The organism is Curtobacterium sp. MCSS17_006 (genome assembly GCF_003234215.1).
In the GTDB taxonomy this organism is placed as follows: Bacteria; Actinomycetota; Actinomycetes; order Actinomycetales; family Microbacteriaceae; genus Curtobacterium; species Curtobacterium flaccumfaciens.
The window spans coordinates 54613-110661 of sequence record NZ_QKSO01000001.1 but is presented as its reverse complement, the minus strand read 5'-3'; the positions used below and the strand labels follow the sequence as shown (position 1 = coordinate 110661).

The window sequence follows — 56049 nt, the reverse complement described above, 5'->3', positions numbered from 1 at the left end:
CATCGCGAAGACGCCGAGCAGCCCCATCGCCCCGAGGTACCAGCCGAGCGACGAGCCCAGCTGCCCACCGGGGAGCCGGGCGTCGGGCGGGTCGAGCACGACCGGACGCGACTGCACGATGATGCCGTGCGCGTTGAGCTGGCGGATCTCCGACCACGTCGGGGCGTCCGACGGCAGGTACACGGTGACGTCGGTGAGCCCGGCGTCGTCGGCGGTGTCGGTCGTCGCGAGCGTCGTGCCCCACGGCAGGAACACCCCCTGCGTCCCCGGGTCGGTCCCCAGGTCGGTCATGGTCCCGGTGATCGTGAAGCGCTTGGTGACCGGGTCGGTCAGGTCCACCGTGTCGCCGATCCGCGCCCCGAGGCGTTCGAGGGTCGCCGGCGTGACCATGAGCTCACTGCGCGTGGTCGGCGTGGAACCGTCGAGCACGTGCCAGTGGCCCTCGAGCGACGGATCCCAGACGCTGCCCTCGACGGCGGTCAATCCGACCGGGCCGTGCGCACCCTGCAGCACGACGGGCGTGCTGCCCACCGGGATCGACAGGGCGCCGTCGGGCACGTGGGCCAGGACGTTCGTGAACGGTGCGTCCTCGTCCGAATCCGTGACGGGGCTGTTCCGCTTCGAGTCGGTGAACTCCCACTGCACCGGGTCCTGCACCATGCCGGGCAGGTCCGGGCCGGACACCCGCATCTGCGCCGATGCACGGCCGAGGTCGTAGTCGAGCCGCTCGGTGACCGTGGCTTGCGTCGACTGCACGACGACGGCGACGGCGGCGAACCCGGCGGTGGGGATCCCGATGAGCGCGATGATCAGTGCCGCGCGGCCCGCCTTCGCGAACGCCAGTCGACGCCCCAGACGGAGCGCCGGTCTCAGGGCGAACGGCGTCCGGCCGGTCCCGGCACGCCGACCCCGGCTCACGAGGCGGTCCGGTCCGTGAGTACAGCCTCGACGCCCGAGTACACGGTCTCGTCGACCACCCGACCGTCGCGCAGGAACACGATCCGGTCCGCCCAAGCCGCGTGCCGGGCGTCGTGGGTCACCAGGAGCGCGCCGGCTCCGGCGTCGACGTGCCGACGGAGCATGCGGAGCACGACCTCGCCGGTCTGCGAGTCGAGGGCTCCGGTCGGTTCGTCGGCGAGCACGAGCCGGCGCTCGCCGACCACGCCGCGGGCGATCGCGACGCGCTGCTGCTGGCCGCCGGACAGGTCGTCCGGGTAGGCGTCGGCGCGGTGCGACAGCTCGACGTTGTCCAGCGCGAGCTCCGCGGCGCGGCGGGCCTGCGAGGCCTTCCACCCGTCCAGCTCGAGCGGCAGTGCCACGTTCTCGACCGCGGTCAGCGAGGGGATCAGGTTGAAGTCCTGGAACACGAACCCGATGAGCCGGCGCCGCAGCGCTGCGAGCTCCTTGGCGGGACGGTCGGACACGAAGGCGCCGTCGATCAGCACCTCGCCGCTCGTCGGTGGCAGCAGGGTGCCGGCGCAGGCGAGCAGCGTCGACTTGCCCGACCCCGAGGTGCCCATCACCGCCACCATCTCGCCACGCTCGACCCGCAGGTCGATGCCGGCCAGGGCCGTGACGGCCTTCGCGCCGGAGCCGTAGTGCACGCTCACGGCGTCGAGCTGCAGGAGCGGTGCGGCGGTCACCGTGCGCTCCGGGCAGCGGCAGCGGCAGCGTCGGCACTGGCCGGTGCCGCCGGGTGCTCGTCCGGCCGGTACCGCGCGACGCTCGACTCCACGTGGTCGAGCCAGCGCACCTCGGCCTCGGCCTGGAACACCATCGACTCGAGCACGAGCGACCACGCCAGGTCCGTCGACGGGTCGGTCGTGCGCTTCAGCCGCGTCAGGTCCTGCAGGTTCCGGATCGCGGCACCGCGCTGCACCTGCACCAGCCGGGCGACGTCGACCCCGGGCACGGTCACGGCGAGGGCGAACTTGATCGCCAGCTCGTCACGCCCGCGCTTCGCGGGCACGGGCTCGCTGAACCAGCGTGCCACCTCCGCGCGACCCGCGTCGGTCGCCGTGTAGACGACGTGTCCGTCGTCGTCGGCGTCGCCGCGGGCCACGAGGCCGTCGCGTTCCAGGCGGTCCAGGGTCGTGTAGACCTGGCCGATGTTCAGCGGCCAGCTCCCGCCGGTGCGGTGCTCGAACTCCCCCCGGAGCTGGTACCCGTAGCCGGGTCCCCCCACCAGCAGCGCGAGTACGCCCATCCGAACGCTCATGACAATTCCCCTGTCTCGGGCCACCGTGGCCATACTGAGTATGCACATACCCGGTATGCGTGCGCAAGCACGGATCTGGACAGGGCGGGAAAACGGACGGGAGGCGCGGTGCCAGCTGGCACCGCGCCTCCCGTCCGACCGGTCGTCGCGTTCGCGACCCGCGGTCGCGTCCTGAGGGTCAGTGACCCAGCTTCGCCAGCTCCTCGAACTCGTCGTCGGTCAGCTCGACGGTGGCACCCGCGAGGTTGTCCTCCAGGTGCGCGACGCTCGACGTACCGGGGATCGGCAGCATCACCGGGGAGCGCTTGAGCAGCCAGGCGAGCGCGAGCTGCGCCGGGGTGGCACCCTTGCGCTCGGCGATCTCGGTGAGCGGCGAGTCCTCGCCGGTCAGGCCACCCGTGGCCAGGGGGAACCACGGGATGAAGCCGATGCCCTGCTCCTCGGACCAGTCGAGCAGCTCCTCGGCGTCACGCTTCTGCAGGTTGTAGAGGTTCTGCACGGAGACGATCGTGGCGATCTCCTGCGCGGCCTTGACCTCGTCGACGGAGACCTCGGACAGGCCGATGTGGCGGATCTTGCCCTCGTCCTGCAGCTTCTTCAGCTCGCCGACCTGGTCCTCGAGCGGGACCTTCGGGTCGATGCGGTGCAGCTGGAACAGGTCGATGCGCTCGAGGCCCAGGCGGCGGAGGCTCATCTCCGCCTCTTGCCGCAGGTACTCCGGGCGGCCGACGGGCGGCCAGACGTTCGGGCCGGTGCGGGTGAGGCCGGCCTTCGTGGCGATGACGACGTCGTCGCCGTAGGGGTGCAGGGCCTCCTTGAGGAGCTCCTCGGCGACGTAGGGACCGTACGAGTCGGCGGTGTCGAAGAAGTTCACGCCGAGCTCGACGGCACGCTTGAGGACGCGGATCGCCTCGTCGTGGTCCTTCGGCGGTCCCCAGACGCCGGGGCCGGTGAGCTGCATGGTGCCGTAGCCGAGCCGGTTGACCTCGAGGTCGCCGCCGATGCGGAAGGTGCCGGAGGACGCGGCCGGACGGTTCGTGGTGTCAGTGCCTGTGGTCATGTCCCCGGTCTACGCCCGGTGCGTTGCCGGTCCCTGAGTCGGTGTCCCCCGACCGCTTTCCGGGTTCGCAGGGTCTACGGACGGGTGGGCCGACGGTACGGGGTCTCGCCGCGTTCGAGCCCGCCGACGAGCCTGGCGAGCCGGTTCGTCCGCACCGTGGCGTTCGGGGCGGTGGTGATGCGGTGCAGGACGGCGTACCGGTTGGTGGCGTCGAGCTCGGCGAACAGCGCGGCGGCTGCGGGGGCGGCGTCGAGCGCGGCCTGCAGTTCCTCGGGCACCGTGGCCGTTGCCGAGCCGGCGTAGGCGCGGTCCCACCGGCCGTCACCCTTGGCGCGCTCGATCTCGGCGTGCCCGCGCTCCCGCATCCGCCCCTCGGCGATGAGCGCGGCGACCAGGCCGAGGTTCCGCTGCGACCACAGCGAAGCCTTCCGGCGCGGGGTGAACCGCTGGCGGTAGGTGGAGTCGTCACGTCCGCGCCGCTGCCCGTCGATCCACCCGGAGCAGAGCGCCTCGTCGAGGGCCGTGTCGTAGGTCAGCGTCGTCGGCTCCGTGACGCCCTTCTTCGCGAGCACGAGCCACACCCCGTCCGGTTCGTGCTCGTGGTCGTCGAGCCAGGCGCGCCACGCGGCGACGTCCGGCAGCACCAGGTCGACGATGTCCATGCGGTCATCGTAGGACCGGCCGGCCGCTCGGGTCAGGCCGCGCCGCTGCTGATCCGGGTTGCACTCGCCCAGTCGTGCACCCAGTCGGGCACGGTCAGGTCGCGGTCCGCGCCACCCGCCGCCTCGAGCAGGTCCGCGGTCGGCACGGTCCCGCCGGAACGCCGCAGGAACCGGGCCTGCACCACGGCGCGGGCCATCACGGCACCCTGTCGCACGAACGTCTGCTCCAGGTACACGGCACGGTCGTCGACCCCGAGCACGTGGGTGCGGAGCTCGAACCGTTGCCCGAGCGTCAGCGACCGCTTGTACGTGATCGTCTGCGCCGAGACGACGGGGTACCAGCCGTGCTCGCTCAGTGCTGCCCAATACCCGGAGCGGAGCATCAGGTCGAGCCGACCGAGGTCGAGCATCGACAGGTACTTGCCGTTGTTGACGTGGCGCAGGGGGTCGAGGTCGGTCGGGACCACCCGGAACGGCGTCCGGACCTCGTCCCAGAGCGACGCCCGGCGGCGTCCACCGACCCGAGCGCGCAGACGGGTGCGCAGCTGCAGCAGGAGCAGTCGGAAGTACAGGTTCACGGGTCGATCACACCAGTGCGCGGAGCACTCGTGCGAGCACCTTGGAGGAACCTCACGAAGCGCGCGGCCGTCTGCCGACACACGACCAGCCGCTCCCGACAATCGGCAGGCGGCGGGGTCGGGCGGTTCAGCCGGGGAAGCCGCCGCCGGCGCCCGTGATGCCGGGGTGCGCGGACTTGGCGAGCCCCTCGGTCCTGGAGTGCGCCGCATCGGCTTCGGCCGCGGCGCGTGCGCTGTCACGCGGATCCGACAGGTCTTCGATCGATTCGAGCGCTCGCCGCCGACGGCGGTTCTGCACCTCGAGCACGACGAGCAGGGCGCCGAGCACGACGACCACGGCGATGACGATCCAGATGACGACCACGACATTCCCCCGAGCCCGGGGCGTCTGCCCCGTCCCTCGCAGCGTAGCGGTGCGGAGGCGGGTACAGCCAGTGCCTCCCGCCGTCAGGGGGACCGGGAGTAGACCTGCAGCATGCAGACACGCAAGCTCGCAGACCTCGAGGTCGGCCCGATCGGCCTCGGAACCATGGGCATGAGCGCCTTCTACACGGGCGCCGGCACCGACGACGACGAGTCGATCCGCACCATCCACCGCGCGATCGACCTCGGCGTCACCCTGTTCGACACCGCCGAGGCGTACGGCCCCTACACGAACGAGGAACTCCTGCGCCGCGCGCTCGAGGGCCGTCGCGACGACGTCGTCATCGCGACCAAGTTCGGCCTGTACCAGCACGAGGCCGGTGAGGAGACGCCGACGCAGCAGCGCGGGATCTCCAGCAAGCCCGAGTCCGTGCGCGAGGCGCTCGAGGGCTCCCTCCGTCGCCTGGGCACGGACCACATCGACCTCTACTACCAGCACCGCGTCGACCCGGCCGTCCCGATCGAGGACGTCATCGGCCAGCTCGCCGGCTTCGTTCAGGAGGGCAAGATCCGGCACATCGGACTGTCCGAGGCTGGTGCCGACACCATCCGCAAGGCCCACGCGGTCCACCCGATCACCGCGCTGCAGAGCGAGTACTCGCTGTGGACGCGTGACCCCGAGGGCGACGTGCTCGACACCCTGCGCGAGCTCGGCATCGGCCTGGTGCCGTACTCGCCGCTCGGCCGCGGGTTCCTGACGGGTGCCATCACGAAGCCGTCCGACCTGGACTCCGACGACTTCCGCCTGGCGAACCCGCGCTTCCAGCAGGAGGCGTTCGAGCAGAACATGCGCATCGTCGACGCGGTCAAGGAGATCGCGACCGAGGCCGGGGCCACCCCGGCGCAGGTGTCGCTCGCCTGGCTGCTCGCCCAGGGCGACGACATCGTCCCGATCCCTGGCACGAAGCGGGTCTCCCGCCTCGAGGAGAACGTCGGCGCAGCCGACCTGACCCTCACGGCGGACCAGCTGTCGCGCCTGTCGGCGCTGCCGGTCCCGACCGGTGACCGCTACCCCGACATGTCGACCATCGGTCGGTAGACGCGACCGGATGACGGACGGGAGGCCCGGTGCCAGCTGGCACCGGGCCTCCCGTCCGTCGTCAGTCGCGTCAGCGGACGCGAGACGCCGGCGTCTCAGACCTCGGCGGCGAAGGACGCGGCCCGGACCTGCAGGTCCTCGATGCGCCGGAGGCGCGCGGCCTCGACGTCGTAGCCCTCGTAGGCGGGCGGCGGCAGCTTCCGGACGTTCCGCGAGCACTGGAAGTCCTGGCACACCAGGGTGCCGACGGTGTTGCCGTTCCGTCCGGCCGGCCCGGACCGTTTCGCGCTGTAGAACGCGACGTCGTTCGGCAGCTTGACGTCCTGGCACCACGAGCACTGGGCGCGGGAGCGGGGCGAGGCCTCGGCCTGCCGGAACAGGATGCCGATCAGGTCGCCGTCCAGGGTCGGCACGACGGCGTACGCACGCCGCCCGATCTTCGGGTCGCGCCAGCCGAGGTAGTCGAGCGCGTCCCAGTCGAGCGTCTCGAAGTCGGCGGGCAGCGTGAGGTCGGACACCTCCTTGCGCGAGGCGTTGACGAAGGACGTGCGGAGGGTCTTCTCCACGATGGGGAGCATGGTTGATCGCTTTCGTGCGGGCCCGGGGTGTGCGGACGCACACCGCACCGGGCGGAGGAGGTCAGGGTTCGACGAGGGCGGCCGCACCCGAGGGCACGACCGAGGGCCTCACGCCCTGATGCCGGCGATACGGGCGCCGACCACCTCCTGGAAGCTCACCCGACCAGCCTACGACCGGGTGTCAACCCCGGCCCGGTCCGCCCGCGGTCGGTTCGGCGTCGCCGTGACCAGGACGACCGAGCCCTCGTACGTCGGGCGGATCCGCAACGACCCGTGCCGCCGGTCCCACTCCCCCGACTCCAGCGCGGTCCGGAGCGCAGCCACCGACCGCCGCACGGTGAACTCGTCGACCAGTCCCCACGCCGGGTCCGCCTGGCGCACGCCGGGGTCGAGCAGACGCTCGGGGCGCGCGTAGTACGCCTCGGCGAACCCGTCAACGCACGTGAACGGGATCGGCAACGGGGTGCTCGTCACGGTGTCGTCGCCCAGTGCGTCGGCGATCCGCGGCAGTGCGGGGTGGCGACGGGCCTCGGCCGCCAGCACCTCGGGCGCGTACTCGGCGAGCCAGGAGCGCTCGATGCGGTCGGGGTCGAACGTCAGCACCACGATGGGGCCCCGGGTCACCCGACGCACCTCGGCGAGCCCGCGTTCGAGGTCGTCCCACGCGTGCAGCGAGAAGGTCGTCATCGCGGCGTCGAAGGTGTCGTCGGCGAAGCGCAGGTCTCCGGCGGGTTCCACGGCGGTCACGTCGCGGTCGGTCGGTGCGTAGGAAACAGCGCCGGCCCCGACGTCGAGCACGGTCCGGGCGTCACCGAGGGCCTTCGCGACCGCACGGGCGAACGCGGGTTCGGGCCGGCGGTGCTGCCGACGGTCCGCGTCTCCTGCTGAGCCGTCCGTCGTCCTGGTCACGTCCCCACCCTCCGAACCCGCGGGGTCCGGGTCAGTCGACCGACTCGGACTCGGGCTCGGACTCGCGCAGGGCCGCGTACTGCTCGGCCCGCTCCGTCGCGGCCCAGCTGCCGAGCAGCGCGAGCGACCGCTCGGACTCGCTGCCCGGTTCGGCCGAGTACGAGAACAGCGTCAGGCCGGGGTCGGCGACCAGGTCGAGCGCCTCGTAGGACAGCCGCAGCTCCCCCACGATCGGGTGGTCGATGCGCTTCTTGCCGGTGCGCTGCATCCGGACGTCGTGGGCAGCCCACCAGCCGCGGAACTCCTCGCTCCGGGTGGAGAGCTCACCGACGAGCGTGATGAGCCCCGGCTCGCAGGGGTTCGACACCGCGGCGGTCCGGAGCACGGCCACGGCGTCCTTCGCGGTCTGTGCCCAGTCCGGGAAGAAGTCGCGGGCGGCCGGGTCGAGGAACGTGAAGCGTGCGGTGTTCACCGGGCGTCCGGGGCCGGCGAAGAGCGGTGCGTAGAGCGCACGGCCGAGCTCGTTCGTCGCGACGACGTCCCCGCGCTCGTTCCGCACCCAGGCCGGTGCGCCGGTGATGGCGTCGAGCAGCCGCTGCACGCCGGGGCGCACGCGGGTCGGCACGTTCCGGTGCATGACCTTCGCGCCGGAGTTCGCCAGGCGCGTGAGGTCCCACAGGTGCGCTCGCTCGTCCTCGTCGAGCTGCAGGGCGCTCGCCAGGCCCTCGAGCACGCTGTCCGAGACGCCCTTGAGCGAGCCGCGCTCGAGCCGCGTGTAGTAGTCGACGCTCACGCCGGCGAGCATGGCGACCTCGTGCCGACGCAGCCCGGGGACCCGTCGGACCCCGCCGCCGAACGACGGCATGCCGACCTGCTCGGGGGTGAGCCGTGCCCGCCTGGAGGACAGGAAGTCGCGGATCTCGTTGCGCACGTCGATACCCATGGGGAGAGCGTACGTGCCCGGGCCGTGCGTCCGGCAGGCGGGAGGTCCGAGGCGGGGCCGCCGGCCGTCGCTGACTGGTCACGACACGTCGCGTGCCGTGCGCCGTCCCGTCGCGACCTGTCGGCTGGTGGCGCCGCAGGCGACGGCCTGTGACCGCTCGCCGGCGCCCTGCGGGGTGTTGCGACCGCCCGGAGCGGCGGACGGGAGGCGCGGGGCGGCCCCGCCACGCGCCTCCTGTCCGCCGTTTGGTCGCGTTCCGTTGCGTGACCGGCCGTGCCCGACCGGTCGCGACGCGTCGCGTGCCGCCCGCCGGGTGGTCGCGACCTGTCGGCTGGTGGCGCCGCAGGCGACGGCCTGTGACCGCTCGCCGGCGCCCCGCGGGGTGTTGCGACCGCCTGCCGCCACGGGCTTCCCACGCTCCGCCAACCGGTCAGGGCGCGGCGTCGGCCCCGATGCGCACGCGCGCGACGCGGTGACCGTCCATGGCGGTCACCTCGAGGCGGTGTCCACCGGCCAGGACGACGTCGCCGACCTCGGGCACGCGGTCCAGCTGCACCTGCACGAGCCCACCCACGGTCTCGTAGTCACCGTCGGGCAGGACGGGGCCACCGTCCGCAGCCAGGTCCTCGAGCACCGTGGCTCCGTCGACGCCGTCGTGCGCGAGCATCGACTCGTCGTACTCGGTGGTGTCCCACTCGTCGCGGATGCGGCCGACGAGGTCCTCGAGCAGCGCCTCGAGCGTGACCATGCCGGCGCTGCCGCCGTACTCGTCGACGACCAGGGCGATCTGGTGGCCGTCGGTGCGCATGTCCGCGATCGCACTCGACAGTGACTTCGTCTCGGGCAGGGCGAGCACCGGCCGGACGAGCGTGGCGACCGGGGCCGCGGGGTCGACCGGACGCAGCAGGTCACGGAGGTGCACGAACCCCTGGACCTCGTCGCGCCCGCCGGAGGTCACGAGGTACCGGGTGTGCCCGGCCGCGATGGCCTGGTCGGTGGCCTCGGCGACGGAGAGGCCGGCGTCCAGCGTCGACACGTCGTACCAGGGCCGCATCGATTCCCGCAGGATGCGGTCACCGGCGTCCAGGGCGCTGCGGGCGATCCGGCGTCCCTGCTCGTCGACGCCGGTGTGCTCGTCGACCAGGCCGCGGAGCTCCTCCGTGCTCATCGACTCGCTGCGGGCGTCCGGGTCGCCACCGAGCAGTCGCACGACGGTGTCGGTGGACTTCGAGAGCAGCCAGATCACCGGCCGCATCAGCACCGCGAAGCGCTCCAGGGTCGGGGCGACGGCCATCGAGAAGCCCTCGGCACGCTGCAGGGCGAGGCGCTTCGGCACGAGCTCGCCGAACACGAGCGACAGGTACGCGATGACGAGGGTCATCAGCACCAGCGCGACGGCTTCGGCCGTGCCCTGCTCGAGGCCGAGCCCCTGGAACAGCGGCGCGACGTCGGGTGCGATCGAGGATGCACCGTACGCGGCGGAGAAGAACCCGGCGACGGTCACGCCGATCTGCACGGCGGACAGGAACCGGTTGGGGTCACGACCGAGCTCGGCGACCCGCATCCCGCGAGGGCCGCGGCGTTCGAGCTGCTGCAGCTGGGATTCGCGGAGGGAGACGAGTGCGATCTCGGCGGCTGCGAAGACCCCGCCGACGAGCACGAAGAGGATGACGAGCCCGAAGGCGATCCAGGTGTCAGCGCCCATCAGCGGGCAGCCGCCTCGGATCGACGACGGGCGGGCGGTCTGTGGGGATCGTCCATGCCTGTGAGTCTGCACAGGCCGACTGGGACATCACCGTGCTGCCGCTCGACAGCGGCTGTGGATCCGGCCTCGCGACGGGGCGCGGTCGTCACAGAGGCGGTCGCTACAGCGTGAGCGAGCGACCGATGCGGGCTTCGAGCCACGCCTTCGGGTCGATCGGCGTGACGCCGTCCATCAGGACCTCGAGGTGCAGGTGCGCACCGGTCGAGACGCCGGAGGACCCGACGAGCCCGATGAACTGTCCGGCCGCGACGGTGTCGCCGACCTTGAGCGGCGAGGAGCCGGGGATCATGTGGCCGTAGAGCGTGGAGACCTGACGGCCGTCGACCACGTGGTCGATGATGACCGCGTTGCCGTACGAGAAGTACGTGCCCGAGACCCGGACCTTGCCCGCGGCGACGGCGCCGATCGGCGTGCCCATGCCCGGGGTGAAGTCGAGGCCCTGGTGCAGCGACGAGCACGCGCCGCACGGTGCAGAGCGGTACCCGAAGCCGGAGCTCATCTGCACCGGGCCGGGGAACGGCGAGCGGACCGCGCCGCCGAACGAGACGGCGCCACCCGCGGTCGCCGCGGTGTCGGCGGAACCAGCGGTCTTCGTGGTGACGGTCGAGCCGCCGCCGACGGTGAACCCGTCACGGTCGAACCCGGCGGCCGTGACCGCCTGGGTCACGGCGTAGTCCTGGGTGCGCACGACGGGCGCGATGGTCGAGGTGGCCATCGAGGTGCCGGCGCTCGCGTGGGCGGGCATCGCCGAGGCGGCGAACATCGCGATGGCGGCGGCGGCGCTGGTGAGGGTGATGCGTCCGGCGCGGGCCGACCGGGAGGCGCGGGGTGCGCTGGCGACGCGCGTCACCTTGGGCGCAGGGCGACGGACGACGCGCTGGATGCGGTCGTCGACGTGCTCGGTTGTGGCGCGTGCGGTTGCGGAGCGGCGGCCGGCCGGCTCGGTGGCCGAGGACGCGGTCGCGAGGACGACGGCCTGCGCGGGCTTGGCGACCTTCGCGGCCTTCGGTGCCTTGGCCGGCTTCGCTGCCTTCGCCGGCTTGGCGACCTTCGCTGCCTTGGCCGGCTTCTCTGCCTTGGCGGCCTTCGCGACCGGCGCCGTCTTGCTGCGACGCTGCGGTCCGCGGGCTGCTGCACGCTCGGCCTCGAGGGCGGCGCGACGGGACAGGTGCACCACCGGGGTCTCCGGGTGCTGGTCGAGTTCGGGTGCAGTCGTCATGGCCGCCCACCATTCTGCACGACTCTGTCGCTTTGTACAGGCCCTTTCGTGATCTTTTCGTTACCGAGTGCGCTGGGAGGCCCCTGATCACCGCGGGCGGAAGCGTCCCCCGGACCCTCCGCATCGGTACGGTCAGGGGAAAGCGACGGAAGGACCCGCACCATGGCCCGATCGCCGCGTGAGCGGTACGGAACGGTCGACCTGGCGTCGGCCGACGTCGTGCTGGCCGGTACCCAGGAACTCCTCCCCGTGCTCCGGGCCGCCGCCGTGCGCGCCGGGATCGACGCCGGGCGGATGCGGGTCATCGGGGTCGACGACCTGCCGGACCCCGAGGAGACGTGGGACGCGGCGTTGGCCGTCATCGCGATCCGCCGCCCCGGTGACGACCCAGCGTTCCACCGGGCGCAGGCGGCTGCCGAGCTCATCGCACCGATGCTCGCGCCGCACGCGGTCCGCATCGTCGTCACGGTGTCCGGGGTGACCCGGCTCGCGCCGAAGCTCGAGCGCACCCTGACGTCCGAGGTCCTGCACCAGATCGATGCCGCGTCGGCGTCCTCCGGGTTCCGCCGGCCCTTCCGGCCCCTGCGCATGCGGCTCGGCCTCGCCGGGCTCCGTGCCGCCGGCGTCCGGGTGTTCCGCGTCTCGATCGGCGACTGAGGCTCAGGCTCCGTCGGGTCCGGAGCCCTGCGCGGCGCCCGCCTGCACTGACGGGTGTGGAGGAGCTGCGTGCGCGACGACGGAGACACTGCCGACGGCGAGCACGAGTGCCAGCGCTCCGGCGGTGCAGGCCGTCCCGATCCGCCGCAAGCGCGACCGGCTGCCACGCTGGCGCGGTGCGAACCGCTTCGTGCTCCGACGGGGCTCGGGTCCGACGAGCCACGGACCGGAGCCGTCGGGGTCGTACGAGAACGGGCCGGAGCCGTCCGGCGCGTACCGGTACGGGCCGCTGCCGTCCGAGGCGTAGGCGGACCGCAGGTCCTCCGCGGTCCAGCCGAAGTCGTCCGGGGTCTGCCGTGTGGTGGTCATGCGCGCGCTCCTCGCTCTGGTGCTGCGGAAGACCAGTCCACGCACCGTTCCTATGTGTCGACAGTGCGCCTCCAGGGTGTCGGCCGAGCATCTGCCGCGCGGAAGCGGGGGCCATGTATCTTGATGTCGAGACATCCTGCGCCACGAGTACCGTGGACGTACCGACGGTCGAACAAGGGAGTACCCGCCAGCATGGCCAAGATCATCTACACCCTCACGGACGAGGCGCCGTTCCTCGCCACCCACTCCTTCCTCCCGGTCATCCAGGCCTTCGCCGGCACCGCAGGTGTCGACGTCGAGACCCGCGACATCTCGCTCGCCGGCCGGATCATCGCCCAGTTCCCGGAGCGGCTCACCGACGAGCAGCGCCTGGACGACGCCCTCGCCGAGCTCGGTGACCTCGCGAAGACCCCCGAGGCGAACATCATCAAGCTGCCGAACATCTCGGCGTCGATCCCCCAGCTCAAGGTCGCGATCAAGGAACTGCAGGCGCAGGGCTACGACCTGCCCGACTACCCCGACGAGGCCACGACCGACGAGCAGCGCGACGTCCGCGCCCGCTACGGCCGTGTCCAGGGCAGCGCCGTCAACCCGGTGCTGCGCGAGGGCAACTCCGACCGCCGCGCACCCCTGTCCGTCAAGAACTACGCCCGCAAGCACCCGCACCGCATGGGTGCCTGGTCGCGTGACTCGAAGACGAACGTCACCACCATGGGCGTCGACGACTTCCGGTCGAACGAGAAGTCCTGGATCGCCCCCGCCGACGACGTCCTGACGATCACCTTCGTGGCCGAGGACGGCAGCGAGCAGGTCCTCAAGCAGTCGATCCCCGTGCTGCAGGGCGAGGTCGTCGACGGCACCGTGCTGCACGTGGCCGCACTCGAGTCGTTCCTGCGCAAGCAGATCGAGCGCGCCGCCGCCGAGGACATCCTGTTCTCCGTGCACCTCAAGGCCACGATGATGAAGATCTCCGACCCGATCATCTTCGGCCACGTCATCAAGGCGTTCTTCCCGTCGGTGTTCGAGCGCTACGGCGCCGACCTCGCCGCCGCGGGCCTGACCCCGAACGACGGCCTCGGCTCGATCCTCGCAGGCCTCGCTGCGCTGCCGAACGGCGCCGAGATCGAGCGTGCCTTCAAGCAAGGCATCGCCGACGGCCCCGAGCTCGCCATGGTCGACTCGGACAAGGGCATCACGAACCTGCACGTGCCGAGCGACGTCATCGTCGACGCATCGATGCCCGCGATGATCCGCACCTCGGGCCACATGTGGGGCCCGGACGGCGACGAGCACGACACCCTCGCCGTCATCCCCGACTCGAGCTACGCCGGCATCTACCAGGCCGTGCTCGACGACTGCCGCGCCCACGGCGCCTTCGACCCGTCGACGATGGGCTCCGTGCCCAACGTCGGCCTGATGGCGCAGAAGGCCGAGGAGTACGGCTCGCACGACAAGACCTTCGAGCTGCCCGGCGCCGGTGTGGTCCGCGTCACGACCGCCTCGGGCGACGTCGTCATCGAGCACGACGTCGAGCCCGGTGACATCTGGCGCGCCTGCCAGACCAAGGACGTCGCCATCCGCGACTGGGTGAAGCTCGCCGTCACCCGCGCCCGTGCCTCCGCGACGCCGGCCGTGTTCTGGCTCGACGAGACCCGTGCGCACGACGCGAACCTGATCGGGCTCGTCCGCGAGTACCTCGGCGAGCACGACACCGAGGGCCTGCAGATCGAGATCCTCGCGCCCGAGGACGCCATGCGCTTCTCGCTCGAGCGCATCCGCCGCGGCGAGGACACCATCTCGGTCACCGGCAACGTCCTGCGCGACTACCTGACCGACCTGTTCCCGATCATGGAGCTCGGCACCTCGGCGAAGATGCTCTCCGTCGTCCCGCTGCTGGGCGGTGGCGGCCTGTTCGAGACCGGTGCCGGTGGTTCCGCCCCGAAGCACGTGCAGCAGCTCGTGCAGCAGAACTACCTGCGCTGGGACAGCCTGGGCGAGTTCCTCGCACTGGCGGTCAGCCTCGAGCACCTCGCCGGTGTGACGGGCAACGAGCGGGCGAAGATCCTGGGCGAGACCCTCGACCGTGCCACCGGGACGTTCCTGGAGCAGGACAAGTCCCCGGGTCGGAAGCTCGGCTCGATCGACAACCGCGGCAGCCACTTCTACCTGGCGAAGTACTGGGCCGAGGAGCTCGCGGCGCAGACCCAGGACACCGAGCTCGCGGCGTCGTTCGCGGACCTCGCGGCGAAGCTCGGTGAGCAGGAGCACACCATCGTCGACGAGCTCGTCTCGGTGCAGGGGCACCCGGCCGACATCGGCGGCTACTACCGCCCCGACGACGCCAAGACGAGCGCGGTCATGCGTCCGTCCGCCACGTTGAACGCGGCGCTGGCAGCGCTCTAGCAGCGACCGGCCCACTGACGGGAGGCCCGGTGCCAGCTGGCACCGGGCCTCCTGTCCGTCCGTGGTCGCGACCACGGCTGCTCACGAAGTGACGCGTGGGCGCTCGTCGCGTCAGCCGCGGGACGGCACGGGCGGGCCGGCGGCGAGCAGCCCGGTGAAGACCAGGGCGACGGCCACGACCCCGATGCCCGCGGCCACGGCGGGCCGACGCACCACGAAGAACAGCAGGCGGTCCCAGAAGCCCGAGTGGGCGTCCGGCGAGCGTCGCCAGGAGCCCTCGAGCATGCCGCGGCGGGCGACCGCGACCTCGAACGGCACCGTGGCGTACGGCACGACGGCACTGGCCCAGCCGAGCACGAGCGCCCCGAACGACCACCGCTGGTTCACCGCCACGACCGTCGTGATCACCAGGTACGCCAGGAACACGAAGCCGTGCACCCCTCCGCCGATGCGGACGCCCCAGTCACCGGCGTCCAGGCCGTACTTGAGCACCATCCCGAGGATGAGCAGGGTCCAGGTCACGAGTTCGGCGACCGCGGCGGCGCGGAACAGGGAGCGCGGAGTCATGCCGTCAATCGTGGCGGACCCGGTTGACAGACAGCAGAACGCCCCGGATCGTACGACCCGGGGCGCGCTGCAGGTCCGCTCAGTGCCGCACGACCACCGTCTGGCCGAGGCGGTTCACACCCGTGCTCGCGTCCCACGTGCCGGTGTTCGCCGTCTGGATCGCGAAGGCAGGGTTCGCCGCCACCGAGGCCTCCGGCGCGGGCAGGGCGAGTGCGACGTTCCAGCGCCCGTTCGGCACGTCGGCCAGCGACGCCCGGACGGTCACGGTCCGTCCCGGCTGCCAGGACGACGCGTCGGCGGCCACGGGCACGGTCACCCGGCGATCGCCGTCGGTCAGGACGAGCTGCACCGGGCGGCTGTTGTACGGCGCCGCCCAGCCGTCGTTCCGGATCGACACCGCCACCGACGGCTTCGCGCCCGAGGTGGCGGTGCTCGACGTCATCGTGAAGCGGTAGCCGAGCTTCTTCGCGGCGTCGGTCATGCCGTCCGCGCCCCAGGTCGCCAGAACGTCTTTGTTGTAGTCGAGGTTGAGGTAGCTGTAGTGGTACTTCGCCATCTCAGCCGAGGCGGACGGGTAGTCGGTCCGCGGCGCGTTCACGGCGCAGGTCTCACCACCGACGGGGACGTACCGCGACTCCGCCGCCAGGTAGTCCTGGTCGAGCGACAGCGGGTTGCTCAGGAACGTGCCGAAGTCGTCCGGCGAGGCGAGGAAGCAGTCGTTGTGGTGCCCGATGCGCGACGCTGCCGATCCGTCGTGCGCCTGCTCCGGGGTGAGTGCCCCGGCCGTGCCGGACGGGGTGCGGAGTGCGTCCTGCTTCATCTGCATCGTGCGGACCTGGACCGAGCGGCTGGAGGGCAGGGCGGCGAGTTCGGCCTGCAGGACCTGTCGTCGGGCGTCCTTGTCGGCCTCGGTCAGCACGCCCGGGTTCGCCGGGTCGCTGGCGAAGTGGTCGGTGTAGTAGCCCTCGCCCCAGAGCCCGATGAACCCCTGCTGCAGGGTCGGGATCACGTCGGCGTTCCGGCGGAGCGTCGGGGTGAGCTGCTCGATGTGCGCGAGCACGGTCGGCAGGTCGGCGTCACCGTAGGGCGCCGAGTACGGGTACGAGCCACCCTGGACGTACGCGAACCGGGTGATCACACCCACGCCGGCTGCGCGCGCCGCGTCGTAGTCGTGCTGCACGAGCGCGAGCCAGGCCGGGCTGAGTTGCCGCTGCTGGACGAACGCCTCCATGTAGAACACCCGGACGACCTGCGTGACGCCCTCGGCCCGGTAGCCCCGGAGGGTCGCGGCGTCGAGCGGCGTGTACCCGGTGCCGTCGGCGCGGTAGTGCGTCTCGGTGGTGTGGTCGAACCCGCGCGAGGGGTTCGGGATGACCGCGTCGCTCGCCGTGTAGGTCACGGTCGAGGTGGTCGCGGTCCGTTTCGAGTGGTGACCGGTGGGTGATGCCCACGCGGTGGTCGGTACGGCGAGTGCGAGCACCGCCGCGAGTGCGACGGTGGTGATGGTGCGGTGCTGCATCGGACGAGCCCCTGTCCTCGGCGCGGACGGTGATCGGCGCCCCTGGCGCTGCCGTCCTGCGCGAATGTGATCTGAAGGTAGGCCAAACGATCAGAAAACGCCAGTGGATGCGCGAACCGAGCACGGGTAGCGTTGCCTGCATGTCGCCGTCGACCGAGAACCGTCCCCTGAACATCGTCGTCTGGAACGAGAACGTGCACGAGACCCGCGGTGACGCGACGGTCATCGGGCACTACCCCGACGGCATGCACGCCGTGATCGCCCAGGCGCTCCGGCAGCTGCAGCCCGGGGCCGACGTCTCCACCGCCACCCTGCAGGAACCCGACCACGGCATCACCGCCGAACGACTGGCCACCACGGACGTGCTGTTCTGGTGGGGCCACGCCGCCCACGACGAGGTCAGCGACGCCGTCGTCGACCTGGTCGTCGACGCCGTGCACGCCGGCATGGGCCTGGTCGTGCTGCACTCCGGCCACTACTCGAAGCCGTTCAAGCGCCTGATGGGCACGACCTGCTCGCTGAAGTGGCGGAACGACGGCGAGCGCGAACTCGTCTGGACCGTCGCGCCCGAGCACCCGATCGCCGCCGGGGTCCCGCACCCGATCGTCATCGACCGGCAGGAGATGTACGGCGAGTACTTCGACATCCCGCGCCCCGACGAAGAGGTGTTCCTGTCGACCTTCGCGGGCGGCGAGGTCTTCCGCTCCGGCGTCGCGTACCGCCGGGGGCTCGGCAAGGTCTTCTACTTCTCGCCCGGCGACCAGGAGTACCCCGTCTACCACCACCCGGACATCCAGCGCGTGCTGTCGAACGCCGCCGCCTGGGCCGCCCCGGTGTCCGAGCGCCGAGAGCTGACGGCTGACCCCCACCCTCGGGACTGGTTCCTGTCGGACGATGGGGGTAGACAGGCCGGGTGACCAACCATCTCGACGGTGCGCACAGGCGCACCGCGGTGATCGAGGCGCTCGCCATCTTGGGATCAGGACCCGAGGAGCGCTTCGACCGCATCACCCGCATGGCCCACGAGGCGTTCGACGTCCCGTTGACCTTCCTCAACCTCGTCCACCACGACCTCGTCACCACGCAGTCGACCTTCGGCTGGCACCAGGGATCGAGTGTCCCCGCCAGCGAGCAGTTCTGCGCGTCGACGGTGCTCACTCGCGAACCGATGGTGATCCCGGACGCGTCGCTCGACGCCCGGTTCGCCCACACCGCGGCGGTGGCCGAGCACGGCATCCGGTTCTACGCGGGCGCACCGTTGACCATGGTCGACGGCACCCGGGTGGGCACGCTGTGCCTGATGGACGCTGTTCCGCGCACGTTCTCGCCGGACGACGTCGCCCTGCTGGGTGACCTGGCCCGGTGGGCGGAGCGCGAGCTCGGCGTCGCCATCGACCGCGGGCGGGTCCGTCGGGTGCTCGACGGCCTGGTGCCGGACCCGGTCGCGGTGCCGGGCTACGACCTCGACGTCCTGGTGGCCCAGCACGACGACGGCGGGGGTGACGTCGTCGACTGGCGTGTCGCACCGGACGGTGCCCTGCACGTCACCGTCGGCCGGGTGAGCGCCGGCCCGGCGTCGGGCCTGCTCGCCGCGGCGGTCCGCGGTGCCGTGGCGGCACGGACCGGGTCGGCCATGTCGGACGCGATCGTCGGCCTGGAGGCGCAGGTCACCGCCGACCTGTCGGCTGCGGACGCCGTCGGCTCGCTCTTCCACCTGCGGCTCGACCCGACGTCGGGTCACGTCGACTTCGGCGACGCCGGCCACGGCCTCGCCGTGCTCGTCCCCGCCGACGGTCCGGCTCGCGTCCTGCACCCGCTCGACCTGCCGCTCGGGCTGCAACCGGGGTCGATCCCCCGGTCGCCCGGCGCGCTCGACCTGGAAGCCGGTGACCGGCTGGCGATCTGCACCCAGGGCGTCCTGTCGCTGGACGGGCTCCGGCACCTGGACGACCTCGCCGCGCTGGTGCGCTCGGCTCCGGACGGGGCCACCGTGGTCGAAGGGGTGCGCACGGCGGTCCCCACGGATGCCGTGGTCGACGTCACGCTGGTGGTGCTCACGCGGCACTGAGTGGGATCCGCCGCCCAGGCGCCGCCCGGGGTGCGGACCGCCGCCCGCAGCAGATCAGGAGCGGAAGCGGTCCTGCCGTGGGCGCGGGGTCCCGGTCAGCGAGACCACGAGCAGGGTCGCGAGCAGGGCGAAGCCAGCCAGCTCGATGCCCAGGCCGGCGAGCTGCCAGTACGCGCTGCCGACGTGCTGCGGCTGCGTGATCGACTCCGGCCACCACGACTGGATGAGCGGGAACGAGCCCGGGAACGGGTCGAGGCCGAACACGACGAGCCCGCCGAGCAGCATCACAACGCCGAGGCCGGCCATCGCCCCACGGGACCGACGGAGCATGTGCACCACGAGGGCCGCACCCATGCCGGCGAGCCCGACGACGGCGATCAGGAACGCGAGCACCACGATGGTCTGCGGCGCGAGCGCGACCCAGTCCAGCACCGCGATCGGCAGCAGCAGCCACCGACCCGTCCGTGCCCAGCGCGCAGGGTTCCGCCATCCGTCCATGGCGACCGACCGTAGGGCACCCGGCCGAACGCCTGCCGAATGCGGCCAGTGGACCCCGGCGGCAGCGTGCGCTGACTACGATCGGACCCCATGGCGCAGGACCGACCGACCCGGCAGCAGCGGTCGCTCGCGACCCGCACGGCGATCATCGAGGGCGCGGCCGCGGAGTTCGACGAACGCGGGTACGTCGGTGCCTCGATGGACGGCATCGCCGAACGCATCGGGATGACCAAGGGTGCGCTGTACTTCCACTTCACGTCGAAGGCCGACATGGCCGGGGCCGTCGTCGCCGAGCAGCACGCGATCTCGCGCCGCTACGGCGAGGCCGCGGTGGCGCGGGGCACCACCCCGCTCGAGTCGATCATGTGGCTGTGCCAGGGGCTCGCGGTCCAGATGACGTCCGAGGTCGTCGTGAGCGCCGGGGTGCGCCTGTCGACCGACGTGGCCGCGAGCGACGTCGCCCGGCAGGACCCGTACACCGACTGGACCACGGTGGTCGCCGGGTTCGCGCGGCAGGCCGTCGAGGTGGGCGAGCTCGACCCGCGGTGGGACCCGGACCTGGTCGGCCGGGTCGTCGTCCGCGCCTACACCGGCGTGCAGACCGTCTCGGACGTGATGACCCGTCGGGCCGACCTGTTCGCGGGCCTGCGGGAACTCTGGACGGTCCTGCTGGACGCGTTCGTCACCGAACGGCTGCGTCCGGAGATCCCGCGGCTCGTCGCGCTCATCGCTCCGGAGTGACGCGGGTCCCCCCAGGGAAACACCCACGTCACCTCACCTCTGAGACTAGCGAGAAGGGGGTCGCGCCACCGGCCCCAGTTCGCAGGCATGTGTCCGGCGGCCCACTAGCCTGACGCGGTGCCCACACCCGCTGCCGAGGTCGACGTCGACGTCCCGCTCGTCCGGTCCCTGCTGCGCGACCAGCACCCCGACCTGGCCGGGCTCCCGCTCGAGGTCGTCGCGAACGGCTGGGACAACGTCGTGCTGCGCCTGGGCGACGACCTGGCCGTCCGGGTCCCCCGTCGGGAGCTGGCCGCACGGCTCGTCGAACACGAACAGCGCTGGTTGCCGGACATCGCCGCCCGGGTCGGATCGGTCGTCCCGGTGCCTGCCCCGGTGCGCACCGGACGCCCCGCCCTCGGCTACCCGTGGTCGTGGAGCATCGTGCCGTGGCTGCCCGGCACGGCGATCGGTGAACGTGCGGTCGGGGTCCCCGTCGCCGAGGCGCTCGCCGCGTTCGTCGGGCTCCTGCACGTCCCGGCCCCGCACGATGCCCCGGCGAACCCGTTCCGTGCGGTGCCGCTCGCGTCGCGGAGCGACGCCGTGCTGGCGCGACTCGACGAGCACGGCGTGCACCGGGCCGGAGAGCTGGCAGCGCTGTGGCGGACCGCAGCGGCCGTGCCCGCGCACGCCGGGCCTCCCGTCTGGGTGCACGGCGACCTGCACCCCTTCAACCTGCTCGTCGACCCGTCGGACGGAGCCGACCGCCTGTCGGCCGTGATCGACTTCGGGGACGTCACCGCGGGCGACCCGGCCGTCGACCTCGCCACCGCCTGGCTGACGCTCGACGTGCCGGGGCGTTCCGCGTTCCGGGCGCGCGTCGCGGCCCCGGACGCCACCTGGCTGCGCGCACGGGGGTGGGCGGTCGCGCTCGCGTCCGCGCTGGCGACCGCCGACGAACGCGCCTTCCGGAGCGTCGCGCGACGGAGCATCGACGCGGTGCTGGACGACTGAGTCCCCGCGGGGCTATCGTGACCGCACCATCCGTGCACAGCCGATCGGAGGGGCCGCCATGACCCTCGAGCTCCGCGTCCAGCACGACGTCGCCACCGACGCCTCCCCCGCCCCCGTCCGACCCGAGCGACGCGGTCTCCGCGGCCTGCTCGACCGTCTCTCGGACCGCCGCGCCGCCGCCCGCGCGCGACGGGTCGACGACCGGGTCCGCGAACTCGGGGAACTCGTCCACCTGCTCTCCGATGCCCGCGCGGTGGTGGAACGCGGGTGGGTCCAGCACGCCTGGTTCGCCTACCTCGACGAGCACGGCCGCGAGCGCAAGGCCTCCAGTGCCGCCGCGATGGACGTGCAGGGCCGGCCGCTGGTCGGCGCCTGCCTGGTCGGCGCGGTCGTGTCCGCCGCCGGCGGGCCGCACGCGGTGCACGCGCCCCGGGTGCAGCACGCGCTCGACGTCGTGTGGCACGCCCTCGCCCGCGACGAGGGCGAGCCCGTGCTGTGGTGCCCCGCGCCGGACATCCGGATGGGGCGGGTGCGCGACCTGACGAGCTGGAACGACGCCTCGGCACGCACCGGCACCGAGGTCGCCGGCCTGCTGCTGACGGCTGAACGGGTCGCCGTGCAGGAGTCGACGCGCCTGCAGGAGCTCCGGGTGGCACGATCGGGGGCATGAGCGACGTCGAAGCGGTCCCCGAGGTGCACCCCGCGAGCACCAGCACCCTGGCCGCGAGCGGCAACGCCCTGCTGTCGGACGAAGGGGCCACGCGGGACTCCGCCGGTGCGGCGGCGGCGGACGGCGCGGACGCCGCTGCCGCCGACGCCGCGGTGAAGCGGACGCTGCACCGGTACCTGCAGAAGCACCGTGCGGCCCTGCTGGCGAAGCTCGACGGGCTGGCCGAGCGGCAGGCCCGCTGGCCCGTGACGCCCACGGGCACGAACGTCCTCGGGCTCGTGAAGCACGTCGCCGGGGTGCAGGCCGGCTACTTCGGCGAGGTGTTCGGGCGGCCGTTGCCGGACCAGCCCGCCTGGCTCGAGTCGGAGGACGGCGAGGACATGTACGCCTCGCTCGACGAGACCATGGCCGACATCGTGGCCTTCCACCACCGGAGTGCCGAACACGCCGACGCCACGATCGAGGCGCTCGACCTCACCGCCACCGGGACCGTGCCGTGGTGGCCGGAGGGGCACCGGGAGGTCACGCTGCACCGGATCCTGGTGCACATGGCGTACGAGACCGCCCGGCACGCGGGGCACGCCGACATCGTGCGCGAGATGCTCGACGGCCTGGCCGGGGACGGTGACGGCAACCTGGCCGACAAGTCCCCGGAGGAATGGGTCCGGTGGCGTGAGCAGCTCGTCGACATCGCGGAGCGAGCGGGGTTGCGCGACATCGACGCATAGCCGAGCAGGCAGACCGATCGTTACCGTTCTCCCAGGCTCGGCGTGGTGAACCACACCTGACCTGGGGTTATTCTCCTCGCAACCGCAAGGGAAACCGTCGTCTCGGTGGGGTTGCGTTGTACAACCGGTCCAGCTGCTGCGTAGCTTTGGCCGAGCTCGTGCCCCGATCTGTGGGCAGTTCAGCCGACCGGAAGGGGAGCGCCCACCCGTGTTCCAGTACGTCGTGGAGCGATGGAACCAGATCTGGTTCGCATCGTGGCAGCACTTCTCACTGGTCGTCCAGTGCGTCGTCCTCGCCACGGTCATCGCCGTGGTGCTCGCCACACTCGTCTACCGCAGCCCGCGCCTGACCGCGTTCGCGAACGGGGTGTCGGCCATCGGCCTCACCCTGCCGTCGTTCGCCGTCATCGGCCTGCTCATCGTCCCGCTCGGCTTCGGCGTCCTGCCGTCGGTCGTGACGGTCGTCTTCTTCGCCGCGCTGCCGATCCTGCGCAACGCGGTCGTCGGTCTCGCCGAGATCCCGCCTGCCGTCGTCGAGTCGGCGCGCGGCATCGGCATGAGCCGGTTCCGCACCCTGCTGCAGGTCGAGCTGCCGATGGCGTGGCCGATCATCCTGAGCGGTGTCCGCGTGGCCGCGCAGATGGTGATGGGCATCGCCGCCATCGCCGCGTACGCGCTCGGCCCCGGGCTCGGCGGCTTCATCTTCTCCGGGCTGTCCCGCCTCGGCGGCGCCAACGCCCTGTTCTCCGTCGTGGTCGGGGTGGTCGGCGTCGTCCTGCTCGCCCTGGTCCTCGACCTGCTCCTCATCGGCCTCGGCCGCCTGACTATCTCGAGAGGTATCCGTGTCCAGCACTGACTCCGCCACCACCACCGCGCCCGACGGGGACGTCACCGGGCGCAGCATCCTGCTCGACGAGGTCACCAAGCGGTACCCCGGGCAGTCGAAGCCCGCCGTCGACGGCATCACGCTCGAGATCCCGGCCGGCAAGATCGTCATGCTCGTCGGCCCGTCCGGCTGTGGCAAGACGACGACCCTCAAGATGATCAACCGTCTGATCGAGCCCACCCAGGGCCGGATCGTCGTCGGCGACGACGACGTCACGGGCATCGACGGCGACGAGCTCCGCCGCCGCATGGGCTACGTGATCCAGGCCGGCGGGCTCTTCCCGCACATGACGGTCGCGGCGAACATCGCGATCGTGCCGAAGATGCTCGGCTGGTCGAAGGAGAAGATCGCGGCGCGTGTCGACGAGCTGCTCGACCTGGTCTCGCTCGACCCCGACACCTACCGCGACCGGTTCCCCCGCGAACTCTCCGGTGGCCAGCAGCAGCGCGTCGGCGTGGCCCGTGCGCTCGCGGCGGACCCGCCCGTCCTGCTCATGGACGAGCCGTTCGGCGCCGTCGACCCGATCACCCGCCAGCGCCTGCAGGACGAGCTCCTGCGCATCCAGGAGGAACTGCACAAGACGATCGTCATCGTCACGCACGACTTCGACGAGGCCGTGAAGCTCGGTGACTGGATCGTCATCTTCACCGAGGGTGCGCACATCGTGCAGTACGACACCCCGGAGCGGATCCTGGCCGAGCCGGCGAACGAGTTCGTCGAGAACTTCATCGGTTCCGGTGCCGGCCTGAAGCAGCTCACGCTGAACCGCGTGCGCGACGTCGAGGTCGAGTCGGCCGTGACCTGCTCGCCCGGCGAAGAGGTCAAGGCCGTGCTGCAGCGGATGAACGAGGCCGGCGGGCACCAGCACGCCGTCGTCGTCGACCACCGCCAGCGCCCGATCGGGTGGCCGTCGCGCCGACAGCTCGAGCGCCTCGACCGCATCCCCGACGGCGTCGAGCCCGGCCTGCCCGTCGTGGGCGAGGCAGCGACGCTCAACGACGCGCTCGACACCATGCTCGTCTCGAGCGCCGGCGCCGCACTCGTCACCGGTCGTCGTGACGCGTTCCGCGGGGTCATCACCGTCGAGACCGTGATGGAGGCGATCACCCGCTCCCGCGCGACCGCCGCAGGCGACCAGGCCTACACGCCGGTCGGCACGAACACGAACCCGATCGAGACCATGCCGTCGTCACCGGTGTCGGCCATGCCCACCGGAGAAGACCTGTGAGCGCAGTCGCCGTCGCCGGCCCCGCCACCGGTGCACGCACCTCGTGGAAGGGCCTGCTGTTCCAGCCGATCGCGATCCTGGTCGTCCTGGCCGGCTTCGCGGTGTGGCTCGCGACGGCGGACCTGACCCCCACGGAGCGCACGACGCTCAACCCTGCGGACATCCTGGCGCTCACCGGCCAGCACCTCGTGCTGACCCTGCAGTCGACGGTCCTGGTGCTCGTGATCGGCATCCCGCTGGGCGTCGTGCTCACCCGCGGGCCGCTGCGCCGGGCGAGCCCGTACGTGCTCGCCGTCGCGAACTTCGGGCAGGCGGCCCCGGCCGTCGGCCTCATCGTGCTGCTCGCCGCCTGGCTCGGTCTGAACTCGCGGTCCGTCGTCGTCGCGCTCGTGCTCTACGCGATCCTGCCGGTGCTCCGGAACACCATGATCGGCGTGCAGAGCGTCGACGCCCGACTGGTCGAGGCCGGTCGCGGCATGGGCATGAGCGCCTTCAGCGTGCTGATGCGCGTCGAACTGCCGCTCGCGGTGCCCGTGATGCTCTCGGGCATCCGGACCGCGCTCGTGCTGCTCGTCGGCACGGCGAGCCTGGCCACCTTCGTCGGTGCGGGCGGACTCGGTCTGCTCATCACCACGGGCGTGACGCTGTTCCTGCCGAAGCTCCTGGTCGCCGGGGCCCTGCTCGTCGCCCTGCTCGCCCTCTCCATCGACTGGCTCGGCCGCGTGGTCGAGACGGTCGCACGACCGAAGGGACTCCGATGACCCGCCGCACACGCAGCACCCGCCGCACCCGCACCCGGGTCGGAGCCGCCGCGTTCGTCGCCGGTGCCACCGCCCTCGTCCTGACCGGGTGCGGCCTTCAGCCCGCGACGTCGTTCGTGCCCGAGGCCGGCGCCGGCTCCATCCAGCGCATCGACGACCTGCCGGCCGGCGCCCACATCACCGTGACGTCGAAGAACTTCACCGAGCAGCTCGTGCTCGGCAAGATCGCCGTGCTCGCCGCCAAGGCCGCCGGGTTCGACGTCACCGACGAGACGAACGTGCCCGGCAGCGTCGCGGTCCGTGAGCTGATGACCTCGCACGCGGCCGACTTCACGTACGAGTACACCGGTACCGCTTGGCTGACCTTCATGGGTCACACGAAGGGGATCCCGGACAAGACCGAGCAGTGGACGGCGGTGAAGAAGGAGGACGCCGGCAACGGGCTGACGTGGCTCGAACCCGCGCCGATGAACAACACCTACGCGTTCGCCGTCCGCAACGAGGCCGTCAAGGATCTCGGGGACGTCAAGACACTCTCCGACATCACCAAGCTGCCGGTCGACCAGCGCACGTTCTGCGTCGAGTCGGAGTTCAACTCCCGTGCCGACGGCTTCAAGCCGATGCTCAAGAAGTACGGCTTGGAGCTCGGTGGTTCGGGGTCGAACGGGGTGCCGAGCAGCAACGTCAGCATCCTCGACACCGGCACGGTCTACACGGCCACCGACCGGGGCAAGTGCAACTTCGGCGAGGTCTTCACCACCGACGGCCGCATCAAGTCGCTCGGGCTGACGGTGCTCGAGGACGACAAGGGGTTCTTCCCGGCGTACAACGTCGCGCCCGTCATCGACTCGAAGACACTCAAGGAGTACCCGCAGCTCGAGGGGATCTACGACCAGATCTCGCCGAAGCTCACGGACGCGGTGCTGCAGGAGCTGAACCGTCAGGTCGACGTCGAGGGACGTGAGCCGGCGGACGTCGCCTTCGACTGGATGGTCAAGGAGGGCTTCATCACGAAGCCCTGACCGTTCTCGACGCACCCACGAACGGACGGGAGGCGCGGTGCCAGCTGGCACCGTGCCTCCCCTGCGTTCGTGGGCGCGTCTCAGGCCGCGGCGATGCGCGCAGCCGTGTCGCGGATCGACGCGACCACCGCGGCCCGCACCTGCTCCGGGTCGGAGCCCTCGTGCCGAGCGGCACTGCGCAAGCCCGTCATGCACATGCCGAGCAGCATCTCGGCCGCCTGCGGGGTCGCGGCTTCCGGGCCCCAGGCCGGGTCGCGTTCGAGGATCGTGCGCACCGCGCCGGTCATCGCCTCGGCGACCGTGGTCATCCGCGCGACCTGCCGACGCATCAGCTGCGGGAACCGCACGATGACGGCCTTGCGCTCGAGCCGCTCGTGCTCGTCGCCGAACGACGACCCGAACACCAGGAACGCCAGGTCCACGACGGCCTGCGCCGCCGGCTCCCCCGCGACGGCCGCCAGGTGCGCCTCGAGGGTGGCGGGTTCGAGGTCGAGCTCGGTGTGCCCGAGGACCGCGTCCTCCTTGCTCTCGAAGTAGTTGAAGAACGTCCGCGGGGAGACGTCGGCCCGAGCGGCGATCTGCTCGATCGTGGTGCCGTCGACGCCCTGCTCGAGGGCCAGGGACCGAGCCGCCTCGGCGATGCGGTTGCGGGTCTCGATGCGCTTGCGGTCACGGAGACCGAGTTCTGACGGCGTCGCGGAGTCGGGCATGGCCCGACTGTAACCGGAACGTCACATGATCTACAGCAAACGCAAACTTGCAGTCGTGCATCGGACACTACGGTGAACCCATGACCACTCCCGTGCTCGAGGCCCGTGACCTCGCCAGGACCTACGGCCGCGGCGCGACGCGGTTCGACGCGCTCAAGGGGGTGTCGCTGGCGGTGCACCAGGGCGAGAGCCTGGCGATCGTCGGCAAGTCCGGCTCCGGCAAGTCAACGCTGATGCACCTGCTCGCACTGCTCGACAAGCCGTCGGCCGGACAGGTGCTGCTCGACGGCACCGACGCTGCGACGCTCGGTGCGCGGCAGGTCAACCGCACCCGGAACAGCACCTTCGGGTTCGTGTTCCAGCAGTTCTTCCTGACGCCGAAGACCTCGGTGCTCGACAACGTCGTGCTCCCGCTCAAGATCGCCGGTGTCTCCGGAGCCGAGCGGAAGCGCCGGGGCATGGCGGCGCTCGACGCCCTCGGGCTGGCCGACAAGGCCAAGAACGACGCCAACGACCTGTCCGGTGGCCAGAAGCAGCGCGTGGTCATCGCCCGGGCGCTGGTCGGTGAGCCGAGCGTGATCTTCGCCGACGAGCCCACCGGCAACCTCGACACGAACACCGGACAGGTGGTCGAGGACATGCTGTTCGGGCTGCAGCGCGAGCGGGGGATCACGCTCGTCGTGGTCACGCACGACGAAGAGCTCGCCGCACGCTGCGACCGCAGCGTGAACGTCCGCGACGGCCTGATCGTCGGCGGACCCGACGACGCGGTCGATGCGTCTGCCACGCACGGAAGGCACTCCGCATGAACTTCCTCGACCTCCTGCGCACCGCGGTCTCGAACACCTTCCGCTCGAAGCTGCGCACGACCCTGACCGTCATCGCGATCTTCATCGGCGCCTTCACGATCACGCTCACCTCGGCCATCGGCACGGGCGTCAGCAACTACATCGACAGCCAGGTCTCCTCGATCGGCGACGACGGCACCCTGGTCGTCACGAAGGCCGTGGACTCCACCTCGACCGACAGTGGCCCGGCGAAGTACGACCCCGAGGCGTCCGGTCAGAGCGTCGACCGCGGCCCGGCGTCGTTCTCGTACCTGTCGCAGTCCGACGTCGACGCGATCGAGAAGACGGACGGCATCAAGAGCCTCCGCCCCGCGGTCGCCCTCGCACCGAAGTACGCCGAGTACGGCGACCAGGGCAAGTACGTCGTGTCGCTCACCGCCAACGCCGGCGAGCTCGACGCCGACCTGGCGAGCGGCAAGCAGCTCGACGACGAGACCGACGCCAACCAGGTGATGCTGCCGACCGACTACCTGAAGAACATGGGCCTCGGCAGCGCGTCGGCCGCCGTCGGCAAGGAGCTCACGTTCGCCGTCGACGACTACCAGGGCAAGGCGCACACGCTCACCGCCACCGTCGTCGGGGTGCAGAACGAGTCGCTGTTCGGCAGCGGTGCGGGGGCGAACGCCGCGTTGACCGACGCCATGCAGGCCGCGCAGGAGATCGGCAAGCCCGACTCGATCGCGACGTCCTACGCCAGCGCCACCGCGACGCTCGACGCCGACGCCTCCGTCACCACGGTCAAGAAGTCCCTGGCCGACGACGGGTTCCTCGGTCAGACCATCCAGGACCAGCTCGGTCAGTTCCAGACCGTGATCAGCGGCATCGTCGGGGTCCTGAACGCCTTCGCCGTGATCGCGCTCGTCGCTGCCGGCTTCGGCATCATCAACACCCTGCTCATGAGCGTGCAGGAGCGCACGCGCGAGATCGGCCTGATGAAGGCGATGGGCATGGGTGGCGGCAAGGTCTACACGCTGTTCTCGCTCGAGGCGGTGTTCATCGGGTTCCTCGGCAGCGCCATCGGTGCCGGGGTCGCGATCCTGCTCGGCACCGGGATCTCGAACGTCCTGGCCGGCACGCTCCTCAAGGACCTGCCGGGGCTGCAGATCATGCAGTTCGCGCCGGGGTCCGTCGCCACGATCATCCTCGTCGTGATGTTCATCGCGTTCCTGGCGGGCACCCTGCCGGCACGACGAGCCGCTCGGCAGAACCCGATCGAGGCGCTCCGGTACGAGTGACAGGCAGGGCTGCCTAGTGTCGGAACGGTGACGACGTTCGGACGCGACCTCGGTGACGGCTACACGCTGACGCTGCGCGACCTGACGACGGTCGACCAGGTGCTCGCACTCGTGCACGCCAACACCGACCGTCTGCGCGCCGCCGAGCCCTGGGCATGGGACCCCCAGACCCGCGAGGCCATCGACCTGCACACCGAGCGGCTGCTCGGCCAGTTCGCGATGGACCGCGCGCTGCCCTGCGTCATCCGCGCGGACGATCGCATCGTCGGGGTGGCCTCGCTGACGTTCGACCCGTACCTGGGCCAGGCATCGCTCGGCTACTGGGTGGACGCCGGACAGGAGGGCCGTGGTGTCGTCCGGCGGGCGGCCACCGTGCTGATCGGGGTCGCCCGGGCGCGCGGGTCTGCACGGATGGAGATCCGGACGGCGGTCGACAACGCGCGGAGCAGAGGACTCGCCGAGCGGCTCGGCTTCGCGCACGAGGGCACCCTGCGCGGCGCGCTGCCCCTCGGCCCCGAGCGGGTCGACGTCGCGGTGTACGGCCTGCTGCTCTGACGCCCGTCGCCGTCGTGCAGGCCGACCGACACCGGTCGCCGGTATCGTCGGTATCGTCGGAGCATGGCCTTGTTCGGACGACGCAACCACGACGTGCGCGATCGACCCATCAGCCAGGTCGAACTGAAGCGGGCGGTCGACGAGGGCTTCCTCATCGCGAAGGCCGCCGTCACCATCGCGGTGGCCAACCGCATCATCACGAACGCCCTGCGTGACCAGGGGTACTTCGACCACGCGCTCATCGCCGAGGCCACGCGCGAGGAACTCCACCGCATGGCCGAGGAACAGCGGGGCGACGCCGCACGCATGCGGGAGATCCGCTCCACCTCGAGCAAGCAGAAGGGCCGTTCCCGCCACCAGCACGACTACCGGCGGGGCGACGACCTGAAGCTCCGGATGCGCGAGGCCACGTACGAGCAGCTCGCCACCATGCTCGACAAGCGGCGCGACGACCAGCACTTCGTCGACGGCATCGTGCTCGCCGCGCGGGCCCGCGCCTGGGACGACATCGGCACCACCGTCGTCGGGCGGCTCGGCTGGGCCCAGCGCCCGGCCGACGACTACGAGATCGGCCGTGACGACCGGCTGCAGCAGATGCTCGACGAGGACTTCGCCGCGTTGCTCGCCGAGCACCCGGTCGGATCGACCCCGGTCGACGCCGACGAGCCCGACGACGCCGACGGTGACCAGGACGAGTCGGACCCGGCTGATCCCGACACCTCGCGCACCTGACCGGTACTTGATATACCGGGGCATCTTCGATACGCTCATCGAGTAACGCCCCAGGACCATTCGGCTCGCCGGACTCCTGGGGCGATTGCTGTCTCAGAGGGGTGCGACGAGGGGCGCGATGATCGAACGATCGACCCCGACGCAGCAGCGTTCATCACCGGTGCGCACCGTATCGACGACGTCCTGGATCGGAAGCGAGTGGCGGTGTCGACAGGCGCCTCGGTGATCTGACCGACACCACACGCAGTCACGAGTCCCTAGGCTCGGTGCATGGTTGATGCGGTGGTCGTCGGAGCGGGACCGAACGGGCTCGCGGCAGCGGTGACGCTCGCACGCGCCGGACTGTCGGTCGAGGTCGTCGAACGGAACGACACCATCGGCGGCGGCGCCCGGACGGCCGAGCTCACCCTGCCCGGCTTCCTGCACGACGTCTGCTCCGCCGTGCACCCGATGGCCCTGCAGTCCGAGTTCTTCCGACTGTTCCGGATGGAGGAGCGCATCGAACTCCGCCTGCCCGAGGTGCAGTACGGCCACCCGCTCGACGGCGGCCGCGCCGGCATCGCCTACCAGGACCTCGACCGCACCGCCGCCGAGCTCGGGGTGGACGGGCCGGCCTTCAAGCAGCTGATGGCCCCGCTGGCGGAGAACGCCGACCAGGTCGCCGACTTCGCGACCGACGCGCTGCTGCACGTGCCGCGGCACCCCCTGACGGTTCTGCGCTTCGGTCTGCGGGCGCTCGAGCAGGGCACCGCCGCGTGGAACCTGCGCTTCCGCGGCGAGGCCGCCCCGGCGATGGTGTCCGGCGTCGCGGCGCACTCGATCCAGCACCTGCCGTCCCTTTCCACCGCGGCGGCGGCACTGTCACTCGGCTCGTACGCGCACGCCCGCGGCTGGCCGGTGCCGATCGGCGGCAGCCAGGCGATCGTCGACGCGCTCGCGGCCGACCTCGTCGCGCACGGCGGCCGCATCGTCACCGGGCAGGAGGTCCGATCGCTCGGTGACCTCACCCCGGCGAAGGCGGTGCTGTTCGACACGAGCGTGCCGGGCATGCTCCGGATCGCGGGCAAGCAGATCCCGACCCCGAAGCGCGGTGCACTGCGTCGCTTCCGGTTCGGCAACGCGGCGGCGAAGGTCGACTTCGCGCTGTCCGACCCGGTGCCGTGGACCAACGAGTCGCTGCGGAAGGCCGGGACCGTGCACATCGGCGGGACCCGCCAGGAGATCGCGGAGGCCGAACGGGCGGTGGCGCACGGGCAGCACGCCGAGCGCCCGTACGTGCTCGGGGCGGAGCCGACCGTGGTGGACCCGACCCGCGCCCCGAAGGGCAAGCACGTCTTCTGGGCCTACGCGCACGTCCCGGCGGGGTCGGACGTCGACCCGACCGCGGCCGTCACCCGCCAGATCGAGCGGTTCGCGCCGGGGTTCCGCGACACGATCCTGTCGTCGAGCTCCCGCACCGCCGTGCAGATGGGCGAGTACAACCCGAACTACGTCGGTGGCGACATCGCCGCCGGTGCCGCGAGCTTCTGGCAGCTCGTCAAGCGCCCCGTCCTGTCCAGCGACCCGTGGCGGATGGGCGGCGGCATGTACCTGTGCTCCGAGTCCTCCGCGCCCGGCCCCGGCGTGCACGGGATGGCCGGGTGGCACGCGGCGAAGAGCGCACTCCGGCACACCTTCGGCCTGCCGGAGGACGTCGACCTCACCCCGGAAGGCTGATCACCATGGCGAAGAACGTCCGCATCCTGCACTGCCGTCCCGAAGCCGTCTTCGACGTGCTCGGCGACGGGTGGCTCTACACGACCTGGGTGGTCGGGGCCTCGCGCATGCGCAAGGAGGAGTCCGGCTGGCCGCAGGTCGGCACCCACCTGCACCACTCGTTCGGCGCGTGGCCGATCGTCATCAACGACGTCACGACGTCGCTGGTGTGGGAGCCGCCGCACCGCATGGTCATCCAGCCGAAGGGCTGGCCCATCGGCGAGGCCCGCGTCGAACTGACGGTCGAACCGCACCGGCACGGCAGCAAGGTCACGATCACCGAGAACGCGGTGGCCGGGCCTGGTTCGTACGTGCCCGACTTCCTCATGCAGCCGCTCATCTGGATCCGCAACCGCGAGACGCTCCGCCGCCTCGAGTGGGTGGCCGTCGGGCGCGCGGCGAACGCCTGAGACGTCCCACGAGACGGACGGGAGGCCCGTGGCGGTGCCGCCACGTCCCTCCCGTCACGGCCGTCGTGCCGCTGGCGCGTCACGCCGGAACCGGCGGGTGGGGCCCACCTCCCGTCCGCCCTGTGGGTGCGTCGACTACTCGGCGCGCGAGAACTCGCTGGCCCGCGCCACCTGGTCGTCGGTCAGGGCGACGCCCGTGTACCGCTCGAACTGGCGGGCTGCCTGCAGGGCGATGACCTCGGCGCCGGTGATGACGTGCTTGTCGGCGTCGCGGCCCGCCCGCACGAGCGGGGTCTCCGACGGGAACGCGACCACGTCGAAGACGGTGTGCGCCGCCTCGATCCGTTCCGGCGCGAAGGCGAGTGCGTCCTGCTGGTCGCCGCGCATGCCGAGCGGGGTGACGTTGACGACCAGGTCGGTCTCCCCCGCTTCCCGCTCGTCGGCGACCCACTCGTAGCCGTACTGCGATGCGAGGGCCGGGCCGGTCTGCTCGTTGCGGGCGACGACCGTCAACCGGTCGAAGCCGGCACCGCGGAACGCCGCCGTGACGGCCTTGGCCATGCCGCCCGAGCCGCGGAGCAGCACGCGCGAAGCCGGGTCGACCTCGTGGGACCCGAGCAGGGCGGCGATCGCCTCGTAGTCGGTGTTCGACGCGGTGAGCACGCCGTCGTCGTTCACGACCGTGTTGACCGACTGGATCGCGGCGGCGGAGTCCTCGATGTGGTCGACCAGCGGGATGATCGCCTCCTTGAAGGGCATCGACACGGAGCAACCGCGGATCCCGAGCGCACGGATGCCGGCGACGGCGCCGGGCAGGTCGGTCGTGGTGAACGCCTTGTACAGGAAGTTGAGGCCGAGCTCGTCGTACAGGTAGTTGTGGAACCGGGTGCCGATGTTGCTCGGTCGCGCGGCCAGCGACATGCAGACCTGCATGTCCTTGTTCAGGATGGGCATGCCCCCAGTCTCGCACCCTCTCCCTTTCGCGTCCTCGCAGGGATGGAGCGGTCCACGCAGACCGTGTACCGCGCGCCGGGGTAGCGTCGGTGCCGATGACTGATATCCCGGAGACCATGCGCGCTGTCCGCTTCGACGAGTGGGGTGACCGATCGGTCCTGCACGTCGCCGAGGTGCCCGTTCCCGAGGTGACGCCCGGGCGGGTGCTCGTCCGCGTCCGCGCCGCGGGCATCAACCCCGGTGAGTCCGCCATCCGCCAGGGCGCGTTCGGTGGCGACCTGCCGTCCGGGCAGGGCACCGACTTCGCCGGCATCGTGGTGGCCGTCGGGGCCGAAGTCGACGGCGTCGACGAGGGCGAAGAGGTCATCGGCTGGTCGTGGGACCGCGCGAGCCAGGCCGAGTACGTCTCCGTGCCGGCCGTCCAGGTCGTCCAGAAGCCACGCCTGCTCGACTGGACCGTGGCGGGTGGCCTCGACGTCATCGCGACCACCGCGGCCGCGGCCGTCCGTGCGGTCGATCCGCGTCCGGGCGAGACCGTCGTGGTGTCCGGCGCCGCGGGCGGGGTCGGCGGCTTCGTCACCCAGCTGCTCGCGAACGAGGGCATCGACGTCATCGCCGTCGCGTCCGAGGCGAACCACGAGTGGCTCCGTTCCAAGCGTGCACGGCCGGTCGCGTACGGCGACGGGCTGCAGGAGCGCATCACCGAACTCGCGACGAACGGCGTCGACGCCGTGATCGACACCCACGGCGCCGAGTACGTCCGGCTCGGCATCGCCCTCGGGGTACCGGTCGACCGCATCGAGACGATCATCGCGTTCGACGAGGCCGCCGAGGTCGGGGCGAAGGCCTCGGGCAGCGCGGACACCGCCGACCCGGAGATCCTCGGGGCGCTCGCCCTCGAGGTCGCGAACGGTGCGATCGAGGTGCCCGTCGCCGCGACCTACCCGCTCGACCGCGTGCAGGACGCCTTCGAGGAGCTCGAGCAGGGCCACACCCGCGGCAAGATCGTCCTCATCCCCTGATCCCAGGGTCGCTCAGGGCCGGTCCGGGGGTTTCCCCCACCACGCTCGGGGTGCGTCCCGGATGCGCTCGACCGGCGGCGTTGCGTAGCGTCGTCGGTATGAGCACACTCTCCCGTCCCCGCAACGGTCGTCTGCTGGCCGGTGTCTGCGCCGGTCTCGCCGACCGCTTCAACCTGTCGCGCACCCTGGTCCGGGTGGTCTGGGTCATCCTGAGCTTCTTCCCCGGGCCGCTGTGGATCGCGTACGTCGTGCTGTGGTTCGTGATGCCGCCCGAGGGTGGTCGGCGGCGCTGAGCACCGGTCCGTCCGGACGGGTTAGTGTGGCGGCGTGCCGGTCTCCGTCTTCGATCTGTTCAGCGTCGGTGTCGGCCCCTCGAGCTCGCACACCGTCGGCCCGATGCGGGCCGGTGCCGAGTTCGCCACCCTTGTCCGTGGCCTGCCCGTCGCGTCCGTGGTGGTCGACCTGTACGGGTCCCTCGCGTCGACCGGGCAGGGTCACGGCACCCTCGGTGCCGTCGTCGCCGGGCTCATGGGGTCGCACCCGGAGACCGTCGACCCCGATGCCATGGTCCTCGCGCTCGACGCCCTGGAACGCGACGGTGTCCTGCGGCTCGACGGCGGTGCGAGCGTGCCGTTCCGCCTCGCCGACATCGTCCTGCACCCCCTGACGATGCTGCCCCGGCACCCGAACGCCATGCGGCTGCGTGCCCGTGACGCCGCCGGTGCCGATCTGGCGGACGAGACCTACTACTCGATCGGTGGTGGGTTCATCGCACGGGACGAGGCGGCGGAGCCCGCGGCCGACGCATCCGCTGCCGTCGCCGGTGCCGCGATCCCCGTCGACGACGCCGTGCCGTACCCGTTCTCGAGCGGCGCGGAGCTGCTCGCCGCGTGTGCCGGTTCCGGCCTGCCGATCAGCGGCGTCGCCCTGGCGAACGAGGCCGTCACTCGGACGGACGCCGAGATCCGCTCGGGGTTGCTCGGGATCCACGGCGTGATGGAGTCGTGCGTCGACCGATCCGTCCGCCGGGGCGGGTGCCTGCCCGGGGGACTCGACGTCCGTCGTCGCGCCGCCACCTGGCACGAGCAGCTCACCCGCGAGGACCCCGACCACGACCCGCTGTTCGCGATGGAGTGGGTGAACCTCGTCGCCATGGCGGTCAACGAGGAGAACGCCACCGGAGGCCGCGTCGTCACCGCCCCGACGAACGGCGCAGCCGGCATCATCCCCGCGGTCCTGTACTACGCGCTCACCTACGTGCCCACGGTCGCCGACGCCTCTGCCGCTGAACGGGACGACGCCGTCGTGCGGTTCCTGCTCACCGCCGGGGCGATCGGGTCGATCTACAAGGAACGGGCGTCGATCTCCGGCGCCGAGGTCGGCTGTCAGGGCGAGGTCGGTTCGGCGGCGTCGATGGCGGCTGCAGGGCTCGCCGAGGTCCTCGGGGGCACGCCGGAGCAGGTCGAGAACGCCGCCGAGATCGCGATGGAGCACAACCTCGGGCTGACCTGCGACCCGATCGGTGGCCTGGTGCAGATCCCGTGCATCGAGCGGAACGCGATCGCGGCGAACAAGGCGATCAACGCCGCCCGGATGGCCCTGCGCGGGGACGGGGTGCACCACGTGTCGCTCGACCAGGTCGTCGAGACGATGCGGCAGACCGGGGCGGACATGTCGTCGAAGTACAAGGAGACCGCGATGGGCGGGCTGGCGGTGAACGTCCCGCTCTGCTGAGCGCCAGCTCGCGCCCGCTCGCGCGTCAGGCGTGCAGGAGCGTCAGCAGCCGTGCCGTCTCGGTGGCGATGGCGTCCCGGCCCGCCGACACGTACTTGCGCGGGTCGACGACGTCCGGCCGCTCGTCGAGCACGGTGCGGAGCGCACGGGTGAACAGCCCGTTCAGGTGCGTCGAGATGTTGATCTTCGTCATCCCCGCGTGTACGGCGCCGCGGAGTTCGTCATCGGACAGGCCCGAGGACCCGTGCAGCACGAGCGGCACCGGCACCGCGGCACGGAGGCGCTCGACCAGGTCACGGTCCACCGACGCCTCGCGGGTCTGCATCGCGTGCGAGGTCCCCACCGCGACCGCCAGTGCATCGACCCCGGTGTCGGCCACGAACGCGGCGGCGTCGGTCGGATCGGTGCGGACGCCCGGGGCGTGCACGCCGTCCTTGCCGCCGACCTCGCCGAGCTCGGCCTCGATCGCGACGCCCGCGGCGTGACAACGGGCAGCGAGCTCGCGGGTCGCTGCCACGTTGGCGGCGAAGTCCAGGTGCGAACCGTCGTACATGACCGAGTCGACGCCCAGGTCGACGCCGGCCGCCACCAGCTCGGGGTCCTCGATGTGGTCGAGGTGCACGAGGACCTCGACGTCGGCGGCCCGTGCGACGGCCTGGGTCGCGGTCGTGATCGGTGCGAGGCCGCCGTGGTACCGGACGCAGTTCTCGCTGATCTGCAGGATCACCGGCAGCCCGGCCAGCTCGGCGCCGGAGACGATCGCCTCGGCGTGCTCGAGCAGCACCACGTTGAACGCACCGACCCCGCGGCGTGCCGTGCGGGCGGTGTCGAGCAGGCCGGTGAGGGCGAGGTCGGTGATCATGCGGAGGTCCTCGTTCGGTGGTATGCGGGAGCAGGAGCGGGCGGGGTGGACAGGAAGCGGTCGACGTCAGCCGGGTCGACTGCGCCGGCTACCGGCTGCAGGACGGCGGCAGCGCCGTGTGCGGCGGCGGACCGCAGCGCGCGGAGCAGGGTGGCGCCGTCTGGGGCCGGGACGCTGCCGTCGGGCGCAGGGAGACCGGCACCGACGAGCACCTCGACGAGGACACCGACGAGCCCGGCGGTGGCTGCGTCACCGGCGCCGGTCGGGTTGCCCGAGACCCCGGGGACCGCAGGCACCTCGAGCACGTGCTCGGCGGTGTGGGCGGCGATGCCGTCGGAGCCGCGAGAGACCACGACGACCGTCGCGCCGAGTCCGAGGAGCCGGAGTGCTCCAGATCGCTCGTCGTCGGCGCCCGTGGCCTCGAGCAGTTCCTCGCGGTTGGGCTTGCAGACCGTCGCCCCGGCCGAGGCGGCAGCCAGCAGCGCGGTGCCCGAGCAGTCGACCACGGAGAGCACCCCTCGGCGGCGGGCGGCGGTGACCCAGCGGGCGACGACCGTGGGGTCGGTGTCGCGGGGCAGGGAGCCTGACACGACCAGGGCAGCGGCGGGAGCGGCATCGGCGGCATCGCCGTCGCCGTCGAGCAGTTGCTCGACCGCGGCGGTGACCGCGTCCCACTCGTCCGGGCTGAGCACGGGTCCGGGCTCGCCGAACATCGTCGGGTGCGCGAGGTCGTCCACCACCGTCACGGTCGTGCGGGTTTCACCTCGCACGGCGACGTCGGTGTGGGCGAGCCCGAGCCCGTCGAGGGCATGGGTGATCCAGTGCCCGCCGTCGCCGCCGAGGGGCAGCACGGCGTGGGTCGGGACACCGGTGGCGGCGAGGACCCGTCCGACGTTCAGGCCCTTGCCGCCGGGGCGCCGCTGGACCTCGAGGACACGCTGGGTCTCGCCGATGCGCTGTTCGGCGACCCGGTAGGTCACGTCGACGGCCGGGTTCGGGGTGACGACGAGGATCACGCGACCACCGCCGTCGGCAGGGCTCGGACGCTGCCGCGATCCGGGTCGAGCACGACCAGGTCGGCGGGAGCGCCCACGCTGAGCGGTGCAGGAGCCCCGAGCAGGCGTGCCGCACGCCCCGCGGACGCCGAGACGACCTCGGGCAGGTCGGTCCCGGCGTCGAGCAGGCGGCGGACGGCGTCGGCGACCGTGATCGTGCTGCCCGCCAGCGACGAACCGTCGGCGAGCACGGCGAGCCCGTCGCGGACGGTCACCGCCGATCCGGCCACCGTGTACGCGCCGTCGGGGCAGCCGGTCGCCGCCATGGCGTCGGAGACCAGGACCATCCGGCCCGGAGCGCTGCGCTGGACGATGTCGACGGCGACCGGGTCGAGGTGGTGGCCGTCGACGATGCACTCGAGCAGCACGCGGTCGTCGGAGAGCGCGACCCCGACCGGCCCGGGCGCACGGTGGTGCAGCGGGGGCATCCCGTTGAACAGGTGGGTGACGAGCGAGGCTCCGGCGTCGACCGCGCGGCGGGTCTGCTCGGCGGTGGCGTCGGTGTGGCCGATGGCGACGACGACCCCGGCGTCAACGAAGCGGGCGACGGCGTCGAGTGCACCCGGCAGCTCCGGCGCGAGCGTGACGATCCGCAGGACGCCACCGGCGGCGTCGCAGTAGGCGTCGACCTCGGCGGGGTCCGGGGCGTGCAGCAGGTCCACGCGGTGCGCCCCGCGACGGGCGGGCGCGAGCCACGGCCCCTCCAGGTGCAGCCCGGCAAGCGTGCCGTCCGCGACGAGCGGCCGGAGCCGGGTGAGGGCCGCCACGGTGTCCGCGCGCTCGCCCGTGGCGATGGACCCGACCAGGGTGGTCGTGCCCCGTGACCGGTGGTGCCCAGCGGCGGCGCGGGCGTCCTCGGCGGAGCACCCGGCGAAGTCGTGCCCGAGCGCCCCGTGGGCGTGCAGGTCGACGAACCCGGGCACGACCGCGCCGTCGACGGTGACGGCGGTGTCCGTGCGCATCGGGGCCCCGGTGCCGGTCGCCAGTACGGTGTCGTCGTCACCGATGACGAGCCAGCCGTCGTGCAGGTCTGCCTGGGCCGTGACGATGCGACGGGCCCGGACGAGGGTGGTCACAGCAGGACCCCGGTTTCGGTCTCGAGCAGCGCGCGTGCGAGGATCCCCGCTCCGATGGCGCCGGCTGCGTCGCCGTGCCGGGCGGGGACGATGACGGGGACACGGACGCCCTGCAGACGCTCCGTGACGGCGTCGCGCAGCGGGTCGAGCAGCAGCGGTCCGGACTCGGCGAGTCCCCCGCCGACGATGATCGTGTGGACCCCGGCCACCGCGGTGGTCCAGGCGAGCGCATCGGCCAGGACCGCGACGCAGTCGTCCCAGACCGCACGGGCTGCGGGGTCGCCCTGGCGGACCAGGAGCATGGCGGCGTGTGCGGACGGAGCACCGGAACGACGTGCGACTCCCCCGGCGGACGCGATCTCCTCGACGCGGTGGCCCGCGTGCGGGCCGGTCTGGATGCGGACCTGCCCGATCTCCCCCGCCCAGCCGCCGCCGGACACGACGGCACCGTCGACCACCAGGGCGCTCGCGAGCCCGGTGCCGACCGGCACGAACGAGACCGACCCCCGCGAGAGCTCCTGGTCGCCGGCCCGGACCTCGGCCAGGGCGCCGGCGCGGACGTCGTGGCCGAAGGCGAGCGGCACGTCGATCCCCTGGAGCAGGAGCTCGGCACGGACGAGGTCACGCACCGGGACGTCGCGCCACCCGAGGTTGACCGACAGGTCCACGGTGCCGCGGGTCTCGTCGACGACGCCGGGGGTCACCAGCCCGATCGCTCCGAGCTGCGCCCGTCGCTGGGCCTGTGCGGCCAGTCCGGCGACGACGGCGGCGAGGCGCTCAGCGTCCGGGTCGTCGCGCGGCGTCGGTACCCGGGTCTCGTCGAGGACGAGTCCGTCGGCGGTCGTCAGCCGGGTCTTGATGCCCGTGCCGCCGACGTCGACCCCGAGCACCGCGCCTGCGCCACCCATCAGGTGAGGATGACCGACCGGGTGAGCGACCGGGGGTTGTCCGGGTCGAGCCCGCGTCCCTCGGCCAGGGCGACGGCGAACCGGTGCACCACGACGAGTCCGGCGATCGGGTCGAGGTCGTGCTGGACGAATCGGGCGCCGGTGGCGGCGACCTCGCCGGCCAGGCCCTCGGGTGCGGCGCCGAGCGACCAGACGAGCCGTCCGGGCTGGGCGATCGCGATGGGACCGTGCCGGTAGTCCATCGCCGGGTAGGACTCGGCCCAGAACTGCGCGGCCTCACGCGTCTTCAGCGCGGCTTCGAACGTCAGGCCGACGGCTGCCCCACGACCGACGAACGAGACCTGCTCGGCGTCGAGCAGGTCGTCGATCGGCACCGTCAGCGCGGTCTCGGCCTGAGCGGCGAGGGCGTCGACGTCGTCACCGATGGACGCCCGCAGCAGTGCGAGCGTCGTGGTGGCGAAGCGGGTCTGGACGACCGAGCGCTCGTCGGCGAACGGCAGGGCGACCACCTGGTCGGCGACGGCCGCAGCGGGGCTGTCGGCGACGGCCGTGATCAGGACGGTCCGCTGGGACGGCAGGGCCTGCAGCAGGTCGACGATCTCGGTCGTCGTGCCCGAGCGGCTGATCATGAGCACGCGGTCGTACTCGCGGGACGCGGGGTACTCCGACCCGGCGAAGGCATCGGTCACGCCGAGGCCCGCCTGCTCACGGGCGACGGCGTAGCTCATGGCGATGAACCAGCTCGTGCCGCAGCCGATCACGGCCACGCGTTCGCCCGGCTGGGGGAGCGCGTCGGCGAAGGTCGGCAGGAGCGCGGCGGCTGCACGCCAGGTCTCCGGCTGCGAGGCCAGTTCAGCGCTCACGAAGGTGTCGGTCATGGGAGCCTTCCGGGTCCGGATCGATCCGGGTGATCGATGATCAGGAAGCGTAGCGAGCGATCGTGCGCAAGGGAAGGGGAAAACGTCATTTCCGATCATCGGGCGACGGTGGTGACGCCGTAGGATGACCGTCATGACCCCCCAACAGCGGCTGAACGCCCTGCTCGAACTGGTGAGCGAACGCGGCAACGTGTCGATCGCCGAGATCGGGGAGCTGCTCGGGATCTCCGCCGCGACGGCCCGCCGTGACCTCGCCACCCTCGCCGACCAGCGGCTCGTCACGCGCACGCACGGGGGCGCGGCAGCACTCGGGGCCGGGTACGAGCTCCCGCTGCAGTACAAGATCGCCCGGCAGGCCGAAGCCAAGACGGCGATCGCCCGCGCGGCCGCTCGACTGGTGCAGCCGGGGGAGACCGTCGGCCTCAACGGCGGGACGACCACGACCGAGGTCGCGCGTGAACTCGGCAAGAGCGAGCGGTTCATCCGCGCCGACGGCGAGTTCGGCATCACGATCGTCACGAACGCCCTGAACGTCGGGTACGAGCTGTCCGTCCGCGCGAACGTGAAGATCGTGGTCACCGGTGGTGTGGCGCGGCGGCAGTCCTACGAGCTCGTCGGGCCGCTCGTCCGGGACACCCTCGACGAGTTCGCCCTCGACCTCGTGGTGCTCGGCGTCGACGGCCTCACCGGCCAGTACGGTGCGACGACCATGCACGAGGGCGAGGCCGAGGTCAGCCGCCACTTCGCCTCGGTCGGACGACGCGTCGTCGTGGTCGCCGACTCGACCAAGATCGAACGGTCGACCTTCGCCCGGATCTGCCCGCTCGACCGCATCGACGTCCTGGTCACCGACCAGCCGGTGCCTGCCTCGTTCGCCGCTGACCTGGCCAGCGCCGGCGTGGAGCTCGTCGTCGCCGACTGAGCGCCCCCGCGGCCATCCCGGACCGGTCCGGACGTTTCGATCGTGTAAAACCCTCCCCGGCACGGATGCGTGAGCGATCCGTGAGCGCCTATTGTGCATTCATGATCGATTCGGCATCATGGGCGTCACATTCACGCAAGGGAGCGATGAGCATGGGCGCTGACAACGCAGGACTCCGCGTCGCGGTGATCGGGATGGGCCAGCGGTCCGCCATCGCCCGCCACGTGGCCGAGGCAACCGCCGACGACCCGTCGCTGCAGGCCCGGGTCGTGGCCGTCGCGGACGTCACCGCGGCCGGCCGGGACCGTGGGCACGACGAGTACCCGGACGCCCTGGTGGTCGAACACCACCGTGACCTCACCGGTCACGTCGACGCGGCCATCGTGACCACGCCGGACTGGACCCACGCCGAGATCGCGATCGACCTGCTCCGCGCGGGCATCGCCGTCTACCTCGAGAAGCCGCTGGCCATCACGGTCGAGGACGCCGACGCCGTCCTGAACACCGCGGCGGAGACCGGGACGCCACTGTACGTCGGGCACAACTTCCGGCACGCCGCCGTCGTCCGCCTGATGCGCGAGATCGTCGACCGCGGCGAGATCGGCCAGGTCAAGGCCGTCTGGTGCCGGCACTTCGTCGGCAACGGTGGCGACTACTACTTCAAGGACTGGCACGCCGACCGCAGCAAGGTGAACTCCCTGCTCCTGCAGAAGGCGAGCCACGACCTCGACGTCATCCACGCGCTCGGCGGGGGTGACACCGCCCGGGTCGTCGGGATGGGCTCGCTGTCGGTCTACGGCGACGTCACCGACCGACGCGACCGCAGCGGCGAGCTCATGGGGGACTGGTTCTCCCACGACAACTGGCCGCCGCTCGCCCAGACCGGGCTGAACCCCGTCGTCGACGTCGAGGACGTCTCGATGGTGATGATGACGCTCGACAACGGGGTGCAGGCCAGCTACGAGCAGTGCCACTTCACCCCGGACTACTGGCGGAACTACACCGTCATCGGTACCGAGGGACGCCTCGAGAACATCGGCGACACCGGTGGGGGCGTCGTGAAGGTCTGGACGCACCGCCGCGGCTGGGACACCACGGGGGACCGCGAGTACCCGATCGACGGCGTCGAGGACGGGCATGCCGATGCCGACCTGCTCACCATGACCGAGTTCCTGCGGTCCGTCGCGTTCGGCGAACCGTCGGAGCTCTCCCCGATCGCGGCCCGTGCCGCGGTCGCCGCCGGCGCGCTGGCCACGCGCTCGCTCCGCAACGGGTCCGTCCCCATCGACGTCCCGCCCCTGCCGGCCGAGACCATCGCGCACTTCACGTCGAACGCCCCGCACTCCACCCCCTCCACCCCGCATCCCGCCCAGACCGTCGGCTCCTGACGGCCGTGCGAAAGGACACCCCGATGACCGCACACATCCCCACCCGAGGAACCGGCGTGCGCCGCGTCCTCCTCGGCGCCGTCGCCGCACTCGGCGCGGCAGCGCTCCTGGCCGGCTGCTCCTCGTCGTCCGGCGCGTCCGGCTCCGGCGGCGACTACGAGGCCGCGCCGAAGGACACCAAGGCGTCCCTGACCTACGCCGTCTGGGACGAGAACCAGGTCAAGGCCATCAAGGCCAACCTGAAGGGCTTCAACGAGGAGTACCCGGACATCAAGGTGAGCGTCGACGTCACGCCGTTCGCCAACTACTGGACGAAGCTGCAGACCCAGGGTTCGAGCAACACCCTGCCCGACCTGTTCTGGATGAACGGCCCGAACTTCCAGCTGTACGCGGCCAACGGCAAGCTCGCGCCGATCACCGGCGAGGTCGAGTCGGGTGACATCGACGCGTCGAAGTACTCGAGCGCACTCAACGACCTGTACACGTACGACGACACCCAGTACGGCGTGCCGAAGGACTTCGACACCATCGGCGTCTGGGTCAACAAGTCGCTGTTCGAGCAGGCCGGCATGGACCTGCCGTCCGAGGACTGGACGTGGGACGACTTCCAGCAGACCGGCGCCGAGCTGTCCGAGAAGCTGAAGGCGAAGGGCGCCTACGGGGCAGCCGGCGGCATGGACGGCCAGACGACGTACTACAACACGATCCTGCAGGCCGGGGGATCGGTCGTGAACGCGGACGGCACCGAGTCCGAGTACGCCACGAAGGCCTCCGAGGACGGCCTGCAGTTCTGGACCGACCTGATCGACTCGGGGGCATCGCCCTCGATCAAGCAGCTCACCGACACCACGGCCGACCAGTGGTTCACCTCGGGCAAGCTCGCGATGTACCAGGGCGGCAGTTGGTTCCGCTCCGCGCTGACCGGCACCGAGATGGAGAAGGACGTCGTCGCATACCCGCTGCCGAAGGGCAAGGAGCAGGCGACCGTCATCCACGGCGTCTCGAACGTCGTCTCCGAGGCGAGCAAGGACAAGGCCGCCGCTCAGGCGCTGCAGGTCTACCTCGCTGGCGAGACGGCCCAGCAGCAGCAGGGCGACATGGGCGCGGTCATCCCGGCGTACGAGGGCACGCAGAGCGCCTTCACGAAGACGATGCCCGACGCCGACCTGCAGGTGTTCCTCGACGCGGTGGACTACGCGAAGCCGCTGCCGGTGTCGAAGAACACCGCCGCCTGGAACACCCTCGAGACCACCCTGCTGCCGAGTGCCTTCGACGGGTCGAAGCCCGTCGACCAGGTGGCAGAGGACCTCGCACAGAAGATGGACGCCGCCCTCGCCAAGGAAAAGTAGGACCCGCGCGTGACGATCAACACCGAGCGGCCCCCGGCCGCAGCCGCCCCCGCCCGGACGACACGTTCGTCCGGGCGGGGTGCCCCCGCTCCGCGAGCCGACGGCGGCCGAGCGCCACGACGGACCGACGGCTGGTGGCCGTGGCTCTTCGTGCTCCCGTTGCTCGTCGGCGTCGGCACCTTCTACATCTGGCCGATCATCCAGACGTTCTGGTACTCGTTCACCAGCTGGGGCGTCTTCGGGGGCGCCACGTTCACCGGCGTCGCCAACTACGTCCGGCTCGTCGGGGACCCGCAGCTGTACCAGTCGCTGCTCAACACGGTGATCTACACCGTGATCGTCCTCGCCGGGATCCCGATCGCGGTGTGGCTCGCCAGCCTGCTGAACACCCCGGGGCTGCGGTTCGCGCAGTTCTACCGGGTGCTCTTCTTCCTGCCGTACGTCGCCATGCCCGCGGCGATCGCCCTGGTCTGGCGCATCATGTACAACGGCGACTACGGCATCGTGAACTGGTTCCTCGGGAACTTCGGGATCGACGGCCCGTACTGGATCTCGACCCCCGGTTTCGCGCTGATCGCGGTGAGCCTGGTCGGCCTCTGGTCGTCCCTCGGGTTCTCGATGATCATCCTCGGCGCCGGGCTCAAGGACATCCCGCCGGAGCTCTACGAGGCCGCGGAGCTCGACGGCGCGAGCCGGTGGCGGCAGTTCCGGTCGGTGACCGTGCCGTTGCTCAGCCCGAGCATCTTCTTCGTGGTGATCGTCACGACGATCTCGAGCTTCCAGCTGTTCGACCTGCTGTACGCGATCCTCGGCAGCACCAACCCGGTGATCCCGAAGACGATGTCGCTCGTCTTCTACTTCTACAGCGCCGGGTTCATCGACAACGACAAGGGCTTCGCGGCCGCGATCGCGATGGTGATCTTCCTGCTCATCGGCATCGTCACGCTCGTGCAGTTCCGCGTCCAACGGAAGTGGGTGCAGGGATGACCGCCACCGTCACACCGCCTCGGGCCGCACGCCGACCCGGCCGTCGCGGCGGCAGCCACTGGTGGATCCACGTCGTGCTCGGCATCGGCGGGTTCGCGATGGCCTTCCCGTTCCTGTGGCAGATCATCATGTCGCTCTCCACGAACGCGCAGGTGCAGTCCGTCACGCCGGTCTTCTGGCCGGGGGAGCTGCAGTGGCAGAACTACGCGCAGGTCTTCGAACGCCTGCCGTTCCTCAGCCAGCTCGGCACGTCGGTATACGTCACGATCATCCGCACGATCGCGCAGATCGTCCTGTGCACGCTCGCCGGGTACGCCTTCGCCCGGATGCGGTTCCGCGGCCGGGCGGCCCTGCTCGCGATCGTGCTGTCGATCCTGCTCGTGCCCTCGCAGGTCTACCTGATCTCGCAGTACCAGATCGTGCAGGGGCTCGGCTGGCTCGACACCCTGATGGGGATCGTCGCACCCGGGCTGTTCAGCGCCTTCGGCACGTTCCTGATGCGGACCGCGTTCCTGAACATGCCGCCCGAGCTCGAAGAGGCAGCGCGGATGGACGGCGCGAACCCGTTCCAGACGTTCTGGCGGATCATGCTGCCCCTGGCCCGTCCCTCGATCAGCGTGCTCGCGATCACGACCGTGCTGTGGTCGTGGAACGAGCTGCTCTGGCCGCTCGTGGTCTCCACCCGCGCCGAGGACATGCCGCTCGCCGCCGGCCTCGCGACCCTGTCGAGTGACCGCACGATCGACTACCCGGTGCTGATGGCCGCCAGCCTGATGGCGATGGCGCCGGTGCTCATCATGTTCGTCGTGCTGCAGCGTCGGGTGATGGACGGGCTCGCGTCGTCCGGTCTGAAGTGACCACCGCGACCCCCGGCCTGGAGGCCCGCCCCGCGTCCGTCGCGGTCCTCGCCGCCGCCGTGGGGTCACCGGACGACTCCGCGACGGTGGCGGCTGCACTGGCCGCCACCGTCGCCGACGCCGGGCCCGCGGAGCGGGACGCGCTGCTGGTGGCGGCGCTCCGCGCCGCGGTGCCGGACAGCGCCGACGCGCTCGCGGAGCGGGGCCTCCCGCGCGCGCTCGCCGAGGCCTCCGTCGCCGACGTCGACCGCAAGCTCGCGCGCTACGGACTGCACGGCACCGGGGTGGAGTGGCTCGTCGCCGTGGTGACCGGGCGTGTGGTGGCCGTGGGGCGCCTCCAGTTCGAACTCGGCGACCACCTGGCGGACGGCACGCCGGCCTGGGGCGTGCACGTGCCGGAGACCGGGCCGCTCGACCCGGTGGCCTGCGACCGCTCGTTCGCCCGCGCACCCGAGGTCCTGCGCGGCTTCGCACCGCAGCTCGCTGCCGACCGCTGGCAGTGCCGCTCCTGGATGCTCGATCCGGGCCTGCCGGCCGCGCTCGGCCCCGATGCCAACCTCGTGCGCTTCGCCCGGCGCTTCCGTCTCGTCCCGCCGGGGGAGCACGACGCGACCGAGGGGGACGCCAGTGTCGCGAAGTTCGTCTTCGGGGTGCCGCTGGCGACCGCACGGTCCGCGGCGCCGTCCGGTCGGTTGCGCGCGGCGGTGCTCGACCGGTGGGCGAGCGGTGGGCACTGGACCGAGCGGACCGGCACGGCACCGGTCGCGTGACCGCCCGCAGCTGCGGCCGCGTACCGTGCACGGCATGACGAAGCCCGACCACGACCACCTCGACGACGGCGTCGACATGACGTTCGAGGAACGCCGACAGGACACGTTCCGCCGCATGTCCGGATCCGACGAGCACGACGCCGATCCGCGGGTCGAGGTCTCCCGTGCCGAGGACGGCGACGTCCGCATCGACGTCGCCGACACCGCGGCGGTCCGACCCGGCGAGTGACACCCGTTCCGGCCCTGGTCCGCCGGGGTCGGTGGGGCACGGCATGATCGTGTCGTGCACCTCGTCCTCCACCGCGTCGACGGCGGCGTCCTCGCGACGCCCCTGACCGACGCGGGGACCGCCGGGGGCGAGCCGATCCGCCTGGACGAGCCGGGCCTCCCGGCCTTCGTCGCGGCCCACGATGCACCGGGCGTGCGATGGGTGTGGGACGACACCGCCCGCTGGTACCCGGCCGTGCTCGCCGCCGGCGGGCGAGTCGGACGCTGCGTCGACCTGCGCCTCGGTCGTCGTGTCCTGCGGGCCGCGCTCGCGGCACGGGGATCCGCGCTCGCGGCCGCGCCGGCAGATGCCCTGGACGCCCCGGTCGCGGAAGCCCGCGTGGTCCGGCCGACGCAGGCCCAGCTCTTCGACGACGCCCTGTTCACCGCCTCCGCGCCCGATGACGAGGTCGACCCGGTGGCAGAGTTCCGGGCGCAGCTCGCCGCGGTGGCGGGGTCGAGCGCTCCCGGTGCGCTCCGCCTGCTGCTCACCGCGGAGTCGGCCGGTGCGCTCGTGGCGGCCGAGATGCTGCACGCCGGGCTGCCGTGGCGTGCCGACGTGCACGAGCGGCTGCTCGAGGACGCCCTCGGGCCGCGCGTGCCCTACGGGGTGCGGCCGCGACGCCTCGAGGAGATCGCCGCCGTCGTGCGCGAGCGCCTCGACGACCCCGGTCTCAACCCGGACTCGCCCGCCGACGTCCTGAAGTCGCTGCGCCGGGCCGGCCTGATGGTCACGAGCACGCGGAAGTGGGAGCTGCAGGAGATCGAGCACCCCGTCATCGAGCCGCTGCTCGAGTACAAGCGCCTGGCGCGACTGCTCACCGCCAACGGCTGGACCTGGCTCGACGACTGGATCCGCGACGGCCGGTTCCACCCGAAGTACGTCGTCGGCGGTGTCGTCACCGGTCGTTGGGCGGCCGACGGCGGGGGAGCGATGCAGTTGCCGAAGGGCATCCGCGGGGCGGTCATCGCCGACCCCGGGTGGAAGCTCGTCGTGGCGGACGCCGCACAGCTGGAGCCCCGGGTGCTCGCCGCGATGTCCGGCGACCGGGCGATGGCCGCGGCCGGCGACGGGCGCGACCTGTACGACGGCGTGGTGGCGTCGGGGGCGGTCGAGACCCGGCAGCAGGCCAAGGTGGCGATGCTCGGTGCGATGTACGGGGCGACCCAGGGCGAGGGCGGTCGGCTCGTGCCACGCCTGGTCCGGGCGTTCCCGCAGGCGCTCGACATGGTGGAACGGGCCGCGCGTGCGGGGGAGCGCGGCGAGCCGGTGACGACGCTGCTCGGTCGGACCTCACCGGTGCCCGAGGACTCGTGGTTCGAGGCCCGGAACCAGGCGTACACGGTCGAGGGGACCCCGGCGATGCAGCGTGCCGTCGAGTCCCGCGCCCGGAGCTGGGGACGGTTCACCCGGAACTTCGTGGTGCAGGGGACCGCGGCCGAGTGGGCACTCGCGTGGATGGGTTCCCTGCGGTCGCGGTTGCTCGCGCGGTTCCCCGGAGCGGTGACGGACGGGCCGCACCTGGTGTTCTTCGTGCACGACGAGATCGTGGTGCACGCCCCGGCGGAGCACGCCGAGTGGGTGGCGCAGCAGATCCGGGAGGCCGCGGTCGATGCCGGACGGCTGCTGTTCCAGGACTTCCCGGTGACGTTCCCGCTGTCGGTCGGGGTGGTCGGGGCGTACTCGGAGGCGAAGGACTGAGGCGGCCGGGACGGCTCCCGGCGGCTTCGGGCAGGGTGGACGGATGCACACCGAACGTGGGGACGCCGCCGACCGCACCGTCGGCGAAGTCGACCTGACCCGTTGGCGCTCCCGGGCGGGCCGCAGTGTCGCCGGTGCGTGGACCGCGCTCGGCAAGCGCTTCGGTGCCATGCCCGTCCTGCTGCTGACCCTCGCCGTCGGCCTGGGTGTCGCCGTCCTCGCCACGTGGATCGCGTCCGAGGTCTACGACGCCGTCCGGGAAGCCGACGACGTCGCGGTGCTCGACCGACCCGTCCTGGACTGGGCGCTCACGCTCCGATCACCCACGGCGGACACGCTCGTCACCTGGTGGACCGACATCGCGGGCACGATCGGGATGCCGATCGTCGCGCTCGGGTTCCTGGTCGGCTTCACGATCCAGCGCCGTGCATGGACGCCGCTGGTGCTCCTGGTCGCCGCGAGCGGTGGTTCGCTGCTCATGACGATCGCGGGCAAGGACCTGATCGGCCGTGCACGTCCGCCGCTGTCCGACGCGGTGCCGCCGTACGAGACGTCGCCGTCGTTCCCGTCGGGGCACACGCTCAACTCCACGGTGATCGTGGGCACGATCGTGTACCTGCTGCTCCTGCGGCAGTCGCGCGTCGTCACCCGGGTGTGGACGATCGTCGTCGGCACCCTGTTCGTGCTGTCGGTGGGGGCGTCGCGGGTGTTCCTCGGGCACCACTGGCTGACCGACGTGCTGGCGGCGTGGGCGCTCGGACTCGCCTGGCTCGCCCTCGTGATCACGGCGCACCGGTTGTACCTGACGGCGCTCCACCACGGTGCCGAGCCCGCGCCGGACGTCGACCGCATCACTTCGTGAGCAGAAGACGTCGGGTCGCTCGCCCGCACCCGACATCTTCTGCTCACGAAGTCGTCAGGCGCCCCGAACGGCAGAGCGCCGTCAGCCGCGACCGGTAGGTTGCCGGGCATGGAAGAACGGGTCTTCGGCGGCAGGTACCGCGTCACGGGCACGCTCGGACACGGTGGCATGGCGTCCGTGTACCGGGCGGTCGACGAGCAACTCGGTCGCGAGGTCGCGGTCAAGGTGTTCCGCATCGGCCCCGTCGACCGCGGTGAGCGCGCCCGCGCCGAGGCGGAGATCCAGACCCTCGCGACGCTGCGCGCCCCCGAGCTCGTCACGCTCTACGACGCCGCTCTCGACGACGTCGACGGCGATTCGTACCTCGTCATGGAACTCGTGCCGGGCAGTGACCTGGCGACCCGTCTGCGCGAGGGCCCGCTCGACCCCGCGACCGCTGCCCGCCTGGGTGCGCAGGTCGCCGACGGCCTGGCCGCCGTGCACGCGCAGGGGATCGTCCACCGTGACGTGAAGCCCGCGAACGTCCTGCTCGAGAGCGACGGCCGGCACGTCAAGCTCGCCGACTTCGGGATCGCCCTGCTCCGTGACGCCTCACGCGTGACGGGGACGGGGACCGTGATGGGGACGGCCGCGTACCTTGCCCCGGAGCAGGTCCTGGCGAAGGAGATCACCGGCAAGGCCGACGTCTACTCGCTCGGGCTCGTGCTGCTCGAGTGCATGACCGGCCGCCAGCCGTTCCCGGGCAGCGCGGTCGAGTCGGCCACCGCCCGGCTCACCCGTTCACCAGAGATCGACCGGCAGCTTCCCACTGCGTGGCGCACCCTGCTGCACGTGATGACCGCGCAGGACCCGGCGGAGCGACCGACGGCAGCCGAGGCCGCCGAGCGCCTGCGTGCGCTGGGCCGCGACGAGCCGACGAACGCCACGCAGCTGCTGCCCGGCACGCCCGGTGCGGTGACGTCCGCGGCTGCCGGTGCGGCTGGTGCCGCGGTCGGCGCCGGTGCCGCCGCTGCGGCGAACGCCGACGACCGGACGCAGGCGATGCCGGCGAGCGAACTGCCGAACGGCGGCGCGCGACCGGGCGACGACGCCACCCGCGTCCTCGACACCCAGCGTCCGAACGCCGCCGACGACGTCTCGACGACCGTCCTCGGCGCACAGGCGAACGGCCGCGGCGCATCGGGCCCGAGCGGGCCGACCCCGCCGCCGGTCCCGCCCCGCCCGGTCCGGGGCGACCGGCCGGACGACCAGCCGGAGAAGAAGAAGCGCGGACCGCTCATCGCCGCGATCATCGTGATCGTCCTGGTGCTGATCGGCATCGGGGTCGCGGTGTTCGCCCTGAACGGCGACGACGACGGCACCCCGGCCCCGACGGACACCACGTCGACCGCGCCGACCGAGCAGCAGCCGTCCGAGGACCCGGGCGAGGAACAGCAGCCGAGCGAACCCGCCGAGCAGCAGCCCTCGCAGGAGCAGCAGCAGCCGTCGCAGCCCGCTGAGGAACCGAGCGAGCAGCCGAGCGAACCGACCGAGCCGGAGCAGCCTACCCAGGACCCGCCCGTCGGTCCGGAGCCGAGCACCCCGGCATCGAACCCGGTGCAGGAGCCGCAGGACGGCACGGGCGCGGCCGACACCGGCGCGGTCGACACCACGTCGGACACCGCCCCCGGCAAGTCCGGCAGCGCGCCGGGACACAACAAGGACTGACGACCAGCACTGACGACGAGCACTGACACGCCGGGGTTTTCGTCCAGTCCCTGGAGCAAATAGGCTCGTTCCGTGCGAGAACTGCAACGGAGCGGTGGTCCGACGACGGCCGTGGCCGCTCGGAACGGCGTCGGCTTCGGTTCAGCAGCGGCCTGGCTCATCGAACGACCGGCGGGAGCGTCCGTCGCCGAGGCGATCGTCCCCGGCTGCACCGGACGCACCATCGCCACCGGCGACGAGCTCTCCTGGGTCTGGTTCCCCGAGCGGACCCTGCCCGACGGGGCAGCGGAACCGACGGAAGCAGACCTGCCGCACTTCTGGGACGCCACGGCCTTCGCCGTCGACGTCGTCTTCACCGACGGCTCGCGGCTGCGTGACGACGCCGCGGTCCGCGACCAGTACGGCGACGCGGTCACCCCGGACGCGCAGGACGCGGCCCGCAAGCAGTGGGTGGACCAGTGGAACCGTCGCGCGGTCGACCTCACGCCGTTCGCGGGGCTGGTCGTCGACCGCCTGGAGGCCCGGCTCGGCTCCGAAGCACCGGCTGCGGCCACCGACGGCGAACGTCCCGCACTGCGCGGCTGGCTCGACGCCGTCCGGATCGGTCCCGCGCGTCCGACCCCGACGACCCCGCTCGGCCACGTCCGGACGACCCGCGGCACCCACGCGTCCTCCCGGTTCTCCCGCGGCAACAACGCCCCGCTCGTCGGCGTCCCGCACGGCGGGGTCTTCGGCCTGCCGATGACGGACGCCTCGAGCAACCGCTGGCCGTACGCGTACCAGGAGCACGACCGGCTCGACGACCAGGGGCGGCTCCGCTCGGCGATCCAGGCCTTCGCGACGAGTCACATCCCGTCGCCGTGGATGGGCGACCGCGGGGTGTTCCAGGTGATGCCCTCGCCACTCGACACCCCCGATGTCGACCGGTACGCCCGCGCGCTCGGGTTCGACCACGAGGACGAGCAGGACTACCCGCACCGCTACCGGGTCGCCCTCGAGCACGGTGTGACGGCCGAGCTGACCGCGGGGGAGTTCGCCCTCGGGTTCCGGTTCACCGGCACCCGCAGCGTCGTGCTCGACCACCACGGCCGGATGTCCGACGTCTCCGTGACGATCACCGACGGCACCGCCGTGGTCGAGGCCGTCCTGGACGACCGCCCCGGCACCCCGCCGCACCACGTGCACCTGCGGGTCGCGGGCGTCACCGCAGACCACACGTCTATCGGCGAGCACGAGCTGCGCGGCTGGCTGTCCGTGGGGCAGGCTGGGGCCACGGACGGCCCGGTCGACGTCCTGCTCGGCATCTCGACCGTCTCGATCGAGGACGCCCGCGCGAACCTCGACGCCGCCGGCTCGTTCGACGCCATGTGCTCCCGTGCCGAGGCGCTGTGGACCGAGAAGCTCGCGACGCTGTCCTTCGACGGCGCGAGCCCCGACCAGCTGACGAGTCTGTACTCCGGCCTGTACCGGCTGTTCCTCTACCCGAACCGCGCCGGGGAGACCGCCCTGACCGGCACCCCGCGGCACCGCTCCCCGTACGGCGACGTGCTGGCGGACCCGATCCGCGACGAGCCCGGGCCGGAGATCGTCGAGGGTCCGTTCACCACCACGAACGGCTTCTGGGACACCTACCGCACGGCCTGGCCGCTCCTGGGACTCCTGACCCCCGAGACCGCTGGCGAGCTCGCGCAGGGCTTCGTCGAGCACCACCACGACGGCGGGTGGACGCCCCGCTGGAGTGCCCCCGGCGCCGAGGACTGCATGACCGGAACCACGAGCGACACCGTCTTCGCCGACCTCGCGGTGAAGGGCGTGCGCGGCTTCGACCTGGCCGAGGCGTACCGGAGCGCGGTGCGGAACGCGACCGTTCCGCCGCGTGACGAGCGCGTCGGACGCAAGGGGAGCCTCCCGGGCGCCTTCCGCGGCCACGTCGACACGGCGACCCACGAGGGGATGTCGTGGACCCTGGACGCGGCCATCAACGACTGGGGCCTGGCCGTCATGGCGGGCCTGCTCGCGTCACGGGCGCGGACGCCCGCCGACCTGTCCCGCTACGAGGCCGAGGCCGAGTGGTTCGCCCGCCGGTCCCTGCAGTACCGGCACGTCTTCGACTCCGAGCGCGGGTTCTTCATCGGCCGCGACCCGGACGGCTCGTGGCGGGCCGGCACCGAGTTCGACCCGCGCGACTGGGGCGACGACTACACCGAGACGAACGCGTGGGGCACCGCGTTCACGGCGCCGCACGACGGCGCCGGCATCGTCGACCTGCACGGCGGGCCGGAGCGGTTCGATGCCGCTCTCGACGCGTTCTTCGCCACCCCCGAGACCGGTGCGCTGGCGCGGTCCGGCTCGTACGGCTTCCCGATCCACGAGATGACCGAGGCCCGCGACGTCCGGATGGGCATGCTCGGGCTGTCGAACCAGCCCGCGCACCACATCCCCTTCTTCCCGATGTTCACCGGGCGGCACGACGACGCGCACCGCATCGTCCGCGAGTCGCTCGAGCGGCTGTTCGTCGGGTCCGACCTCGGCCAGGGCTACCCGGGTGACGAGGACAACGGCGAGATGAGTGCCTGGTACGTCTTCGCGACCATCGGCCTGTACCCGCTGGCGCCGTCGACCGGCACCTACGTGCTCGTGCCGCCGTCGGTCCGCAGGACGGTGCTGCGACAGCCTGGAGGAACGGAGACGGTCATCGAGATCGCCGCCGGCTCCGCAGGTTCGTACGTCGCGTCGGTGACGGTCGACGGCTCGCCCTGGACCTCGGTCACCATCCCGCACAACGTGGTCGTGGCCGCGTCGCGGATCGAGTTCACCCTGTCCGACGAACCGCAGGGCTGGGCGTCGGACACCCGCCCCGTCTCCGCCTCCGACGTGCACGGCTACCGGGACGCCCCGGTGGACGTCCTGCCCGTCGGTGCCTCGGCGCTCACCGACGACACCGGCCGCACCGTCACGGCGCTCGCGGCGGGGGAGTCCGTGTCCTTCGACGTGTCGTGCCCCGCCGCCTCGCTGTACACCGTGACGGTGGCATCGCCGGGGTCCTACTCGTGGCAGGTCGGCCTCGACGACGCCGTCACGGCGGTCGACGGCGCCGAGTTCTCGTGGGCCGGCCAGACCCGGGTGTTCCGGATCCTCGGCGGCGGTTCGTCGTTCATGTTCACCGCCGGCACCGACCTGACGCTGACGCAGCTCGAGCTCATCGCGGCCGACGGACAGCGTTGACCCGGCGTTCACCGAGCGGGAGCATGCTCGCCCCATGTCGATGAGCGCACCGTTCGATCCCGAACAGCAGGGCCGGTCCATCCCCGTGGACGGCAGGGACGAGTCCGAGCTCGAGATGGAGGAGGACCGCGGCGCCGACGTCGGCGACGACTCCGCCGACCCGAGCGTCTCGCCCGTCAGTCACCACGACGAGGACGAGGCCGGCGGCGGCCCGGTGTTCCGGCGTCCGCACGCCGGTGAGCGGCTCCACCCGGGCGACCTCTGACCGTTCCGGGGGTCCTCCGGGGTTTCTTGGGCGATTGCCAAGCGGCTCGGGCATGCTCGTGCGCATGTCGATCGCGAACTCGTGGGACCCGTCCGGTGGCCGTGCAATCCCGGAGGACCAGGTCCGTCAGGACGGGCTCGAACTCGACGAGGACCCGGCGATGCTCGGGATCTCGTTCGACGTCGTGGGTGGCGCCTCCGCCGATCCCGCCGGGGTGTCCCCGGTCGACGTGAACGTGCCGACGCCGAGGTCTGCTGGTTCCGCCTCCGACGACTAGCGCGCGCTTGGTCGAATCGGGCGTACCTGGTCGAATCGGGCATACCTGGTCGAAACTTTTCACCAGGTACGCCCGAAAGCACCTTGCATCGCACGCGTTCTGGGAAAGAACGTCAGCGCGCGGAAGGGTCGGGGACCCGGTACTTGAACCCGACGTGCGAGCCGGTGAAGCCGAGACGCTCGTAGAACCGGTGCGCATCGGTCCGTGCAGCGTCCGAGGTGAGTTGCACGAGC

General features: G+C 71.9%; 59 protein-coding genes (2 of these 59 cut by a window edge). 35 read left to right on the top strand and 24 right to left on the bottom strand.

What is annotated here, in order from left to right; genetic code table 11:
- The 7 genes from DEJ21_RS00580 to DEJ21_RS00550 form a co-directional block, all read right to left on the bottom strand.
- Positions 1-918, bottom strand: the beginning of a protein-coding gene (locus DEJ21_RS00580; protein ID WP_111223384.1) for an ABC transporter permease. Its footprint begins 1902 nt before the window's first position; 918 of the gene's 2820 nt are visible here — the first part of the coding sequence; it begins with the start codon at positions 916-918; the stop codon falls past the left edge of the window.
- Positions 915-1643, bottom strand: a complete 729-nt coding sequence (locus DEJ21_RS00575) for an ABC transporter ATP-binding protein (RefSeq protein WP_111023418.1) — start codon at positions 1641-1643, stop codon at positions 915-917. Before DEJ21_RS00575 ends, DEJ21_RS00580 begins: the two co-directional genes overlap by 4 nt.
- Positions 1640-2218, bottom strand: a complete 579-nt coding sequence (locus DEJ21_RS00570) for a PadR family transcriptional regulator (protein ID WP_258374799.1) — start codon at positions 2216-2218, stop codon at positions 1640-1642. The genes DEJ21_RS00575 and DEJ21_RS00570 overlap by 4 nt, the downstream gene beginning before the upstream one ends.
- A 178-nt stretch (positions 2219-2396) precedes the next feature.
- Positions 2397-3278 carry an aldo/keto reductase gene (locus DEJ21_RS00565; RefSeq protein ID WP_027466858.1) on the bottom strand — a complete coding sequence of 294 codons (882 nt, stop codon included), beginning with the start codon at positions 3276-3278 and terminating at the stop codon, positions 2397-2399.
- Between the two features lie 74 nt (positions 3279-3352).
- Entirely contained in the window at positions 3353-3940 is a 588-nt protein-coding gene (locus DEJ21_RS00560) for a YdeI family protein (protein ID WP_111223382.1), read from the bottom strand.
- Positions 3941-3972: 32 nt separating this feature from the next.
- Entirely contained in the window at positions 3973-4518 is a 546-nt protein-coding gene (locus DEJ21_RS00555) for an acyl-CoA thioesterase (RefSeq protein ID WP_071248531.1), read from the bottom strand.
- 127 nt (positions 4519-4645) lie between these two features.
- Positions 4646-4882, bottom strand: coding sequence for a hypothetical protein (locus DEJ21_RS00550; protein WP_111223381.1), 237 nt, complete (start codon positions 4880-4882; stop codon positions 4646-4648).
- 111 nt (positions 4883-4993) lie between these two features.
- Between DEJ21_RS00550 and DEJ21_RS00545 the strand changes: the two genes are divergently transcribed.
- On the top strand, positions 4994-5980 hold the full coding sequence (locus tag DEJ21_RS00545; RefSeq protein ID WP_111223380.1) for an aldo/keto reductase: 987 nt from the start codon (positions 4994-4996) through the stop codon (positions 5978-5980).
- 95 nt (positions 5981-6075) lie between these two features.
- Here DEJ21_RS00545 and DEJ21_RS00540 read toward each other — a convergent pair whose 3' ends face one another.
- The 5 genes from DEJ21_RS00540 to DEJ21_RS00520 form a co-directional block, all read right to left on the bottom strand.
- Positions 6076-6558, bottom strand: coding sequence for an FBP domain-containing protein (locus DEJ21_RS00540; RefSeq protein ID WP_071406263.1), 483 nt, complete (start codon positions 6556-6558; stop codon positions 6076-6078).
- 168 nt (positions 6559-6726) lie between these two features.
- Entirely contained in the window at positions 6727-7467 is a 741-nt protein-coding gene (locus DEJ21_RS00535) for a class I SAM-dependent methyltransferase (RefSeq protein WP_111223379.1), read from the bottom strand.
- Between the two features lie 31 nt (positions 7468-7498).
- Positions 7499-8410, bottom strand: coding sequence for a helix-turn-helix transcriptional regulator (locus DEJ21_RS00530; RefSeq protein WP_111223378.1), 912 nt, complete (start codon positions 8408-8410; stop codon positions 7499-7501).
- Between the two features lie 430 nt (positions 8411-8840).
- On the bottom strand, positions 8841-10115 hold the full coding sequence (locus tag DEJ21_RS00525) for a hemolysin family protein (protein ID WP_111223377.1): 1275 nt from the start codon (positions 10113-10115) through the stop codon (positions 8841-8843).
- Positions 10116-10275: 160 nt separating this feature from the next.
- Complete coding sequence (locus DEJ21_RS00520; RefSeq protein WP_146247663.1) at positions 10276-11394, bottom strand: M23 family metallopeptidase; 1119 nt, start codon at positions 11392-11394, stop codon at positions 10276-10278.
- 162 nt (positions 11395-11556) lie between these two features.
- Here DEJ21_RS00520 and DEJ21_RS00510 point away from each other — a divergent pair, with 162 nt between their 5' ends.
- The gene (locus DEJ21_RS00510) at positions 11557-12051 is read left to right on the top strand and encodes a hypothetical protein (protein WP_111223374.1); all 495 of its coding nucleotides are present in this window, start codon (positions 11557-11559) and stop codon (positions 12049-12051) included.
- A gap of 3 nt (positions 12052-12054) precedes the next feature.
- Here the strand turns inward: DEJ21_RS00510 and DEJ21_RS00505 are convergent, their stop codons facing one another.
- Positions 12055-12420 (bottom strand): hypothetical protein, encoded by a 366-nt coding sequence (locus tag DEJ21_RS00505; RefSeq protein ID WP_111223373.1) that lies wholly within the window; start codon positions 12418-12420, stop codon positions 12055-12057.
- A 192-nt stretch (positions 12421-12612) separates the two neighbouring features.
- Here DEJ21_RS00505 and DEJ21_RS00500 point away from each other — a divergent pair, with 192 nt between their 5' ends.
- Complete coding sequence (locus tag DEJ21_RS00500; RefSeq protein WP_111223372.1) at positions 12613-14823, top strand: NADP-dependent isocitrate dehydrogenase; 2211 nt, start codon at positions 12613-12615, stop codon at positions 14821-14823.
- A 111-nt stretch (positions 14824-14934) separates the two neighbouring features.
- On the opposite strand, the gene DEJ21_RS00495 is transcribed toward DEJ21_RS00500, so the two are convergent.
- Entirely contained in the window at positions 14935-15390 is a 456-nt protein-coding gene (locus tag DEJ21_RS00495; RefSeq protein ID WP_111099650.1) for a DUF3817 domain-containing protein, read from the bottom strand.
- A 79-nt stretch (positions 15391-15469) separates the two neighbouring features.
- Positions 15470-16909, bottom strand: a complete 1440-nt coding sequence (locus DEJ21_RS00490) for a DUF4832 domain-containing protein (protein ID WP_111223371.1) — start codon at positions 16907-16909, stop codon at positions 15470-15472.
- A 140-nt stretch (positions 16910-17049) separates the two neighbouring features.
- Here DEJ21_RS00490 and DEJ21_RS00485 point away from each other — a divergent pair, with 140 nt between their 5' ends.
- Together DEJ21_RS00485 and DEJ21_RS00480 are read left to right on the top strand one after the other, a co-directional pair.
- Positions 17050-17826: a ThuA domain-containing protein gene (locus DEJ21_RS00485; RefSeq protein ID WP_246552689.1), complete on the top strand. Its 777-nt coding sequence runs from the start codon at positions 17050-17052 to the stop codon at positions 17824-17826.
- Positions 17823-18977 (top strand): GAF domain-containing protein, encoded by a 1155-nt coding sequence (locus tag DEJ21_RS00480; RefSeq protein ID WP_111223370.1) that lies wholly within the window; start codon positions 17823-17825, stop codon positions 18975-18977. The genes DEJ21_RS00485 and DEJ21_RS00480 overlap by 4 nt, the downstream gene beginning before the upstream one ends.
- Before the next feature lie 54 nt (positions 18978-19031).
- On the opposite strand, the gene DEJ21_RS00475 is transcribed toward DEJ21_RS00480, so the two are convergent.
- Complete coding sequence (locus tag DEJ21_RS00475; protein ID WP_111028891.1) at positions 19032-19475, bottom strand: disulfide bond formation protein B; 444 nt, start codon at positions 19473-19475, stop codon at positions 19032-19034.
- Between the two features lie 90 nt (positions 19476-19565).
- Here DEJ21_RS00475 and DEJ21_RS00470 point away from each other — a divergent pair, with 90 nt between their 5' ends.
- The 8 genes from DEJ21_RS00470 to DEJ21_RS00435 all read left to right on the top strand — a co-directional run bounded on the left by DEJ21_RS00470 (position 19566) and on the right by DEJ21_RS00435 (position 26504).
- Positions 19566-20216 (top strand): ScbR family autoregulator-binding transcription factor, encoded by a 651-nt coding sequence (locus tag DEJ21_RS00470; protein WP_111023391.1) that lies wholly within the window; start codon positions 19566-19568, stop codon positions 20214-20216.
- A 117-nt stretch (positions 20217-20333) separates the two neighbouring features.
- Positions 20334-21209 (top strand): aminoglycoside phosphotransferase family protein, encoded by an 876-nt coding sequence (locus DEJ21_RS00465; protein WP_111223369.1) that lies wholly within the window; start codon positions 20334-20336, stop codon positions 21207-21209.
- A 58-nt stretch (positions 21210-21267) separates the two neighbouring features.
- Positions 21268-21879, top strand: coding sequence for a hypothetical protein (locus tag DEJ21_RS00460; protein WP_111223368.1), 612 nt, complete (start codon positions 21268-21270; stop codon positions 21877-21879).
- The gene (locus DEJ21_RS00455) at positions 21876-22607 is read left to right on the top strand and encodes a DinB family protein (RefSeq protein ID WP_111223367.1); all 732 of its coding nucleotides are present in this window, start codon (positions 21876-21878) and stop codon (positions 22605-22607) included. The genes DEJ21_RS00460 and DEJ21_RS00455 overlap by 4 nt, the downstream gene beginning before the upstream one ends.
- Positions 22608-22815: 208 nt before the next feature.
- Positions 22816-23463 (top strand): ABC transporter permease, encoded by a 648-nt coding sequence (locus DEJ21_RS00450; RefSeq protein WP_071245638.1) that lies wholly within the window; start codon positions 22816-22818, stop codon positions 23461-23463.
- Complete coding sequence (locus tag DEJ21_RS00445) at positions 23450-24721, top strand: ABC transporter ATP-binding protein (RefSeq protein ID WP_017887899.1); 1272 nt, start codon at positions 23450-23452, stop codon at positions 24719-24721. Before DEJ21_RS00450 ends, DEJ21_RS00445 begins: the two co-directional genes overlap by 14 nt.
- Positions 24718-25482: an ABC transporter permease gene (locus DEJ21_RS00440; RefSeq protein WP_111223366.1), complete on the top strand. Its 765-nt coding sequence runs from the start codon at positions 24718-24720 to the stop codon at positions 25480-25482. The genes DEJ21_RS00445 and DEJ21_RS00440 overlap by 4 nt, the downstream gene beginning before the upstream one ends.
- Positions 25479-26504, top strand: a complete 1026-nt coding sequence (locus tag DEJ21_RS00435) for a glycine betaine ABC transporter substrate-binding protein (protein ID WP_111223365.1) — start codon at positions 25479-25481, stop codon at positions 26502-26504. Before DEJ21_RS00440 ends, DEJ21_RS00435 begins: the two co-directional genes overlap by 4 nt.
- Positions 26505-26584: 80 nt before the next feature.
- Here the strand turns inward: DEJ21_RS00435 and DEJ21_RS00430 are convergent, their stop codons facing one another.
- On the bottom strand, positions 26585-27214 hold the full coding sequence (locus DEJ21_RS00430) for a TetR/AcrR family transcriptional regulator (protein WP_111038413.1): 630 nt from the start codon (positions 27212-27214) through the stop codon (positions 26585-26587).
- An 80-nt stretch (positions 27215-27294) separates the two neighbouring features.
- Here DEJ21_RS00430 and DEJ21_RS00425 point away from each other — a divergent pair, with 80 nt between their 5' ends.
- The 6 genes from DEJ21_RS00425 (at position 27295) to DEJ21_RS00400 (ending at position 32749) form a co-directional block, all read left to right on the top strand.
- Complete coding sequence (locus tag DEJ21_RS00425) at positions 27295-28023, top strand: ABC transporter ATP-binding protein (protein WP_031260145.1); 729 nt, start codon at positions 27295-27297, stop codon at positions 28021-28023.
- The gene (locus DEJ21_RS00420; RefSeq protein ID WP_111223364.1) at positions 28020-29297 is read left to right on the top strand and encodes an ABC transporter permease; all 1278 of its coding nucleotides are present in this window, start codon (positions 28020-28022) and stop codon (positions 29295-29297) included. The genes DEJ21_RS00425 and DEJ21_RS00420 overlap by 4 nt, the downstream gene beginning before the upstream one ends.
- A gap of 27 nt (positions 29298-29324) precedes the next feature.
- On the top strand, positions 29325-29852 hold the full coding sequence (locus tag DEJ21_RS00415; protein ID WP_181435737.1) for a GNAT family N-acetyltransferase: 528 nt from the start codon (positions 29325-29327) through the stop codon (positions 29850-29852).
- 63 nt (positions 29853-29915) lie between these two features.
- A complete protein-coding gene (locus tag DEJ21_RS00410) occupies positions 29916-30584 on the top strand; it encodes a hypothetical protein (RefSeq protein WP_111223362.1) in 669 nt (222 codons plus the stop codon).
- A gap of 270 nt (positions 30585-30854) precedes the next feature.
- Positions 30855-32300: an NAD(P)/FAD-dependent oxidoreductase gene (locus DEJ21_RS00405; protein WP_111223361.1), complete on the top strand. Its 1446-nt coding sequence runs from the start codon at positions 30855-30857 to the stop codon at positions 32298-32300.
- A 5-nt stretch (positions 32301-32305) separates the two neighbouring features.
- Positions 32306-32749, top strand: coding sequence for an SRPBCC family protein (locus DEJ21_RS00400; RefSeq protein WP_027466826.1), 444 nt, complete (start codon positions 32306-32308; stop codon positions 32747-32749).
- 135 nt (positions 32750-32884) lie between these two features.
- Here DEJ21_RS00400 and DEJ21_RS00395 read toward each other — a convergent pair whose 3' ends face one another.
- On the bottom strand, positions 32885-33703 hold the full coding sequence (locus DEJ21_RS00395) for a shikimate 5-dehydrogenase (protein WP_111223360.1): 819 nt from the start codon (positions 33701-33703) through the stop codon (positions 32885-32887).
- A gap of 95 nt (positions 33704-33798) precedes the next feature.
- Between DEJ21_RS00395 and DEJ21_RS00390 the strand changes: the two genes are divergently transcribed.
- From DEJ21_RS00390 to DEJ21_RS00380, 3 genes are all read left to right on the top strand, one after another.
- Positions 33799-34725, top strand: a complete 927-nt coding sequence (locus DEJ21_RS00390) for an NADP-dependent oxidoreductase (protein WP_250897548.1) — start codon at positions 33799-33801, stop codon at positions 34723-34725.
- Between the two features lie 98 nt (positions 34726-34823).
- Positions 34824-35018 (top strand): PspC domain-containing protein, encoded by a 195-nt coding sequence (locus DEJ21_RS00385; RefSeq protein WP_027466823.1) that lies wholly within the window; start codon positions 34824-34826, stop codon positions 35016-35018.
- Positions 35019-35052: 34 nt separating this feature from the next.
- The gene (locus DEJ21_RS00380; protein ID WP_111223359.1) at positions 35053-36459 is read left to right on the top strand and encodes an L-serine ammonia-lyase; all 1407 of its coding nucleotides are present in this window, start codon (positions 35053-35055) and stop codon (positions 36457-36459) included.
- Positions 36460-36484: 25 nt separating this feature from the next.
- On the opposite strand, the gene DEJ21_RS00375 is transcribed toward DEJ21_RS00380, so the two are convergent.
- Genes DEJ21_RS00375 through DEJ21_RS00355 form a run of 5 tightly spaced genes read right to left on the bottom strand, consistent with a single transcriptional unit; the run spans position 36485 to position 41238 of the window.
- Positions 36485-37321 (bottom strand): class II fructose-bisphosphate aldolase, encoded by an 837-nt coding sequence (locus DEJ21_RS00375; RefSeq protein WP_111056516.1) that lies wholly within the window; start codon positions 37319-37321, stop codon positions 36485-36487.
- Positions 37318-38337 carry a 1-phosphofructokinase family hexose kinase gene (locus DEJ21_RS00370; protein ID WP_111223358.1) on the bottom strand — a complete coding sequence of 340 codons (1020 nt, stop codon included), beginning with the start codon at positions 38335-38337 and terminating at the stop codon, positions 37318-37320. Before DEJ21_RS00370 ends, DEJ21_RS00375 begins: the two co-directional genes overlap by 4 nt.
- Positions 38334-39452 carry an N-acetylglucosamine-6-phosphate deacetylase gene (gene nagA, locus DEJ21_RS00365; protein ID WP_111223357.1) on the bottom strand — a complete coding sequence of 373 codons (1119 nt, stop codon included), beginning with the start codon at positions 39450-39452 and terminating at the stop codon, positions 38334-38336. Before nagA ends, DEJ21_RS00370 begins: the two co-directional genes overlap by 4 nt.
- A complete protein-coding gene (locus DEJ21_RS00360) occupies positions 39449-40360 on the bottom strand; it encodes an ROK family protein (RefSeq protein ID WP_111223356.1) in 912 nt (303 codons plus the stop codon). The genes nagA and DEJ21_RS00360 overlap by 4 nt, the downstream gene beginning before the upstream one ends.
- Positions 40360-41238, bottom strand: coding sequence for an SIS domain-containing protein (locus DEJ21_RS00355; protein ID WP_111223355.1), 879 nt, complete (start codon positions 41236-41238; stop codon positions 40360-40362). Before DEJ21_RS00355 ends, DEJ21_RS00360 begins: the two co-directional genes overlap by 1 nt.
- A gap of 133 nt (positions 41239-41371) precedes the next feature.
- Between DEJ21_RS00355 and DEJ21_RS00350 the strand changes: the two genes are divergently transcribed.
- The 13 genes from DEJ21_RS00350 (at position 41372) to DEJ21_RS00290 (ending at position 55816) form a co-directional block, all read left to right on the top strand.
- On the top strand, positions 41372-42160 hold the full coding sequence (locus DEJ21_RS00350; protein WP_027466817.1) for a DeoR/GlpR family DNA-binding transcription regulator: 789 nt from the start codon (positions 41372-41374) through the stop codon (positions 42158-42160).
- 146 nt (positions 42161-42306) lie between these two features.
- Complete coding sequence (locus DEJ21_RS00345) at positions 42307-43548, top strand: Gfo/Idh/MocA family protein (RefSeq protein WP_111223354.1); 1242 nt, start codon at positions 42307-42309, stop codon at positions 43546-43548.
- Positions 43549-43571: 23 nt separating this feature from the next.
- Positions 43572-44897, top strand: a complete 1326-nt coding sequence (locus DEJ21_RS00340) for a sugar ABC transporter substrate-binding protein (protein WP_111223353.1) — start codon at positions 43572-43574, stop codon at positions 44895-44897.
- Positions 44898-44906: 9 nt separating this feature from the next.
- On the top strand, positions 44907-45884 hold the full coding sequence (locus tag DEJ21_RS00335; protein ID WP_111028912.1) for a carbohydrate ABC transporter permease: 978 nt from the start codon (positions 44907-44909) through the stop codon (positions 45882-45884).
- Positions 45881-46741, top strand: coding sequence for a carbohydrate ABC transporter permease (locus tag DEJ21_RS00330; protein WP_071406230.1), 861 nt, complete (start codon positions 45881-45883; stop codon positions 46739-46741). The genes DEJ21_RS00335 and DEJ21_RS00330 overlap by 4 nt, the downstream gene beginning before the upstream one ends.
- Entirely contained in the window at positions 46738-47511 is a 774-nt protein-coding gene (locus DEJ21_RS00325; RefSeq protein ID WP_111223352.1) for a hypothetical protein, read from the top strand. The genes DEJ21_RS00330 and DEJ21_RS00325 overlap by 4 nt, the downstream gene beginning before the upstream one ends.
- A 34-nt stretch (positions 47512-47545) precedes the next feature.
- A complete protein-coding gene (locus DEJ21_RS00320) occupies positions 47546-47740 on the top strand; it encodes a hypothetical protein (RefSeq protein ID WP_017887924.1) in 195 nt (64 codons plus the stop codon).
- 54 nt (positions 47741-47794) lie between these two features.
- Positions 47795-49480: a bifunctional 3'-5' exonuclease/DNA polymerase gene (locus DEJ21_RS00315; protein ID WP_111223351.1), complete on the top strand. Its 1686-nt coding sequence runs from the start codon at positions 47795-47797 to the stop codon at positions 49478-49480.
- 43 nt (positions 49481-49523) lie between these two features.
- The gene (locus DEJ21_RS00310; RefSeq protein ID WP_111028916.1) at positions 49524-50342 is read left to right on the top strand and encodes a phosphatase PAP2 family protein; all 819 of its coding nucleotides are present in this window, start codon (positions 49524-49526) and stop codon (positions 50340-50342) included.
- 108 nt (positions 50343-50450) lie between these two features.
- The gene (locus DEJ21_RS00305; protein ID WP_111223350.1) at positions 50451-52049 is read left to right on the top strand and encodes a serine/threonine-protein kinase; all 1599 of its coding nucleotides are present in this window, start codon (positions 50451-50453) and stop codon (positions 52047-52049) included.
- 72 nt (positions 52050-52121) lie between these two features.
- Positions 52122-55274, top strand: a complete 3153-nt coding sequence (locus DEJ21_RS00300; RefSeq protein WP_258374794.1) for a GH92 family glycosyl hydrolase — start codon at positions 52122-52124, stop codon at positions 55272-55274.
- A 34-nt stretch (positions 55275-55308) separates the two neighbouring features.
- Positions 55309-55539 carry a hypothetical protein gene (locus tag DEJ21_RS00295; protein WP_111223348.1) on the top strand — a complete coding sequence of 77 codons (231 nt, stop codon included), beginning with the start codon at positions 55309-55311 and terminating at the stop codon, positions 55537-55539.
- A gap of 64 nt (positions 55540-55603) precedes the next feature.
- Entirely contained in the window at positions 55604-55816 is a 213-nt protein-coding gene (locus DEJ21_RS00290; RefSeq protein WP_139179591.1) for a hypothetical protein, read from the top strand.
- A gap of 112 nt (positions 55817-55928) precedes the next feature.
- Here DEJ21_RS00290 and DEJ21_RS00285 read toward each other — a convergent pair whose 3' ends face one another.
- Positions 55929-56049: the final stretch of a GNAT family N-acetyltransferase gene (locus tag DEJ21_RS00285; RefSeq protein WP_111053683.1), read on the bottom strand. It continues 407 nt past the right edge of the window; only the last 121 of its 528 coding nucleotides appear in the window; its start codon lies beyond the right edge, outside the window; it ends in the stop codon at positions 55929-55931.

Coding starts and splice junctions, on each gene's coding strand:
- DEJ21_RS00570 (WP_258374799.1), bottom strand. CDS start 2,218: ATGAGCGTTCGGATGGGCGTACTCGCGCTGCTGGTGGGGGGACCCGGC.
- DEJ21_RS00565 (WP_027466858.1), bottom strand. CDS start 3,278: ATGACCACAGGCACTGACACCACGAACCGTCCGGCCGCGTCCTCCGGC.
- DEJ21_RS00560 (WP_111223382.1), bottom strand. CDS start 3,940: ATGGACATCGTCGACCTGGTGCTGCCGGACGTCGCCGCGTGGCGCGCC.
- DEJ21_RS00545 (WP_111223380.1), top strand. CDS start 4,994: ATGCAGACACGCAAGCTCGCAGACCTCGAGGTCGGCCCGATCGGCCTC.
- DEJ21_RS00540 (WP_071406263.1), bottom strand. CDS start 6,558: ATGCTCCCCATCGTGGAGAAGACCCTCCGCACGTCCTTCGTCAACGCC.
- DEJ21_RS00530 (WP_111223378.1), bottom strand. CDS start 8,410: ATGGGTATCGACGTGCGCAACGAGATCCGCGACTTCCTGTCCTCCAGG.
- DEJ21_RS00525 (WP_111223377.1), bottom strand. CDS start 10,115: ATGGGCGCTGACACCTGGATCGCCTTCGGGCTCGTCATCCTCTTCGTG.
- DEJ21_RS00520 (WP_146247663.1), bottom strand. CDS start 11,394: ATGACGACTGCACCCGAACTCGACCAGCACCCGGAGACCCCGGTGGTG.
- DEJ21_RS00510 (WP_111223374.1), top strand. CDS start 11,557: ATGGCCCGATCGCCGCGTGAGCGGTACGGAACGGTCGACCTGGCGTCG.
- DEJ21_RS00505 (WP_111223373.1), bottom strand. CDS start 12,420: ATGACCACCACACGGCAGACCCCGGACGACTTCGGCTGGACCGCGGAG.
- DEJ21_RS00500 (WP_111223372.1), top strand. CDS start 12,613: ATGGCCAAGATCATCTACACCCTCACGGACGAGGCGCCGTTCCTCGCC.
- DEJ21_RS00495 (WP_111099650.1), bottom strand. CDS start 15,390: ATGACTCCGCGCTCCCTGTTCCGCGCCGCCGCGGTCGCCGAACTCGTG.
- DEJ21_RS00490 (WP_111223371.1), bottom strand. CDS start 16,909: ATGCAGCACCGCACCATCACCACCGTCGCACTCGCGGCGGTGCTCGCA.
- DEJ21_RS00485 (WP_246552689.1), top strand. CDS start 17,050: ATGTCGCCGTCGACCGAGAACCGTCCCCTGAACATCGTCGTCTGGAAC.
- DEJ21_RS00475 (WP_111028891.1), bottom strand. CDS start 19,475: ATGGACGGATGGCGGAACCCTGCGCGCTGGGCACGGACGGGTCGGTGG.
- DEJ21_RS00470 (WP_111023391.1), top strand. CDS start 19,566: ATGGCGCAGGACCGACCGACCCGGCAGCAGCGGTCGCTCGCGACCCGC.
- DEJ21_RS00460 (WP_111223368.1), top strand. CDS start 21,268: ATGACCCTCGAGCTCCGCGTCCAGCACGACGTCGCCACCGACGCCTCC.
- DEJ21_RS00455 (WP_111223367.1), top strand. CDS start 21,876: ATGAGCGACGTCGAAGCGGTCCCCGAGGTGCACCCCGCGAGCACCAGC.
- DEJ21_RS00435 (WP_111223365.1), top strand. CDS start 25,479: ATGACCCGCCGCACACGCAGCACCCGCCGCACCCGCACCCGGGTCGGA.
- DEJ21_RS00430 (WP_111038413.1), bottom strand. CDS start 27,214: ATGCCCGACTCCGCGACGCCGTCAGAACTCGGTCTCCGTGACCGCAAG.
- DEJ21_RS00425 (WP_031260145.1), top strand. CDS start 27,295: ATGACCACTCCCGTGCTCGAGGCCCGTGACCTCGCCAGGACCTACGGC.
- DEJ21_RS00420 (WP_111223364.1), top strand. CDS start 28,020: ATGAACTTCCTCGACCTCCTGCGCACCGCGGTCTCGAACACCTTCCGC.
- DEJ21_RS00410 (WP_111223362.1), top strand. CDS start 29,916: ATGGCCTTGTTCGGACGACGCAACCACGACGTGCGCGATCGACCCATC.
- DEJ21_RS00405 (WP_111223361.1), top strand. CDS start 30,855: ATGGTTGATGCGGTGGTCGTCGGAGCGGGACCGAACGGGCTCGCGGCA.
- DEJ21_RS00400 (WP_027466826.1), top strand. CDS start 32,306: ATGGCGAAGAACGTCCGCATCCTGCACTGCCGTCCCGAAGCCGTCTTC.
- DEJ21_RS00395 (WP_111223360.1), bottom strand. CDS start 33,703: ATGCCCATCCTGAACAAGGACATGCAGGTCTGCATGTCGCTGGCCGCG.
- DEJ21_RS00390 (WP_250897548.1), top strand. CDS start 33,799: ATGACTGATATCCCGGAGACCATGCGCGCTGTCCGCTTCGACGAGTGG.
- DEJ21_RS00385 (WP_027466823.1), top strand. CDS start 34,824: ATGAGCACACTCTCCCGTCCCCGCAACGGTCGTCTGCTGGCCGGTGTC.
- DEJ21_RS00375 (WP_111056516.1), bottom strand. CDS start 37,321: ATGATCACCGACCTCGCCCTCACCGGCCTGCTCGACACCGCCCGCACG.
- DEJ21_RS00360 (WP_111223356.1), bottom strand. CDS start 40,360: ATGGGTGGCGCAGGCGCGGTGCTCGGGGTCGACGTCGGCGGCACGGGC.
- DEJ21_RS00355 (WP_111223355.1), bottom strand. CDS start 41,238: ATGACCGACACCTTCGTGAGCGCTGAACTGGCCTCGCAGCCGGAGACC.
- DEJ21_RS00350 (WP_027466817.1), top strand. CDS start 41,372: ATGACCCCCCAACAGCGGCTGAACGCCCTGCTCGAACTGGTGAGCGAA.
- DEJ21_RS00345 (WP_111223354.1), top strand. CDS start 42,307: ATGAGCATGGGCGCTGACAACGCAGGACTCCGCGTCGCGGTGATCGGG.
- DEJ21_RS00340 (WP_111223353.1), top strand. CDS start 43,572: ATGACCGCACACATCCCCACCCGAGGAACCGGCGTGCGCCGCGTCCTC.
- DEJ21_RS00330 (WP_071406230.1), top strand. CDS start 45,881: ATGACCGCCACCGTCACACCGCCTCGGGCCGCACGCCGACCCGGCCGT.
- DEJ21_RS00320 (WP_017887924.1), top strand. CDS start 47,546: ATGACGAAGCCCGACCACGACCACCTCGACGACGGCGTCGACATGACG.
- DEJ21_RS00310 (WP_111028916.1), top strand. CDS start 49,524: ATGCACACCGAACGTGGGGACGCCGCCGACCGCACCGTCGGCGAAGTC.
- DEJ21_RS00305 (WP_111223350.1), top strand. CDS start 50,451: ATGGAAGAACGGGTCTTCGGCGGCAGGTACCGCGTCACGGGCACGCTC.
- DEJ21_RS00295 (WP_111223348.1), top strand. CDS start 55,309: ATGTCGATGAGCGCACCGTTCGATCCCGAACAGCAGGGCCGGTCCATC.
- DEJ21_RS00290 (WP_139179591.1), top strand. CDS start 55,604: ATGTCGATCGCGAACTCGTGGGACCCGTCCGGTGGCCGTGCAATCCCG.